This is a genomic window from Rahnella sp. PCH160, from assembly GCF_047784855.1.
Classification (GTDB): Bacteria; Pseudomonadota; Gammaproteobacteria; order Enterobacterales; family Enterobacteriaceae; genus Rahnella.
The window spans coordinates 403,419-461,089 of sequence record NZ_JBLOGT010000001.1 but is presented as its reverse complement, the minus strand read 5'-3'; the positions used below and the strand labels follow the sequence as shown (position 1 = coordinate 461,089).

The 57,671-nt window shown below is 54.0% G+C and carries 48 protein-coding genes and 3 pseudogenes (2 of these 51 cut by a window edge); 22 read left to right on the top strand and 29 right to left on the bottom strand.

What is annotated here, in order from left to right:
• From infB to ACM5QY_RS02015, 8 genes are all read left to right on the top strand, one after another.
• A protein-coding gene (infB, locus tag ACM5QY_RS02050) for a translation initiation factor IF-2 (RefSeq protein WP_416119028.1) crosses the window boundary here: on the top strand, positions 1 to 2,136 show its 3' portion. Its footprint begins 558 nt before the window's first position; only the last 2,136 of its 2,694 coding nucleotides appear in the window; its start codon lies beyond the left edge, outside the window; the stop codon is at positions 2,134 to 2,136.
• A gap of 79 nt (positions 2,137 to 2,215) precedes the next feature.
• The gene (gene rbfA / locus ACM5QY_RS02045; RefSeq protein ID WP_014333704.1) at positions 2,216 to 2,629 is read left to right on the top strand and encodes a 30S ribosome-binding factor RbfA; all 414 of its coding nucleotides are present in this window, start codon (positions 2,216 to 2,218) and stop codon (positions 2,627 to 2,629) included.
• Positions 2,629 to 3,573 (top strand): tRNA pseudouridine(55) synthase TruB, encoded by a 945-nt coding sequence (truB, locus tag ACM5QY_RS02040; RefSeq protein ID WP_416119027.1) that lies wholly within the window; start codon positions 2,629 to 2,631, stop codon positions 3,571 to 3,573. Before rbfA ends, truB begins: the two co-directional genes overlap by 1 nt.
• A 122-nt stretch (positions 3,574 to 3,695) precedes the next feature.
• On the top strand, positions 3,696 to 3,965 hold the full coding sequence (gene rpsO, locus ACM5QY_RS02035) for a 30S ribosomal protein S15 (protein WP_014333706.1): 270 nt from the start codon (positions 3,696 to 3,698) through the stop codon (positions 3,963 to 3,965).
• 273 nt (positions 3,966 to 4,238) lie between these two features.
• Entirely contained in the window at positions 4,239 to 6,362 is a 2,124-nt protein-coding gene (gene pnp, locus ACM5QY_RS02030) for a polyribonucleotide nucleotidyltransferase (RefSeq protein WP_416119026.1), read from the top strand.
• Between the two features lie 130 nt (positions 6,363 to 6,492).
• The gene (nlpI, locus tag ACM5QY_RS02025; RefSeq protein ID WP_416119025.1) at positions 6,493 to 7,377 is read left to right on the top strand and encodes a lipoprotein NlpI; all 885 of its coding nucleotides are present in this window, start codon (positions 6,493 to 6,495) and stop codon (positions 7,375 to 7,377) included.
• A gap of 115 nt (positions 7,378 to 7,492) precedes the next feature.
• Entirely contained in the window at positions 7,493 to 7,573 is an 81-nt protein-coding gene (gene yrbN, locus ACM5QY_RS02020; protein ID WP_096335046.1) for a protein YrbN, read from the top strand.
• A complete protein-coding gene (locus tag ACM5QY_RS02015) occupies positions 7,563 to 9,518 on the top strand; it encodes a DEAD/DEAH family ATP-dependent RNA helicase (RefSeq protein ID WP_416119024.1) in 1,956 nt (651 codons plus the stop codon). The genes yrbN and ACM5QY_RS02015 overlap by 11 nt, the downstream gene beginning before the upstream one ends.
• A gap of 66 nt (positions 9,519 to 9,584) precedes the next feature.
• Here ACM5QY_RS02015 and ACM5QY_RS02010 read toward each other — a convergent pair.
• Together ACM5QY_RS02010 and ACM5QY_RS02005 are read right to left on the bottom strand one after the other, a co-directional pair.
• Positions 9,585 to 10,910, bottom strand: a pseudogene (locus tag ACM5QY_RS02010) (IS4 family transposase).
• Between the two features lie 131 nt (positions 10,911 to 11,041).
• Positions 11,042 to 12,066: pseudogene (locus ACM5QY_RS02005) on the bottom strand (luciferase-like monooxygenase).
• 262 nt (positions 12,067 to 12,328) lie between these two features.
• Here ACM5QY_RS02005 and ACM5QY_RS02000 point away from each other — a divergent pair.
• The 3 genes from ACM5QY_RS02000 (at position 12,329) to ACM5QY_RS01990 (ending at position 13,721) form a co-directional block, all read left to right on the top strand.
• Positions 12,329 to 12,763 (top strand): hypothetical protein, encoded by a 435-nt coding sequence (locus tag ACM5QY_RS02000; protein ID WP_416119023.1) that lies wholly within the window; start codon positions 12,329 to 12,331, stop codon positions 12,761 to 12,763.
• Between the two features lie 44 nt (positions 12,764 to 12,807).
• Positions 12,808 to 13,056: an HNH endonuclease gene (locus tag ACM5QY_RS01995; RefSeq protein ID WP_416122801.1), complete on the top strand. Its 249-nt coding sequence runs from the start codon at positions 12,808 to 12,810 to the stop codon at positions 13,054 to 13,056.
• A gap of 410 nt (positions 13,057 to 13,466) precedes the next feature.
• Positions 13,467 to 13,721 (top strand): hypothetical protein, encoded by a 255-nt coding sequence (locus ACM5QY_RS01990; protein ID WP_416119022.1) that lies wholly within the window; start codon positions 13,467 to 13,469, stop codon positions 13,719 to 13,721.
• 173 nt (positions 13,722 to 13,894) lie between these two features.
• Here the strand turns inward: ACM5QY_RS01990 and ACM5QY_RS01985 are convergent, their stop codons facing one another.
• Both ACM5QY_RS01985 and ubiU read right to left on the bottom strand, forming a co-directional pair.
• Positions 13,895 to 14,773 carry a U32 family peptidase gene (locus ACM5QY_RS01985; protein WP_416119021.1) on the bottom strand — a complete coding sequence of 293 codons (879 nt, stop codon included), beginning with the start codon at positions 14,771 to 14,773 and terminating at the stop codon, positions 13,895 to 13,897.
• 14 nt (positions 14,774 to 14,787) lie between these two features.
• A complete protein-coding gene (gene ubiU / locus ACM5QY_RS01980) occupies positions 14,788 to 15,783 on the bottom strand; it encodes a ubiquinone anaerobic biosynthesis protein UbiU (protein WP_416119020.1) in 996 nt (331 codons plus the stop codon).
• A gap of 314 nt (positions 15,784 to 16,097) precedes the next feature.
• On the opposite strand from ubiU, the gene ubiT reads away from it, so the two are divergent.
• Positions 16,098 to 16,619: a ubiquinone anaerobic biosynthesis accessory factor UbiT gene (ubiT, locus tag ACM5QY_RS01975; RefSeq protein ID WP_416119019.1), complete on the top strand. Its 522-nt coding sequence runs from the start codon at positions 16,098 to 16,100 to the stop codon at positions 16,617 to 16,619.
• Complete coding sequence (locus ACM5QY_RS01970) at positions 16,613 to 17,116, top strand: GNAT family N-acetyltransferase (protein WP_416119018.1); 504 nt, start codon at positions 16,613 to 16,615, stop codon at positions 17,114 to 17,116. The genes ubiT and ACM5QY_RS01970 overlap by 7 nt, the downstream gene beginning before the upstream one ends.
• 27 nt (positions 17,117 to 17,143) lie before the next feature.
• Here ACM5QY_RS01970 and ACM5QY_RS01965 read toward each other — a convergent pair whose 3' ends face one another.
• On the bottom strand, positions 17,144 to 17,458 hold the full coding sequence (locus tag ACM5QY_RS01965; protein ID WP_416119017.1) for a GIY-YIG nuclease family protein: 315 nt from the start codon (positions 17,456 to 17,458) through the stop codon (positions 17,144 to 17,146).
• 113 nt (positions 17,459 to 17,571) lie between these two features.
• On the opposite strand from ACM5QY_RS01965, the gene ACM5QY_RS01960 reads away from it, so the two are divergent.
• Together ACM5QY_RS01960 and ACM5QY_RS01955 are read left to right on the top strand one after the other, a co-directional pair.
• Complete coding sequence (locus ACM5QY_RS01960) at positions 17,572 to 18,024, top strand: YhbP family protein (protein ID WP_416119016.1); 453 nt, start codon at positions 17,572 to 17,574, stop codon at positions 18,022 to 18,024.
• Between the two features lie 99 nt (positions 18,025 to 18,123).
• Positions 18,124 to 18,764: pseudogene (locus ACM5QY_RS01955) on the top strand (Rossmann-fold NAD(P)-binding domain-containing protein).
• Between the two features lie 84 nt (positions 18,765 to 18,848).
• On the opposite strand, the gene ACM5QY_RS01950 reads toward ACM5QY_RS01955, so the two are convergent.
• The 10 genes from ACM5QY_RS01950 to phnF all read right to left on the bottom strand — a co-directional run bounded on the left by ACM5QY_RS01950 (position 18,849) and on the right by phnF (position 26,613).
• Positions 18,849 to 19,487, bottom strand: a complete 639-nt coding sequence (locus tag ACM5QY_RS01950; protein ID WP_416119015.1) for a DapH/DapD/GlmU-related protein — start codon at positions 19,485 to 19,487, stop codon at positions 18,849 to 18,851.
• 8 nt (positions 19,488 to 19,495) lie between these two features.
• Positions 19,496 to 20,071 (bottom strand): ribose 1,5-bisphosphokinase, encoded by a 576-nt coding sequence (gene phnN, locus ACM5QY_RS01945; protein WP_416119014.1) that lies wholly within the window; start codon positions 20,069 to 20,071, stop codon positions 19,496 to 19,498.
• Between the two features lie 180 nt (positions 20,072 to 20,251).
• Positions 20,252 to 21,388 (bottom strand): alpha-D-ribose 1-methylphosphonate 5-triphosphate diphosphatase, encoded by a 1,137-nt coding sequence (gene phnM, locus ACM5QY_RS01940; protein ID WP_416119013.1) that lies wholly within the window; start codon positions 21,386 to 21,388, stop codon positions 20,252 to 20,254.
• The gene (gene phnL / locus ACM5QY_RS01935; protein WP_416119012.1) at positions 21,385 to 22,092 is read right to left on the bottom strand and encodes a phosphonate C-P lyase system protein PhnL; all 708 of its coding nucleotides are present in this window, start codon (positions 22,090 to 22,092) and stop codon (positions 21,385 to 21,387) included. The genes phnM and phnL overlap by 4 nt, the downstream gene beginning before the upstream one ends.
• 28 nt (positions 22,093 to 22,120) lie before the next feature.
• Positions 22,121 to 22,912, bottom strand: coding sequence for a phosphonate C-P lyase system protein PhnK (gene phnK / locus ACM5QY_RS01930; RefSeq protein ID WP_101078348.1), 792 nt, complete (start codon positions 22,910 to 22,912; stop codon positions 22,121 to 22,123).
• Complete coding sequence (locus ACM5QY_RS01925; protein ID WP_416119011.1) at positions 22,912 to 23,787, bottom strand: alpha-D-ribose 1-methylphosphonate 5-phosphate C-P-lyase PhnJ; 876 nt, start codon at positions 23,785 to 23,787, stop codon at positions 22,912 to 22,914. Before ACM5QY_RS01925 ends, phnK begins: the two co-directional genes overlap by 1 nt.
• A complete protein-coding gene (locus tag ACM5QY_RS01920) occupies positions 23,777 to 24,859 on the bottom strand; it encodes a carbon-phosphorus lyase complex subunit (protein WP_416119010.1) in 1,083 nt (360 codons plus the stop codon). The genes ACM5QY_RS01925 and ACM5QY_RS01920 overlap by 11 nt, the downstream gene beginning before the upstream one ends.
• On the bottom strand, positions 24,859 to 25,440 hold the full coding sequence (gene phnH, locus ACM5QY_RS01915) for a phosphonate C-P lyase system protein PhnH (protein ID WP_416119009.1): 582 nt from the start codon (positions 25,438 to 25,440) through the stop codon (positions 24,859 to 24,861). Before phnH ends, ACM5QY_RS01920 begins: the two co-directional genes overlap by 1 nt.
• 3 nt (positions 25,441 to 25,443) lie before the next feature.
• Positions 25,444 to 25,887: a phosphonate C-P lyase system protein PhnG gene (gene phnG / locus ACM5QY_RS01910; protein WP_104923470.1), complete on the bottom strand. Its 444-nt coding sequence runs from the start codon at positions 25,885 to 25,887 to the stop codon at positions 25,444 to 25,446.
• Entirely contained in the window at positions 25,888 to 26,613 is a 726-nt protein-coding gene (gene phnF, locus ACM5QY_RS01905; RefSeq protein ID WP_416119008.1) for a phosphonate metabolism transcriptional regulator PhnF, read from the bottom strand.
• Between the two features lie 100 nt (positions 26,614 to 26,713).
• On the opposite strand from phnF, the gene ACM5QY_RS01900 reads away from it, so the two are divergent.
• A complete protein-coding gene (locus tag ACM5QY_RS01900; protein ID WP_416119007.1) occupies positions 26,714 to 27,043 on the top strand; it encodes a type II toxin-antitoxin system CcdA family antitoxin in 330 nt (109 codons plus the stop codon).
• A complete protein-coding gene (locus tag ACM5QY_RS01895; protein WP_416119006.1) occupies positions 27,044 to 27,358 on the top strand; it encodes a CcdB family protein in 315 nt (104 codons plus the stop codon).
• Positions 27,359 to 27,406: 48 nt separating this feature from the next.
• Here the strand turns inward: ACM5QY_RS01895 and nrdG are convergent, their stop codons facing one another.
• From nrdG to treR, 5 genes are all read right to left on the bottom strand, one after another.
• Positions 27,407 to 27,871: an anaerobic ribonucleoside-triphosphate reductase-activating protein gene (gene nrdG / locus ACM5QY_RS01890; protein WP_416119005.1), complete on the bottom strand. Its 465-nt coding sequence runs from the start codon at positions 27,869 to 27,871 to the stop codon at positions 27,407 to 27,409.
• A 4-nt stretch (positions 27,872 to 27,875) separates the two neighbouring features.
• Entirely contained in the window at positions 27,876 to 30,014 is a 2,139-nt protein-coding gene (nrdD, locus tag ACM5QY_RS01885; protein WP_416122800.1) for an anaerobic ribonucleoside-triphosphate reductase, read from the bottom strand.
• 347 nt (positions 30,015 to 30,361) lie between these two features.
• Positions 30,362 to 32,005 (bottom strand): alpha,alpha-phosphotrehalase, encoded by a 1,644-nt coding sequence (treC, locus tag ACM5QY_RS01880; RefSeq protein ID WP_416119004.1) that lies wholly within the window; start codon positions 32,003 to 32,005, stop codon positions 30,362 to 30,364.
• A 22-nt stretch (positions 32,006 to 32,027) separates the two neighbouring features.
• Positions 32,028 to 33,446, bottom strand: a complete 1,419-nt coding sequence (gene treB / locus ACM5QY_RS01875) for a PTS trehalose transporter subunit IIBC (protein WP_416119003.1) — start codon at positions 33,444 to 33,446, stop codon at positions 32,028 to 32,030.
• A 142-nt stretch (positions 33,447 to 33,588) separates the two neighbouring features.
• Complete coding sequence (gene treR, locus ACM5QY_RS01870) at positions 33,589 to 34,539, bottom strand: trehalose operon repressor TreR (RefSeq protein ID WP_416119002.1); 951 nt, start codon at positions 34,537 to 34,539, stop codon at positions 33,589 to 33,591.
• Positions 34,540 to 34,904: 365 nt separating this feature from the next.
• Between treR and mgtA the strand changes: the two genes are divergently transcribed.
• Complete coding sequence (gene mgtA, locus ACM5QY_RS01865; protein WP_416119001.1) at positions 34,905 to 37,607, top strand: magnesium-translocating P-type ATPase; 2,703 nt, start codon at positions 34,905 to 34,907, stop codon at positions 37,605 to 37,607.
• A 54-nt stretch (positions 37,608 to 37,661) separates the two neighbouring features.
• Here the strand turns inward: mgtA and ACM5QY_RS01860 are convergent, their stop codons facing one another.
• The 4 genes from ACM5QY_RS01860 to ACM5QY_RS01845 form a co-directional block, all read right to left on the bottom strand.
• Positions 37,662 to 38,633 (bottom strand): TerC family protein, encoded by a 972-nt coding sequence (locus tag ACM5QY_RS01860; protein WP_416119000.1) that lies wholly within the window; start codon positions 38,631 to 38,633, stop codon positions 37,662 to 37,664.
• Positions 38,634 to 38,922: 289 nt separating this feature from the next.
• Positions 38,923 to 39,669 (bottom strand): glutamine amidotransferase, encoded by a 747-nt coding sequence (locus tag ACM5QY_RS01855; RefSeq protein WP_416118999.1) that lies wholly within the window; start codon positions 39,667 to 39,669, stop codon positions 38,923 to 38,925.
• A 73-nt stretch (positions 39,670 to 39,742) separates the two neighbouring features.
• Positions 39,743 to 40,732 carry a Gfo/Idh/MocA family protein gene (locus ACM5QY_RS01850; protein ID WP_416118998.1) on the bottom strand — a complete coding sequence of 330 codons (990 nt, stop codon included), beginning with the start codon at positions 40,730 to 40,732 and terminating at the stop codon, positions 39,743 to 39,745.
• Positions 40,733 to 40,762: 30 nt separating this feature from the next.
• The gene (locus ACM5QY_RS01845) at positions 40,763 to 41,269 is read right to left on the bottom strand and encodes a M48 metallopeptidase family protein (protein WP_416118997.1); all 507 of its coding nucleotides are present in this window, start codon (positions 41,267 to 41,269) and stop codon (positions 40,763 to 40,765) included.
• Positions 41,270 to 41,438: 169 nt separating this feature from the next.
• On the opposite strand from ACM5QY_RS01845, the gene rlmG reads away from it, so the two are divergent.
• Positions 41,439 to 42,590: a 23S rRNA (guanine(1835)-N(2))-methyltransferase RlmG gene (gene rlmG / locus ACM5QY_RS01840; RefSeq protein ID WP_416118996.1), complete on the top strand. Its 1,152-nt coding sequence runs from the start codon at positions 41,439 to 41,441 to the stop codon at positions 42,588 to 42,590.
• A gap of 85 nt (positions 42,591 to 42,675) precedes the next feature.
• Positions 42,676 to 43,407 carry a phosphoribosyltransferase gene (locus ACM5QY_RS01835; protein WP_416118995.1) on the top strand — a complete coding sequence of 244 codons (732 nt, stop codon included), beginning with the start codon at positions 42,676 to 42,678 and terminating at the stop codon, positions 43,405 to 43,407.
• 321 nt (positions 43,408 to 43,728) lie between these two features.
• Here ACM5QY_RS01835 and ACM5QY_RS01830 read toward each other — a convergent pair whose 3' ends face one another.
• Entirely contained in the window at positions 43,729 to 45,765 is a 2,037-nt protein-coding gene (locus ACM5QY_RS01830; protein ID WP_416118994.1) for an oxidoreductase, read from the bottom strand.
• A 393-nt stretch (positions 45,766 to 46,158) separates the two neighbouring features.
• Between ACM5QY_RS01830 and ACM5QY_RS01825 the strand changes: the two genes are divergently transcribed.
• Positions 46,159 to 47,025 carry a crotonase/enoyl-CoA hydratase family protein gene (locus ACM5QY_RS01825; protein ID WP_416118993.1) on the top strand — a complete coding sequence of 289 codons (867 nt, stop codon included), beginning with the start codon at positions 46,159 to 46,161 and terminating at the stop codon, positions 47,023 to 47,025.
• 29 nt (positions 47,026 to 47,054) lie between these two features.
• On the opposite strand, the gene pdeR is transcribed toward ACM5QY_RS01825, so the two are convergent.
• From pdeR to malT, 4 genes are all read right to left on the bottom strand, one after another.
• Positions 47,055 to 49,073, bottom strand: coding sequence for a cyclic di-GMP phosphodiesterase (pdeR, locus tag ACM5QY_RS01820; protein WP_416118992.1), 2,019 nt, complete (start codon positions 49,071 to 49,073; stop codon positions 47,055 to 47,057).
• A 284-nt stretch (positions 49,074 to 49,357) separates the two neighbouring features.
• Complete coding sequence (gene bglX, locus ACM5QY_RS01815) at positions 49,358 to 51,655, bottom strand: beta-glucosidase BglX (RefSeq protein WP_416118991.1); 2,298 nt, start codon at positions 51,653 to 51,655, stop codon at positions 49,358 to 49,360.
• 380 nt (positions 51,656 to 52,035) lie between these two features.
• Positions 52,036 to 52,320: a YjcB family protein gene (locus ACM5QY_RS01810; protein WP_416118990.1), complete on the bottom strand. Its 285-nt coding sequence runs from the start codon at positions 52,318 to 52,320 to the stop codon at positions 52,036 to 52,038.
• Positions 52,321 to 52,564: 244 nt separating this feature from the next.
• Positions 52,565 to 55,291 carry an HTH-type transcriptional regulator MalT gene (gene malT, locus ACM5QY_RS01805; protein WP_416118989.1) on the bottom strand — a complete coding sequence of 909 codons (2,727 nt, stop codon included), beginning with the start codon at positions 55,289 to 55,291 and terminating at the stop codon, positions 52,565 to 52,567.
• Between the two features lie 320 nt (positions 55,292 to 55,611).
• Between malT and malP the strand changes: the two genes are divergently transcribed.
• Positions 55,612 to 57,671, top strand: the 5' portion of a protein-coding gene (malP, locus tag ACM5QY_RS01800; protein ID WP_416118988.1) for a maltodextrin phosphorylase. Its footprint extends 343 nt past the window's final position; 2,060 of the gene's 2,403 nt are visible here — the first part of the coding sequence; it begins with the start codon at positions 55,612 to 55,614; its stop codon lies off the right edge, out of view.

The following is a 57,671-nucleotide window of genomic DNA, read 5'->3' as shown; positions in this document are numbered from 1 at the left end:
CTGAAACGCAAAACGGAAGAAGAAGCCCAGCGTAAGCTTGAAGAAAACGCCAAGCGCATTGCAGAAGAAGCCCGTAAAATGGCCGATTCTGGTGTCTGGACTGAAACTGTCGCACCCAGCGAATCAGAATCTGCTGACTATCATGTCACCACTTCTACCCATGCCCGTGCGGCTGAAGACGAGAACGACGCCAAAGTTGAAGGCGAACGTCGCAGTCGTACCCGCGGTGGTAAAGCGACCAAGCAGAAGAAAGGCAATAAACTGTCTGAATCTAAAGCTGATCGCGAAGAAGCGCGTGCCGTTGGCCGTAATGGTAAAGGCAAACGTAAGCCAAGCACGCTGCAACAGAGCTTCAACAAGCCCGTTGCTGCAGTGAACCGTGACGTTGTAGTGGGTGAAACCATTACCGTTGCCGAACTGGCAAACAAAATGGCAGTTAAAGGTTCTCAGGTCATCAAAACGATGATGAAACTGGGCGCCATGGCCACCATCAACCAGGTTATCGATCAGGAAACTGCTCAGCTGGTTGCGGAAGAAATGGGCCACAAAGTTATCCTGCGTCGTGAAAACGAACTGGAAGAAGCGCTGATGAGCGACCGTGATACGGGCGCATCCGCTGCCGCTGAGCCACGCGCTCCGGTAGTGACCATCATGGGTCACGTTGACCACGGTAAAACTTCCCTGCTTGACTACATTCGCTCAACGAAAGTTGCTGCGGGCGAAGCTGGTGGTATTACTCAGCACATCGGTGCTTATCACGTTGAAACTGAAAACGGCATGATCACCTTCCTGGATACTCCGGGACACGCCGCATTTACATCAATGCGTGCTCGTGGTGCTAAGGCAACGGACATCGTGGTTCTGGTTGTTTCTGCAGATGATGGCGTGATGCCACAAACGATTGAAGCTGTTCAGCATGCGAAAGCCGCTGGTGTGCCAATCGTTGTTGCGGTCAACAAAATTGATAAGCCAGACTCTGATCCGGATCGCGTTCGTACTGAACTTTCTCAGTATGGCGTTATGCCAGAAGAGTGGGGCGGTGAGTCTCAGTTCATCCATGTATCGGCGAAAGTCGGTACGGGTATCGACGACCTGCTGCAAGCTATCTTGCTGCAAGCTGAAGTTCTCGAACTTAAAGCCGTTCGTACCGGTATGGCGAGTGGTGTTGTGATCGAATCCTTCCTGGATAAAGGTCGCGGCCCGGTAGCAACCGTTCTGGTTCAGGAAGGTACGCTGAACAAAGGCGATATCATTCTGTGTGGCTTCGAATACGGCCGCGTTCGTGCAATGCGTGATGAGATGGGCCGTGACATTCTGTCTGCGGGTCCATCTATCCCGGTGGAAGTGTTGGGTCTGTCCAGCGTTCCTGCTGCGGGTGATGAAGTCACTGTTGTACGTGATGAGAAAAAAGCCCGTGAAGTTGCGCTTTACCGTCAGGGTAAATTCCGCGAAGTTAAACTGGCTCGTCAGCAGAAATCTAAACTGGAAAACATGTTTGCGAACATGACAGAAGGTGAAGTTTCTGAACTGAACATCGTTCTGAAATCTGACGTACAGGGTTCTTGCGAAGCGATTTCTGATGCCTTGCAAAGCTTGTCTACCGACGAAGTGAAAGTGAAAATCGTGGGTATGGGCGTTGGTGGTATCACCGAAACTGATGCAACGCTTGCAGCCGCTTCCCGTGCGATCATCCTGGGCTTCAACGTCCGTGCAGATGCTTCTGCTCGCCGTGTTGTTGAAAGCGAAAGCCTGGATCTGCGTTACTATTCCGTTATCTATAACCTGATTGACGAAGTTAAACAGGCAATGAGCGGTATGTTGGCGCCAGAATATAAACAGCAAATCATCGGCCTGGCTGAAGTTCGTGACGTGTTCAAGTCACCTAAATTCGGCGCAATTGCAGGTTGTATGGTTACTGAGGGTATGATCAAGCGTAACAACCCAATCCGTGTACTGCGTGATAACGTGGTGATCTACGAAGGCGAACTGGAATCCCTGCGTCGCTTCAAAGATGACGTTGCTGAAGTTCGTAACGGCATGGAATGTGGTATCGGCGTTAAGAACTATAACGATGTGCGTGCTGGCGATGTGATCGAAGTCTTCGAAATCATCGAAATCAAACGTACTATCGCTTAACGTTTGCGAAGTAGCTGATATCCAGATGGGGGGCCTTGCGCCCCCTTATTCGTCTGGATCAAGTGAGGAAAAAAGCATCATGGCAAAAGAATTTAGCCGTACCCAGCGCGTCTCTCAGGAGATGCAAAAAGAAATCGCTATCATTTTACAGCGCGAAGTCAAAGACCCGCGCGTAGGAATGGCGACAGTTTCAGGCGTTGAAGTTTCACGTGACCTGGCTTATGCCAAAGTGTTCGTGACCTTCCTGGACGTTCTGACCACTGACAATCACGATCCTGACCGTGTCAAAAATGGCATCAAAGCTTTGCAGGACGCATCCGGTTTTATCCGTACGCTGATCGGTAAAGCGATGCGTTTGCGTGTCGTTCCGGAACTGACTTTCGCTTATGACAACTCTTTGGTTGAAGGTATGCGCATGTCGAACCTGGTAACCAACGTTGTTAAGAACGATGCTGAACGCCGTTCAGCTGCAGGCGATGACGAGGAAGCATAATGAGTCGCCCACGTCGCCGCGGCCGTGACATACACGGCGTTCTGCTACTGGACAAATCAATTGGCTTGTCTTCCAACGATGCTCTGCAAAAAGTTAAACGTCTTTACAACGCTAACCGCGCAGGGCATACCGGTGCGCTCGACCCACTGGCCACTGGCATGTTGCCGCTGTGCTTAGGTGAAGCCACCAAATTTTCCCGGTTCCTGCTGGATTCCGATAAGCGTTATCGCGTTATCGCCCGTATGGGACAGCGCACGGACACGTCTGACGCAGAAGGCACCCTCATTTCCGAACGTGAAGTGACCTTCAGTCAGCAGCAACTGGACGATGCACTCGACAGCTTTCGCGGGGAAACCCAGCAGATTCCTTCGATGTATTCCGCATTGAAATACGAAGGGAAGAAGCTTTATGAGTACGCACGCCAGGGGATTGAAGTTCCGCGTGAATCGCGCAGCATCACAGTGTATGAACTGACGTTCATCCGCTGGGAAGGTTTTGAAGTTGAGCTGGAAATTCACTGCTCAAAAGGCACTTACATCCGCACAATTGTTGACGATCTCGGCGAAAAGTTGGGGAGTGGTGCGCATGTAACTTATTTGCGTCGTTTGCAGGTCGCAACCTATCCTTCTGAGCGTATGGTCACCATGGAAAAACTCCATGAATTGATTGCTCAGGCAGAAGAGCAGGGCATCGAGCCGCGTCTTTTGCTGGATCCGTTGTTGTTACCGATGGACAGCGCATGTGAAGACTTCCCGGAAGTGAATCTGTTGCCAGTGGTCGCCGGATATGTGAAACAGGGTCAACCTGTTCAGGCATCGGGTGCGCCCACAAGTGGTATGGTTCGCATCACCGAAGGCGAAGAACGTAAGTTTATCGGTGTGGGCGAAATAGATGATGATGGCCGCATTGCGCCGCGTCGTTTAGTCGTCGAATACACGGATTAAGCGCTTTCTGCTCACCTTGCGATCATATATAGCAAAGGGTAGAATAGCGCAGCTTATGCATTGGGTAGCTGAATTAGAGATCGGCTCCCGTTTAATTATCTATAATATTTTGGAGTAAGATTATGTCTCTAAGCGTTGAAGCTAAAGCTCAAATCGTTTCCGACTTCGGTCGTGGCACTAACGACAGTGGTTCTACCGAAGTTCAGGTTGCTCTGCTGACTGCTCAAATTAACCATCTGCAAGGTCACTTTGCAGAGCACAAAAAAGATCACCACAGCCGTCGTGGTCTGCTGCGTATGGTTTCTCAGCGTCGTAAACTGCTGGACTACCTGAAGCGTAAAGATGTAGCACGTTATACCAGCCTGATCGAACGTCTGGGTCTGCGTCGCTAATCAAGCGAGTTTCAGTGTAAAGGGGCCAATAGGCCCCTTTATTCTAGGAAGCATAGCCAAATCAGGTTACTGTATGGCTGCTGTTTCTACTGCTGTTCCAAGAACATGAACTTCCGTTACAGATGTTTTCGCGCGGCTAATGAGAGACTTTATTGCCACAACGTCAGGCCAATAAGGATTGTCATTAGTCGCGAGAATGTAGTGAGAAGCTCGGATATTTATCGGTGTGAACTGCTGTCATAACAGCTGCGCGCCACAAACAAGGATATTACATTGCTTAATCCGACTATTCGTAAATTCCAATACGGCCAGCACACCGTTACGCTGGAAACCGGCATGATGGCTCGTCAGGCCACTGCAGCAGTTATGGTTAGCATGGACGACACTGCGGTATTCGTTACCGTTGTTGGCCAGAAAAAAGCGAAACCAGGTCAGAGTTTCTTCCCGCTGACGGTTAACTATCAGGAGCGTACTTACGCTGCTGGTCGTATCCCGGGTAGCTTCTTCCGTCGTGAAGGCCGTCCAAGCGAAGGCGAAACACTGACTTCCCGTCTGATTGACCGTCCGATCCGTCCTCTGTTCCCGGAAGGTTTCCTGAATGAAGTTCAGGTTATCGCGACTGTGGTTTCCCTGAACCCACAAGTTAACCCGGATATCGTTGCGTTGATCGGTGCGTCTGCTGCCCTGAGCTTGTCTGGTATTCCATTCAGCGGCCCAATCGGTGCAGCTCGCGTAGGTTACATCAATGATCAGTACGTTCTGAACCCAACTGCCGATGAGCTGAAAACCAGCCGTCTGGATCTGGTTGTTGCGGGTACTCAGGGTGCTGTTCTGATGGTTGAATCTGAAGCTGAAGTGCTGAGCGAAGATCAGATGTTGGGCGCGGTTGTATTCGGTCACGAACAACAACAAATCGTTATCGACAACATTAACTCACTGGTTGCTGAAGCAGGCAAACCAAAATGGGAATGGCTGCCTGAAGTGGTTAACGCTGAGCTGCAAGCTCGCGTTGCTGCGCTGTCTGAATCCCGTCTGGGTGATGCGTACCTGATCACTGACAAACAAGATCGTTACGCTCAGATCAACGTGATCAAAGCTGACGTTGTTCAGGCTCTGAAAGCTGAAGATGACTCTCTGGATGCTGGCGAAATTTCTGACATCCTGGGCAGCATCGAGAAGAACGTTGTTCGTAGCCGTGTTCTGCGTGGCGAACCGCGTATCGATGGCCGTGAAAAAGACATGATCCGCGGCCTGGACGTGCGCACTGGCGTTCTGCCACGTACCCATGGTTCTGCTCTGTTCACCCGTGGTGAAACTCAGGCACTGGTTACCGCAACTCTGGGTACTGCACGTGATGCGCAGAACCTGGATGAGCTGATGGGCGAGAAGACGGATAGCTTCCTGTTCCACTACAACTTCCCTCCGTACTCTGTGGGTGAAACAGGTATGGTTGGTTCGCCAAAACGTCGTGAGATTGGCCATGGCCGTCTTGCTAAACGTGGCGTGCTGGCGATGATGCCAAAACCAGAAGACTTCCCGTACACCGTACGTGTGGTTTCTGAAATCACCGAATCTAACGGTTCATCTTCAATGGCTTCTGTTTGTGGTGCTTCTCTGGCCCTGATGGATGCAGGCGTGCCGATTAAAGCCGCTGTTGCGGGTATCGCAATGGGTCTGGTTAAAGAAGGCGAAAGCTTTGTCGTTCTGTCCGACATTCTGGGTGACGAAGATCACCTGGGCGACATGGACTTCAAAGTGGCCGGTAGCCGCGACGGTATCACCGCGCTGCAGATGGACATTAAAATCGAAGGTATCACCCGCGAAATCATGCAGGTGGCTCTGAACCAGGCTAAGGGTGCGCGTCTGCACATCCTGGGCGTAATGGAACAGGCTATCAGCACCCCACGTGGCGATATCTCTCAGTTTGCTCCACGTATCCATACCATCAAGATCAGTCCGGACAAAATCAAGGACGTGATCGGTAAAGGTGGTTCTGTGATCCGTGCTCTGACTGAAGAAACTGGCACGACTATCGAAATCGAAGATGACGGTACTGTGAAAATCGCAGCAACCGACGGCGAAAAAGCGAAATTCGCTATCCGCCGTATCGAAGAGATCACTGCTGAAATCGAAGTCGGTCGTATCTATCAGGGTAAAGTGACCCGTATCGTAGACTTTGGTGCGTTTATTGCCATCGGTGGCGGTAAAGAAGGTCTGGTTCACATCTCTCAAATCGCTGATAAGCGCGTTGAGAAAGTGACTGATTATCTGCAGATGGGCCAGGAAGTACCGGTTAAAGTTCTGGAAGTTGACCGTCAGGGTCGCGTGCGTCTGAGCATCAAAGAAGCGACGGCACCGACTCAGGAAGAAACAACTGAGCAACCTTCAGCAGAATAATCTGTAACAGAAGTTTTACAGCTCCTTTCCACGTGGACGGGAGCTGTTCGTCTCACGAACGTAAGGAAGCGTTTGTGTTAAGCAAGCGGATGACAGGACGTTCATCCAATGTTTGTCTCCGGGAGTAGAAATGAAGCCTTTCTTGCGCTGGTGTTATGTTGCGACAGCACTTATGTTGGCAGGATGCAGCAACCATGATTGGCGTAAAAATGAAGTTCTGGCGATTCCGTTGCAGCCGACGTTGCAGCAGGAAGTCATTCTGGCACGCATGGAACAAATTCTTGCCAGCCGGTCATTGACTGATGATGAGAGAGCACAGCTATTATATGAGCGCGGTGTGCTGTATGATAGTCTCGGGCTAAGAGCACTGGCGCGAAATGATTTTTCACAAGCGCTGTCTATTCGTCCTGATATGCCAGAAGTTTTTAACTACCTGGGGATTTACCTAACGCAGGCAGGCAATTTCGATGCTGCCTATGAAGCGTTTGATTCTGTACTAGAGCTTGATCCAACTTACAACTACGCGCGTTTGAACCGAGGTATCGCCCTGTATTACGGTGGCCGATTCTCGTTAGCGCAGGATGATCTGCAGGCGTTTTATCGAGACGATCCAAATGATCCCTTCCGTTCGTTATGGCTTTACCTTGCGGAGCGAGAAATCAATCCGAAGGATGCCGAAGTAGCGCTTCAACAGCGTTATGACAAAGCGGACAGAGGGCAATGGGGATGGAATATCGTCGAATTCTACCTGGGCAAGATCAGCGAAGCTACGCTGATGGAACGCCTCAGGGCAGAAGCAACGGATAACACTTCGCTCGCTGAGCATCTCAGTGAAACTGACTTCTATTTAGGTAAGCATTACCTAAGTCTGGGGGACAAGAACAGCGCCGCGGCACTGTTCAAACTGACGGTAGCTAACAACGTTCACAACTTCGTTGAGCACCGCTATGCATTGTTGGAATTGGCGCTTTTGGGCCATGAGCAAGACGACCTATCAGAATCGGACCAGCAATAGCTGACGACACCAATCAGCCTTTTTAATCATGGTATTTACCATTTTTAAGCGCCTTAACGGGCGAGGGTTGTTTTGTTCGTTTTATAATCTAATTTGAGCCGGTTCACACTTTTCAATGAAAATGACTGAAAATTTTCTCGACGAGTTATGTAGACTGGCTGCCATTATTAATGAGGCACGTGTACATGACTACTGAGCTTGAAACCTCTTTTGCTGACCTGGGGCTGTCTGCTCCGATCATTTCTGCCCTGACTGATTTGGGCTACGAAAAACCATCACCAATCCAGGCTGAGTGTATTCCTCACCTGTTAAATGGCCGCGACGTTCTGGGTATGGCTCAGACCGGTTCCGGTAAAACGGCAGCGTTTTCTTTACCGCTGCTGCACAACATCGATGCTTCACTGAAAGCACCACAAATTCTTGTTCTGGCACCGACCCGCGAACTGGCGGTTCAGGTTGCTGAAGCAATGACTGATTTCTCCAAACATATGCATGGCGTAAATGTGGTTGCCCTTTACGGCGGCCAGCGCTATGACGTTCAGCTGCGCGCACTGCGTCAGGGTCCACAAGTTGTTGTAGGTACCCCGGGCCGTCTGCTGGACCACCTGAAACGCGGCACCCTGAACCTCTCTAATCTGAAAGGTTTGGTGCTGGACGAAGCCGATGAAATGCTGCGTATGGGCTTCATCGAAGACGTCGAAACTATCATGGCGCAGATCCCGGCTGACCATCAGACCGCGTTGTTCTCTGCCACCATGCCAGAAGCTATCCGTCGCATTACCCGTCGCTTCATGAAAGATCCGCAGGAAGTGCGTATCCAGTCAAGCGTGACGACCCGTCCGGACATCAGCCAGAGCTACTGGTCTGTATACGGTCTGCGTAAAAACGAAGCGCTGGTTCGTTTCCTTGAAGCTGAAGATTTTGATGCGGCGATCATCTTCGTTCGTACCAAAAACGCAACGCTGGAAGTGGCAGAAGCACTGGAACGTAGTGGCTATAACAGCGCTGCACTGAACGGTGACATGAACCAGGCCCTGCGTGAGCAGACTCTGGAACGTCTGAAAGATGGCCGTCTGGACATTCTGATCGCAACCGACGTGGCAGCACGTGGTCTCGACGTAGAACGTATCAGCCTGGTTGTTAACTACGACATCCCGATGGACTCAGAATCTTACGTTCACCGTATTGGCCGTACTGGCCGTGCAGGGCGTGCAGGCCGTGCATTGCTGTTCGTTGAGAACCGCGAACGTCGTCTGCTGCGCAACATTGAACGTACAATGAAGCTGACCATTCCAGAAGTTGAAATCCCTACTGCAGACGTTCTGGGCGAACGTCGTCTGGCGAAGTTTGCAGCAAAAGTTCAGCAACAACTGGAAAGCAGCGATCTGGATCAGTACCGCGGTCTGCTGGCGAAACTGCAACCTGCAGAAGAGCTGGACATCGAAACGCTGGCTGCGGCATTGCTGAAAATGGCACAGGGCGAACGTCCTCTGATCGTTGCAGCGGATCCGGTCTTCAAAAGCCGTCCACCACGTCGTGAATTCGAAGATCGTGGTGACCGCGGTGATCGTGGCGACCGTGGCGATCGTCGTGACCGTCCGGTTCGCAGTAACAGCGATCGTCCGGCACGTGATGGTGACCGTCCAGCGCGTGATGGCGATAGCCCACGTCGTGAACGTCGTGAAGCTGGCGATATGGAACTGTATCGTATCGAAGTGGGTCGCGATGATGGCGTTGAAGTTCGTCATATCGTTGGCGCTATCGCTAACGAAGGTGATATCAGCAGCCGTTATATCGGTAACATCAAACTGTTCGGTACGCACTCCACTATCGAATTGCCAAAAGGTATGCCGGGCGAGATTCTGTCTCACTTTACCCGTACCCGCATCCTGAACAAACCGATGAACATGCAGTTGATCGGTGATGCGCAGCCACAAGCTCCGCGTCGTGACCGTCCGGCTGGTGCTGGCGGTGAGCGTCGTGGTACTGGTGCTCCGCGTCCGTTCAATGGCGAACGTCGTGAAGGTGGCCGCGGTAACGGTGCTCCACGTTCTTTCAGCGGTGAACGTCGTGAAGGTGCTTCAGCAGCCGGCGAACGTCGTCCGCCAAGCCGCGCACCACGTCGTACTACCGACGCATAATCTGACTTCAGTTCGCTGAACTTCAGATAATAAAAAACCAGCCTTTTAACGGGTAATGCCAGTCAGTTAAGCAACTGACTGGCTTTTTTCCTGTGCTTTTGGATACTTCCGGGGTCTTTCCTTCACCACTCTCGGAAAGGCCCTTTCTCTTCTTATCGGCAGCTTCACCATCTGCGCCATACTCTCCAGATTACGCAACAGTTCGGGATCCGGCCCGGAGATGCGCCCTGAAGCGTCATTAACATCCTCATCACCAGACTGCACGAGTCTGAGAAGCTTAGCTGATTCGGCCAGTAACCCTTTAGGGTTTTAGACATCTTAATCATCTGATAACGAACAAGATTATAGGCTAGTAATACCCCCATAACTCCTGCTCGACAAGTTCTGGTTTTTTACTTCTCAGCGTTAACCGACTCAGTAACATCGTCTGCTTAATTTCACGATAACCCAGTTCGATTTCCCAACGGTGGCCGTAGAGATCGGCCATTTCCCCCCCGGGTACCGCATGGCATCTGTCATTGAGGTCAGCAGATGGCAGACTTTGCCTTTACGGGTAAACGTCAGAAGGCGAGCCGTCATTTCCTCCCCCAGATCAGGCCACTTTTTCCGGGCCTGAGGACTGGTTTTCATCCTTATCAGATGATCGCCTTTACCGAGTTTTCGCACCTCTTCGTACTGCGCTCCTTTTTTCAACGGGATCATCCAGTGACGGCTCTCTCCCGCCTGATGCCAGGCATTCAGCAGCCCCAGAGAATAATAACCTTTATCGAGTAAAGTCAGTGTGTTATCGCCTGTTTGTTCTATCAGTTTTTCTGCCAGCGTATATTCGCTTTCTTTCATCGTACCGAAGGCGGCAGCCGTAAGCAGGTGGCTGGTCAGTTCCATCTGGCAGACCATTTTCACCTGCGGATAAAGCCCCGGTTGCCCGGCATAGGTCTGTCGCGGGAAAGCCACATCATTTTCTGGTGTATCCTGGGTTCGCCAGACGACACCGTCCACCGCCAGTAATGTCAGACCACACCAGTGTGGATGGGTGACGGAGTTGTGCCACACCTGTGCCGTTTGGGTAAACACGCGGCGAACGGCATCACTTCCCAGGCGCTGGCGGGCCTGGATAACGGCGCTTGGGGCAACGAAGGGCCGGTTGCCGGGGAGCATAATATCCAGACGGTTCACGATTTGGTGGAGGGGTTCTTCGCGTTCGAGCGCCATGCCAATGATGCACCAGACCATCATTTCCAACGGGAGACGGCGTTTACGCAGCGTGACGGAACCTGACTCGGCCAGACAGCGGGAGACAAGGTCGGGATCCAGAACATCACCGAGAGAAGTCAGAGGGTTACGGGTAGAGTCGTAGCAGGAAACGAGCTCAAGAGCCTGAGCAATGCGCATAAAAAAAATCCAGAAACGAAGAACGTTTCTGGATTTTTACACAGCCACTGGATCGTTCAACTGATCCTTAACTGATCGGCATTAGCCTTTTAACGGGCTGGTTTTTTTTCGTCTGTCATTTACCGCAATGTTTATCCGATGCGCTGTGCTTTCACCAAATCGCCCTGTAACTGAGAGACGATTTCGAATGAACGCAGACGTGCTTCATGATCAAAAATCTGCCCGTTAATCATCAGCTCATCGGCTTCGGTTTCACGCAGAATGGACTGCAAACCCTGACGGATCGACGCTTTATTGCCGACGACAGACATCCGCAGCGCATTATCCACGCCAAAGCGTTCTGACGCCGACCACAAGCTTTCGATGTTATCGACCGGTGCCGGTAATTTCCCCGGCACGCCACGTCGTAAATTGATGAACTGCTGCTGATTGGACGTAAACATCCGTTGCGCTTGTTCGTCGGTATCTGCGGCAATCGCATTGATACATACCATCGCATACGGTTTATCAAGCTGCGCGGAGGGCTGGAATTTGCTGCGGTAAATCGCCAGCGCCTGATACAACATATCCGGTGCAAAGTGCGATGCGAAGGCAAACGGCAGGCCCAGTGCAGCGGCAAGCTGAGCGCTGTACAGGCTGGAACCCAGCAGCCAGATCGGCACATGCAGACCCTGACCCGGAACCGCCTGAACGGGTTGTTGCGGCTGAACATCGCCGAAATACATTTGTAATTCCTGAACATCCTGCGGGAAATTATCGATTTCCCCGGAGAGATGGCGGCGCAGCGCAATCATCGTGCGCTGATCGGTTCCCGGCGCGCGGCCAAGGCCAAGATCGACACGGTTCGGATACAACGTTGCCAGAGTCCCGAATTGCTCTGCAATCACCAGCGGCGAGTGGTTTGGCAGCATCACCCCCCGGAACCCACGCGGATCGTTTTCGTCCCGCCCGCAATATAGCCCAGCAAAACGGACGTCGCCGCACTCGCGATGCCGGTCATGTTGTGGTGTTCTGCCATCCAGTAACGCTGATAGCCCCATTTCTCGGCATTTTGCGCCAGACTCAGAGAACATTGAAAAGCCTTTGCCGGATCAGCACCTTGTGGGACGGGTGCCAGGTCAAGCACGGAAAGGGGAACGGTGTTTTTATCAGACATAATCACGGCTCACTCGTTGATGAAGAGGAGGGGAAAGGGGGCATCCCGCTCATAATTAAACCGAGTATTACCCATTGCGTGCTTATTGAATACGGCATTTGTGCCCTTAATTTCCGTTTAAACATGCTTAAATTGGATTGGAATCACTTAAACTATAATTTAAGGTAATTGTAACGGTCAGATAATGAACTCAGCACTGCATAATAGACTGGATCAATAGGGTATTTTGTATGTACAAAGAAGCACTTCAGAGGGAGATGAGATGAACAGAAAACAATTTATCCAGTCACATGGGGCTACTTGCAGTAACTGGACCTGGAGTTGGTCATTTGTGAACCATGAAAAGCGAATCGTGATTTTTGGGGCCTGGGACGTTGAAAGCGAACAGGAGAGGTCAGTAATCCTTCGCGAGCGTTGGCATAAGAACTCAGAACAGAAGAAACAACCAGGTTATACTCAGGCAATTGAACATATAAAATTCATTCACGAAGGCTACGAACTTTACACCTTCAATATGGTATTTTCAGAACATCCAGACAATCCAGAAATCGCTGTAATTAAGGACTTTGAGCGTAAGCTAAATAAACGGTACTTAAGAAAAGAGGGGGTTGTCTGGTATGCAGACTATCTTCCCAATCCATTCCCTGACGAAATTCCTGCGCCTGAGAACTACGCCGAGGGGCTAAGAAGCAAGTAACAGTTAATTCATACGAGCGCGATCCAAGGGCAAGGCAAGCTTGTATTGACCATCACGGCACGACCTGTAAATGCTGTGGCTTTGACTTTGAGAAGGTTTATGGTGAGCACGGTAAGGGCTTTATTCATGTTCATCATATTAAACCGCTGCACGCAGTTGGTGAAAATTACGTTGTAAATCCCGTTACAGAAATGGTTCCACTTTGTCCAAACTGCCATGCAATGGTACATCGCGGGAGTAAAGTGCTGAGTATTGAGACGTTAAGGTCTAAATTGACTAACAATTATGGTTAACAGTGATAATTATACATGCATAACGTCGTTATTTATTAAAGTTTTTTTAAAAGGCGAAGGGTTATTAAACAGGGAAAAAGTAATCGGGATAAGAAAAGAGTGGCTAAATAGGAAATAATTAATCATCAAGATGTTACCGATGTTTGGAGTGGGTATTTAAAATTAATTTTCAACAGGGCTGCTTTAAGTAGGAAATACAGGTGGAGTTATAGGTTTCTGTATCGATGAAGAAAGAGCCCTTTATTGCAAGAGGGCGTTGGATTCACCAGAAAGGATCACACTCTATGATCTTAAAGGTGTTTGCTCATGAAGATTTTTTGCTGGTTTGAAGTGAGAGTGCTAAATTTTTTCTTGTCCGTGCCGATAATCTATATTGGAATCCAAAAATATAATTAGCGAAAGGACTGGACATGAATAGTTATGATGTAAAGAATTTAGCTCAAAACGAATTGAATAAAATAGTTAAAGACTCAATAAATTCTAAAGGCAAAACAGTGCCATATGATATAACCGATGAAAATACAGGAGACGTGTATACAGTTAATGTTAAGAATTTGAATGGAAAAGATGATAGGTACATAATTATAGCAATAACAAACAAAGCAGATGTATTAGACCAGATAATTTATGCCGATGATAATAAAAACTTCTTCACTATCTTGTAGAGCCTGTAATTAGAATATTTTCCCACCCCGGCATATTTGTAAGCATCGCCGTCGGGATGTTGCGTGACGGTGTGCGCCTGCGGGCAATGTTCAGGCCACGACGAAAAGGCGCCTGATCAAAAAGGGATATTACCGCAAAGTCATATCCCTTTTTCATGGTGTCACTTTGGCGGTTAGCGACGCAGTTCCAGCCCGGCAATCCGCTGCCAGTAACCGTTACAGTCCGCTTTGTCGGTCAGCGTCAACGGATGCAAACCCCGTTCATTGGCGCGGAATTCCTCGAGAGTGGAAAGCGTCTCGTGCGTTTCCGGCGACAATCGCACGATATCGACCAGCCCCTGCATCGACGTCAGTTCATTGCCGAGATTGTAGCAATAGCCGCTTTGCGTCTGGATGCCGTTGAGAATAAACACCTGCTGATTTTCCTGCGACAACACTTTCCGACCCTGCGGATAACGGATGCAGCAGGTTTCGCATTCGTCTTTCGCGCGGTTTTCAGAACGTGCTGTGAAACAGCGGGCGGAATAGGCCAGCGGTAAATGCCCGTAAGAAAGCACTTCCACTTCGAACTTATCGCGGATGCCCAATTCCTGACACTGATTCAGCAGGTTCACCAGCCAGTCGCGGGACAGCTCAACCGGCATACACCAGCGCACCATGCCTTGTTTTTGCAGCAGTTTCAGCGTGACGGCGTTGTAGCAGTTCAGCGCGTGGCCGACGACAAACGGCAGCTTCCGGTCTGACGCCATATTGACCGCGCCAAAATCGTTGGTTTCCAGCAGGAACTCACCGTTCTCGACGTAGCGTTTCAGCTCATTCAGCTCGGACGGTGCCTGCAACAATGCCAGCGTGGAAATCACCACCTGTTTTCCGGCTGACGCCAGTTCACGGGCGACATCCATCCAGTCATTGACCTTCATTTCGCGCCGTTTGGTGCACACATTTTCGCCGAGATAAATGATGTCGGCGCTGCTGTTTGCCGCCGTCTGATAAAAATCTTCTACCTGCGCTTTCGGCCAGTAATAAAGGATGGCTCCTAATGAATATTTCATGATGATCTCTTTAATTACTGCCATTTACGGTGATAGGCACCGAGCGTCGTTTGCGTACCCTCAGACATCGCGCCCAGCGCATTCATCCAGGCTTCGTCGGTTTTGTAGTTTTGCGGATCAGCCATGCAGCGGTCGATGGCCATGCGCCACACACGCGCCACCTGGCTGACATACGCCGGGCTGCGCTGACGCCCTTCGATTTTTACCGAGGCAATATTGGCGGCGAACAGCTCCGGCAGTAATTCCAGCGTATTCAGGCTGGTCGGCTCTTCCAGCGCGTGGTATTTCGCGCCATCCACCAGATACCGGCCTTTACACAGCGTCGGATAACCGGCGTTTTCGCCTTCGTCATAGCGGTCAATCAGCACGTCATTGAGACGCGATTCCATGCCTTGCGCGGTTTGCTGCCAGCGGACAAAGCGTGCCGGAGAACAGGCACCCACGGTATTGGGCGATTCGCCGGTGAGATAGGAAGACAGATAGCAGCGTCCTTCGGCCATAATGCACAGGCTGCCGAACGCGAACACTTCCAGCGGCACGACGGTGGTGCGCGATAACTGGCGCACCTGATGCATCGAAAGCACGCGCGGCAGCACCACACGGGCGACGTCAAAATTGTTTTTGTAGAAACGGATCGCTTCGTCATTGGTGGCGGAAGCCTGAACGGAGACGTGGCGCTCGACGTGAGGATACTTCGTGGCGGCGTAATCCAGCATGGCGATATCGGCGAGGATCAGCGCATCGGCGCCGAGCTGCGCGGCCATATCCACGGCGCGTTCCCAGCGCTGATAGCCGTCAGGGTGGGCAAACGTATTGATGGCGATATGCAGCTTACGGCGGTGGTGGTGAACGTAATTTGCCGCCTCCTGCAATTTCTTCTCCGTAAAGTTCAGGCCTGCAAAGTGGCGTGCGTTGGTGTCATCTTTCAGGCCGATATAAACCGCATCAGCGCCGTTATCGATGGCCGCTTTTAGCGCAGGTAAATTCCCTGCCGGGCAAAGTAGCTCCATTCTCGTTCCTTACTGCAACCGCACGCCGTGGCGAAAGGGTTGTGGGTGATGAAAAGCCAGTTGCCGACGTTATTCATTCATCAGTCAGGGCTTTGATTGGCGAACTATTTTAGAGAAGCTATAGATGCAATATTTTGATTTGAGGCAGTTTCTGGGGTGTTGAAGGGGTTGCAACCGTCGGGGAGGTTGTACAGGAGGTTTTTCTGTTGCAGTATTTATTGATGTAGACCGCTGAACGTTACCGGCGATGTGGCAAAATAGTACAAAGAGTTGCCAGAAAATTGCCGAAAAAGTTACCGAAAGGAGTAGTGCCAGTGTTGCAAAAACTACGTGCACGTTTGGTTCGTCAGGGACCCTCCCTGTTAAGTGTGCCTTTGAAATTCACGCCTTTTGCGCTGCAGCGTCAGGTCTTGCAACAGGTACTGAGCGGGCAGCTTCGTCAGGCACTGGCCGATGGCGAACTGGATTTCCTCGAAGGCCGATGGCTGAAAATTGATGTCAGCGATCTCAGCCTGAGCTGGCTGATGTCAGTGGACGAAGGCAAACTGATTGTCGCCGAAAAAGGCGACGCGGATGTCAGCTTCAGTGGCAGCGCGAATGACCTGATTTTGATTGCTGCGCGGAAAGAAGATCCGGATACGCTGTTCTTCCAGCGTCGTCTGCGCATTGAAGGTGACACGGAACTCGGTCTGTACGTGAAGAATCTGATGGATTCTATCGATCTTGATACTATGCCGCTGCTGCTGAAAAAGGGTCTGCTGCGCCTGGCCGATTTCGTCGAAGCGGGACTGCAAGAGGACCGCGAGCCGAAAGCTCCGGTAGCTGAACCATGCTAATCCGTACTGAAATTCCGGTAGATGCGGCGGGCATTGACCGCCTGTTGCGCCGCGCCTTTCCCGGCGGTGCTGAAGCCGATCTGGTGCAGCAACTGCGCGAAGACGGCCTGCTGACGCTGGGCGTTGTCGCCACCGATGACGAAGGCGGCGTGGTCGGTTATGTCGCCTTCAGCCCGGTCGATATTCAGGGCGAAGATCGCAACTGGGTCGCGCTGGCACCGCTGGCAGTTGATGAGCCTTTGCGCCGTCAGGGCCTGGGTGAAAAGCTGGTGTATGAAGGGCTCGATTCCCTGAATGAATTTGGTTACGCCGCCGTCGTGGTACTGGGCGATCCGGCGTATTACGGGCGTTTTGGTTTTAAACCGGCGGCGGCTCATGATTTACAGTGCCGCTGGCCGGACACTGAGGCGGCATTCCAGCTCTTTACCTTGTCCGACGATGCGCTCAGCGACGCCAGCGGGCAGGTGGAATTCTCCCCGCCGTTTGACCGGCTCTGATTTTTAACGGGTCTGACATCAGGCCCGTTAGCTTTCTTCCTGACGCCCGCGTTCCTCCATCCCGAGATAATGCACCAGACATTCCGGCGCGTCTTTCACCAGCACTTCCTTCTGCACCTTACTCAGCTTTTTAACCCGGATTTCCAGCCTGGAAGCCAGAGAACGGTCGCCCGCCGGACTGTGAAACACCAGCGCCAGCTCGCCTTTTCCGCGTAATGCTTTCGCCCCTTTGCCCGACTGATGCTGGCCAAGACGCCGCGCCACGTCGGTCGTTATACCGGTATAAAGCATGCCGGTGGGCGTTCTCAACATGTATAAAAACCAGCCGGAAGAAGTGGACATAGATGCATCGCGTGAGGAAAAGTTTGCGTAAGTTTACCTGAACCGCACCGCAGAATGACGTAAAACATCGGTGTGTCACGGTACACTGCTGCAAAGACGACAAGGATCTTCTGATGAATAACCCCGACGACCTGAAACACATTCTCAAATTCCTGACCAAAAATCATGTGCTGGCGCTGTGTGCCGCCGCCGACGGCGAAATGTGGAGCGCCAACTGTTTTTACGTCACCGATGCCGAAAACATGTCTTTGTATTTCATGACAGAACTGAAAACGCTGCACGGCACGCTGATGGCGAAATCGCCGCCCGTCGTGGGCACGATCGCGCCGCATCCGAAGACCATTGCGCTGATTAAAGGCATTCAGTATCGCGGTGAGGCGATGATCCTGACCGGTGAAGAAGAGAACCATGCGCGCCGTCTTTACTGCCAACATTTCCCGGTGGCGATTGCCATGAAAGCGCCGGTCTGGGCGCTGAAGCTTAACAGCATCAAGATGACGGATAACGCGCTGGGATTCGGGAAAAAGCTGATATGGGAGCGCGTACTTTCTGATAAGCCGGAGTAACAGGAACTGTCTGATAGCGTGTATTTTACAATCAGGTAACACTAAAAAATATCTGTGTCTAATACACTGTGTAAAAGCCGTTTTTTATAAGGAAGTGATATGGCAAAAGTTCTTCTTCTGGGGGAAGTGGTCTGGTCGGGCGTGAGCTTTTGCGTCTGTTGCAACTGGATCCGCGCGTCAGCCGGATTGTTGCGCCGAGCCGACGCCCGCTGCCGCCGGGCAATAAACTGATTAATCCGCTCGGAGCGAATCTCACGTCTTTGGTGGTCGCGCTGGATGAGCCGATCGACCTGCTGTTTTGCTGTCTCGGCACCACGCGTAAACAGGCGGGCAGTGCGGAAGCGTTTCGCGCCGTGGATTATGATCTGGTGGTGGATTGCGCCAAAGCCGCAAAGAAACTCGGTGCGCGCCATTGTCTGGCGGTCAGTGCCAACGGCGCGGATGCGCATTCACGATTTCTCTATAACCGGACGAAAGGGGAAATGGAACAGGCGCTGATGCATCAGGGCTGGACGCTGCTGACGCTGGTCAGGCCGTCGCTGCTGGTGGGAAAACGCCATCCACCGCGCCTGCTCGAACAACTCAGCGCGCCGCTGTTTAAACTGCTGCCGGGAAAATGGAAAGCCATCGATTCGGACGTTGTCGCCAAAGCCTTGCAGGAACAGGCGTTTAACGCAGGACTGGGCGGCGTGACCGTGCTGGAATCTGACCAAATCGCCGCCAGTATTGAAGAACTTTAATCCGCGTTCTCTGCTGACCGTGATCCTTATGATAAGGTATCAGCAAAAAACGCGAATTTTGCCCCGCAAGGATCGTGCCGATCCTTACAGATATTTCTCCGCAAACACGTCCAGATTTCGAAAATTTGGCATCCTTTCTTTCAGCGTCTCATGATCCCAGTTCCACCACTGGCTGTTCTCGATCTTTTCGATCATTGAATCTTCAAAACGCATGCCGATCTTTTTCGCGGCCACGCCCGCCACGATGGAATACGGCTCAACATCTTTGGTCACCACGGCGGACGTCCCGATCACCGCACCGTTCCCGACGCTGACGCCCGGCATGATCACGGCGTTATGGCCGATCCACACGTCGTTGCCGACGGTGACGTGATGTGCACGACGCCAGTCGAAGAAATCCTGATCGTCTTCACCCAGCCCGTAAACCGAGCTGCGGTAGGTGAAATGATGCTGCGCAACGCGCTGATACGTCGGGTGATTACCCGGATTGATCCGCACGTAGGTGGCGATCGATACAAACTTGCCGAGGGTCGCGTAGAAGATCTGATTGTTGCCCGCCGTATACGAATAATCGCCGATCTGCGTTTCTTCGATGATCGCGTTGTCGGCAATATGCACATATTGCCCGAGCTGCGAGCGGTTCAGTTCGACCTGCTGACCGATTTTCGGACGTGCATAATCCTGTTCGTCCGCTAAAGAAAACGGGGAAATGATGTCTGTCATAATCTCGCTCATGATGAAGTGACGGAATAAAACGGTGCGCTGACCGGCAGCGACAGAATGGCCACTAAATGCCGTAACGTATCCTGCAACGCACCGTCGTTATTGAGCCGGTGGCAACTGGCGGGCAGCGCGCTGTCATACGCTCTGGCACGTTCCAGACGACAGGCAATTTGCCCGGCGTCTTCACGTCCGCGCCGCAGCAAACGCTCAGCCAGTACTTCGTCTGAAACCTGCAAACACACCGGCACCAGCCGCTGGCCGTAACGCTGTTGCGCTTTCTCCAGATGCGCCCGCGAACCGTTGACCACCACGTGACAACCGAGCTGCATCCAGGTGTCAATTTCAATCCCCACGCCGTACCGGCACTGATGTGCGTGCCATTCCAGCGCAAAGAGTCCGTGCTGGCGGCGCTGAATAAATTCGGCATCGCTCAGCGCAATATGATTCTCAGAACCGGCATCAGCGGGGCGCGTAATGTAGCGATGCGCCACGGTGACGTCCGCCGGTAAATGCTGGCGCAGCGCGTCCAGAAGACTGTCCTTTCCCGAACCTGAAGCGCCCATCAGATAAAGTAAACGACTCATTTTGTCTCCTTACTGAGTAAGAACTTGATCAGCTCCCTCCCCTGCGAAGGGGAGGGTTGGGGTGGGGTTTTAATAGCATCCGGGTTGTTTGCTAAACCCCCTCCCGGCCTCCCCCTTCGCAGGGGGAGGAGCAGAAAAATAAAGGCTTTCAGCATGGTTGCTGAGCAAGACTCTCATGCCCTAAAACACCTGAATGCCCTGACGCCAGACGTTTTGCACATAGTGATGTTCGCCATGCGCACGTGCCAGAACCAGATCGGCGCGTTTGCCTTCGGCAATTTCACCGCGATCCTGCAAGCCCAGTGCATTGGCCGGATTTCGCGTCACCAGCTTCACAGCCTGCGGCAAACTGAAGGCATTCGTTTCATCATTGGCGATGCGGAAAACAGCGTCCATCAGGCTGGCGGGATAATAGTCGGAGGACAAAATATCCAGCAGGCCCAGTGATGCCAGTTTATGCGCCGCCACGTTGCCGGAATGCGAGCCGCCGCGCACGATATTCGGCGCGCCCATCAGTACCGCCAGCCCGCTGGCGTGCGAGGCGCGTGCCGCTTCTTCGGTGGTCGGGAATTCTGCAATCACGCTGCCGAGCGCCAGAGACTCCTCGACGTGCGCCGCCGTGGCGTCATCGTGGCTGGCCAGCGAAATATTTCGCTCGCGACAATGGGCGGCAATCGCCTCGCGGTTTGGCTGTGCCCAGCGGCGCGACAGGGCGATTTGCTCTTCCTGATACGCGTCCATCTGCTCGTCGTTCATGTGATATTTGCCCTGATAATACTCGCGGTATTTCTGTGGCGTGGCGAACTGGCGCTGGCCCGGCGAGTGATCCATCAGTGACACCAGTGACAGAACGGACGTATCCATCAGCTTCTCAAACAGCGGCAACGTGGTGTCGTGCGGCAGTTCGCAGCGCAGATGCAGACGGTGTTCGGCGCGGTTCAGCCCGGCGTTCTGGCTGTTGACGATGGCGTCGATCATCTTTTGCAGATTCTCCAGACGGTGCCCGCCGTCGCGCACATCGCCCACGGCCACGGCGTCCAGCACCGTGGTGATCCCGCTCGCCACCATCAGCGCATCGTGGCTGCTCATGGCGGAATGCGCAGGCCAGTCCACTTTCGGGCGCGGCGTGAAAAACTTATCCAGATTATCAGTGTGCAGCTCGATTAACCCCGGCAGCAGCCAGCCGCCCTGAGCGTCCAGCGCCTGCGGTAACTGGCTGCGTGTGTCGGCAAAAGCCGTAATGATGCCGTTGTGCATCTCCAGCGAGCCTGCGACGACCTGATCGTCGAGAACCAGTTTGACGTTGTTGATGATCATGCGGACATCTCCGGGGCAGTTTCTGGGCTCATTTCATACAGGCGATCGGCGACGCGTTCACGGACATCGGCGTCATGGAAAATCCCGACCACGGCGGCTCCGCGCGCTTTTGCCTGCTCAATCAGCGTGACGACGGCGGCGCGGTTAGTGGCGTCCAGCGAGGCGGTCGGTTCATCGAGCAGCAGCACCGGATAATCGACCACGAAGCCGCGTGCGATATTCACGCGCTGCTGTTCGCCGCCCGAGAATGTTGATGGCGCGAGATGCCACAGACGTTCCGGCACATTCAGATGGCGCAGCAATGCGCTGGCGCGGGCTTCGCTTTGTGCTTTATCCACGCCCAGTTCCAGCAGCGGTTGCATCACCAGATTCAGCGCGCTGATACGTGGGATCACGCGCAGAAACTGGCTGACCCAGCCGACGGTATGGCGGCGCACGGACAGAATTTCGCGCGCTTCGGCGCTGACCATATCGATTTGCTGGCCCTGATGTTCGACCCAGATTTTGCCGCTGTCCGGCAGATAATTACCGTACAGCGAGCGCAGTAACGTGGATTTTCCGCTGCCGGAATGGCCGTGCAGCACCACGCATTCTCCGGCTTTCACGTCGAGACTGGCGTTGCTGAACACCGGCAACCGCACGCCGTGCTGGTTGTGTAACACAAACGTTTTACTGAGATTTTCGACCCTGAGCTTCGTCGTCATTTTGGTCACTCTTTCTCTGGAATAAGGGTTAAGACAACACGGAGGACACGAGCAATTGCGTATACGGATGATGCGGATCGTCGAGCACGCGGTCGGTTAAACCACTTTCCACCACCTGGCCCTGTTTCATCACCAGCAGACGGTGTGCCAGCAGACGCGCGACGCCCAGATCATGGGTGACGATCACTACCGCCAGCTGCATTTCCACCACCAGCGTGCGCAGCAAATCCAGCAACCGCGCCTGCACCGACACATCGAGGCCGCCGGTCGGTTCATCCATAAACACCAGACGCGGATGCGTCACCAGATTGCGGGCGATTTGCAGACGTTGCTGCATCCCGCCGGAAAACGTGGTCGGCAGGTCATCGATGCGCGACACCGGGATCTCCACGTCTTCCAGCCACTGGCTGGCTTTCTGGCGGATATTGCCGTAATGACGCTCACCGACCGCCATCAGGCGCTCGCCGATATTGCCACCGGCAGACACCTGGCGGCGCAGGCCGTCCATCGGATGCTGATGCACCACGCCCCAGTCGGTGCGCAACAGGCGGCGGCGGTCGCTTTCCGGCATGTCATACAAAGACTGCGCCGGTGTCTGGCCATTGTTGTAAATGACGTTGCCCTGCTGCGGCGCGAGGCGGGCTGAAATCGACTGCAACAGCGTGGTTTTGCCGGAACCGGATTCACCGACAATGCCCAGCACTTCGCCCGGATACAGATTGAAAGACACATCGCTGAAGCCTTTTCCCGGCGCATACAGATGGGTCAGATTGTTCACCGACAACAGCGGCGCGGCGGCGAGATTTAATGGAGTGGTCATCAGCGGTTAACCTCGTTGGAAGCCTGTTGCTCAACTTGCTGAGCGCAAAAATCGGTATCTGAGCACACGAACATCCGGTTGCCCACATCGTCGAGCACCACTTCGTCGAGATAGCTGTGGTGCGAACCGCAGAGGGCGCAGGGTTCATCCCACTTCTGCACGGTGAACGGGTGATCGTCGAAGTCCAGACTTTCCACTTTGGTGAACGGCGGCAGGGCGTAAATCCGTTTTTCGCGCCCGGCACCAAACAGCTGCAAAGCCGGCATCATGTGCATTTTCGGGTTATCAAATTTCGGGATCGGCGACGGATCCATCACGTAGCGATCGTTCACTTTCACCGGATACGCGTAGGTCGTGGCGATATGGCCGAAGCGCGCGATGTCTTCATACAGTTTCACCTGCATCACGCCGTACTCTTCCAGCGCGTGCATTTTGCGGGTCTCGGTTTCACGCGGTTCGATAAAGCGCAGCGGTTCGGGGATCGGCACCTGGAAAATCAGGATCTGATCTTCCTGCAACGGCGTTTCCGGAATGCGGTGACGCGTCTGGATCAGGCTGGCATCCACGGTTTTCTCGGTGGTTTTTACCCCGGCGACGCTCTGGAAAAACTTACGGATCGACACGGCGTTGGTGGTGTCGTCAGCGCCCTGATCAATCACTTTCAGCACATCTTTTTCGCCGATCACACTGGCGGTGAGCTGGATCCCGCCGGTGCCCCAGCCGTAAGGCATCGGCATTTCGCGGCCCGCGAACGGCACCTGATAGCCGGGGATTGCCACGGCTTTGAGGATCCCGCGGCGGATCATGCGTTTGGTTTGCTCGTCAAGATAACCGTGGTTATAGCCGGTGAGCGTCTGAGCGGCATTATTGTTCATGGGCGGAGTCCTGTTCTTTCGCAGCGCGCAGGCGCTTAAGCAATTCCAGTTCTGCCTGGAAATCGACGTAGTGCGGCAGCTTGAGGTGCGAAACGAAACCCGCCGCTTCGACGTTGTCTGCGTGAGATAAAACGAATTCTTCGTCCTGCGCCGGGCTGCTGATTTGCTCGCCGTATTCACGGGTTTGCAGCGCACGGTCGACCAGCGACATCGACATGGCCTTGCGTTCGGCGCGGCCAAACACCAGCCCGTAACCGCGGGTGAAATGCGGCGGTTTGTCTTCGGGCGCGACAAAACCGTTCACCATCTCGCATTCGGTCAGCAGGATTTCGCCGATATCAATCGCAAAACCCAGCTCTTCCGGCACGATTTCTACTGTCAGCCAGCCGGTACGGATTTCACCGGCAAACGGGTGCGTACGGCCATATCCGCGCTGCGTGGAATAACTCAGTGACAGCAGAAAACCTTCGTCGCCGCGCACCAGTTGCTGCAACCGCGCCGCACGCGAGGCCGGATAGACCGGCGGCGTGCGGGTGATATCTTCCGGCTCCGTGCCGTCATCCTGTTCTTCTATCGCCAGCTGTTGTTGGGTCAGCAGGTCAAAGACGTGACCGCAATTCTCCGGCTGAGGTTCGTCGGCAATCGGTGTAAACGGCGCTTCACCTTCTGCCAGCAGGGCAAAATCCAGCAAACGGTGGGTGTAATCGTAGGTCGGCCCCAGCACCTGACCGCCCGGCAAATCCTTATAGATGGCGGAAATACGCCGCTCAAGGCGCATCGCTTTGGTGTTCAGCGGTTCGCTGGTTGCCAGACGCGGCAGTGTCGTGCGGTAAGCGCGCAGCAGGAAAATGGCTTCCACCAGATCGCCGCCGGACTGCTTGATCGCCAGCGCGGCCAGCTCGCGGTCGTAAATCCCGCCTTCGCTCATCACGCGATCGACCGCCAGACCCAGCTGTTGCTCAATCTGATCGCAGCCGAGTTCATTCACATCGGTATCGCCACGGCGCTCGTGCGCCAGCAGCTGATGGGCGGCGGCAATCGCTTTTTCACCCCCTTTAACGGCGACGTACATCAGCACACCTCCACGCGCGTGGTGCGCGGTATGGCAATCAGTTCTTCGCCGCAGGTGAACATAAAGTCCAGACCGAGCGGGAAACGGTGAGGGCGGTTGATCAGGTAATTGCGCACTGCATCCGGCAGCTGTGGCGAAATCGTCCGGCTGCTCTCAATGCCCGGTCCGCGCAGACGCAGCGGTGTGCCGCCGGTCAGACCTTCAAGCTGAACAATCACGCTGGTCGCCAGCTCCGGCGACATTTCGTCACCGCACGGGAAAGCCAGCAATGTGGCGCTGTCGAGCGCCGGATCCGCCAGCGCAAAACTGACGGCAGAAGGGGAATCGGTCAGCACCGCACCGGTATGAAAGCGCAGATTTTTCCGCAGGATTTCATCGTTGAGCGAGGCGCTCAGCCACAGCGGCGTGTCCTGATCGATAAGCGTCAGCAACACGCAGGCGCTGGCAGAACCCAGCGCGCCAAAACCGGGCATCGCGGGCAGTTGCACGCTGACGCCGGGCTCGCTTAACGCTTTGAGAATACGACGAAAACTGTATTGCGCATCGGCAACCGGATTTTGAAAACTGGCAACAAGTGACATGAATTATTCTCCGCGAACCAGGGTAAAGAAATCGACACGGCTGGCAGCCACCTCACGGGCGCGCTGCTGGCGACGTTCCTGTTGCAGTGCTGCCAGCGGGGCGATAACCCGCTTATGCAGCAGCTCATCCATCCCCTGGATTTGCAGCAAAGCATCAATAACGGCGCACAGTTCAGCGTGGGCTTTATTGCGGCCGCTGACATAGCTGTAGCCGTAGACGCCGCCGTCCATCTGCACCACGGCGCGGGTGACGGTCATGTCGCCCATCACAAAACGTTTTCCGGTGCCGCCCATGCGGCCCTGAAGCTGCGTCAGGCCGGTTTCGGCGGCGCGGATGCGTTCAAATTGCGGAGACAGATTCAGCGGTTGCCAGTGCGCAAGCAGTTCATCCGGGCGGCTGTGAGCCAGTACCGACATCCAGCGCTGGCGGGTTTGCAGGTGATCCATTCAGTGCTCCATGGTCAGTTCGATCATGTCGGCGCGCGTCAGGCTGACGGAGTATTCCGCCACCTGGTCGCTGCCTTCACAAATGTTCAGGGTGCGCACACACAGCAGCGGAGCCTGCGGCACGATTTCGAGTAATTTGCTTTCCTTCGCCAGCGCGCGGCGGGCGTTGATGCGGGTGGTGCGGCGGCTGAGTTTTTGCTTAATTTCTTCGCGGATAAAATCGTGCAGCGAGCCGTTATGAAAGTTTTGCAGCGCAGGCCACCAGTCGAGATCGGGCAGATAATGGTCAATCACGCAGACCGGCACGCCGTTGACGCGGCGTAGCGTGCGCAGATGAATCACGGTGTCGCCTTCCTGACGCGATAACGCCGCCGCGACGTGATCGGTGGCCGGACGCAGCACCGCCAGCAAACGTTCGCTGGTCGGGTGACTGCCCTGATCCAGCAGGTTCTGGCTGAACCGTGCCTGCGAATGCAGCGGGTAATCGTAAGGCCGCATCAGTACCAGCGTGCCAATTCCCTGACGGCGTTGCAGCCAGCCGCGATCCACCAGTTCATCCACTGCGCGGCGCAGTGTATGGCGGTTGACCTTAAAGCGTTCAGCAAGCTGTTGTTCCGGCGGCAGATAATCTCCGCAGCGATAGCCGTTACGCAGTTCGTGTTCCAGTTCCGCAGCAATTTGCTGGTAAACCGTGGCGTAACTGGTCGGATGTCTAGATAAGTTCATCACAATGAATACCTCGCACAGGGGAATCTGGCAGTGGCAGGGGATTTTTGAAGGAGATAAGAAGACGACATGATGCAAACCTCAGTTCGGCGTTGGCATCATGTTGGCGAAACAAAGTGACAGTTGGGTGAAGGTCAGGTTGCAAAGAAGTGAAGAGTTGGAAGATGTCTCGCAGGAATACACATCGGCGGTTTACGGCGTGAAAGTGGAGGAATACACTGTTCCTAGTTGTTTGTTTTTTATACTAAAACATGTAAAAGGAACGGTTATGTCTAAAGGAAATAAGAAGGATTTTAAAGTGTCTGCGGAGCAACTCGTTGAGGAATCTGCGGGTGAAAAATGGAAACGGGAGAATAAAGCGGGGCTTGAAGCTATCAAAAAGTATGTGGAAAAGCATGGGACGCTGACTCATCCTCCGCGGAAATTATAAATGGAGCAGTACGCTATTTATGAAAATAAAGGCAGTAAGAAGCGTGCTTATCCTTATCTGCTTAATGTTCTTCACCCTCTCGCAAGTGGGTATGGCGATACGGTAATGGTACCGCTGGTTCCTCTGGCGAAGATGAGTATTTATCCACCCAAAAAATTGTGCCCATTACTTAAAGTTCAGCATAAGCACTATGTATTAATGACTCATATTCCTGGCGGTATCCCGCCATCGGAAATCGGTGAGTGGATAAAACAGCTCGACGGTGAAATCTATGAAGTGAAAAACGCGTTTGATTTTTTGCTGAATGGAATTTAGAGAAAAGAGGGGAGTGATTTCCCCTCTTTAAGCTTCATATCAGGCGCTTTACCGTAAGTAATGAATCACCTGATTCCCGCTGCCGCGCCAGATCAGCGACGGGTCTTTCAGTTCCTGCACAAATTTGCCGTCCACCAGCACGTTGATAAGCGTCACCACGTCCTGCTGTTCTGGCGTCAGTTCCCCGAGCGTGTAGCCGGTCCACATCCATACGTCTTTGCCGGGACATTCTGCCTGTACGCGCAGCAACAGCTGGCGTACGGCAGACAGATTTTGCGGATGCAGCGGGTCGCCGCCGGAGAGCGTGAGTCCCTGGCGGGGAATGACCGTGTTTTGCAGGTCAGCGATAATCCGCTCTTCGTCTTCCTGCGTGAACGGCTTACCGGAATCCACGCGCCAGGTGCTTTTGTTGTAGCATCCGCGGCATTCGTGGACGCAGCCGGAAACGAACAGTACGCAGCGCGTTCCGGGCCCGTTGACCACATCAACTGAGTAATATTGATGAAAATTCAAAACATTAACCTAGCTGTCCGTTATCCAAATGCTTCACGCGGCGCTTCACTTCTTCCTGCTTACCGGCGTTAAACGGACGGGCATCCGGGCTGCCGAGATAACCGCAGACGCGGCGGGTCACTGACACGCGTGAAGGCTCGTGGTTGCCGCATTTCGGGCAGGTGAAGCCTTTGCTGGTGCACTCGAATTCGCCGGTGTAGCCGCAGTCGTAGCACTCATCAATCGGCGTATTCGTGCCGTAATAAGGCACGCGGGTGTAGCTGTAATCCCATACGTCTTCCAGCGCTTTCAGGTTGTGTTGCAGGTTCGGATATTCGCCGTAGCAGATGAAACCGCCGTTGCTCAGTGGCGGATACGGCGCTTCGAAGTCGAGTTTTTCATACGGATTCACCTTCTTCTCCACGTCCAGATGGAAGCTGTTGGTGTAATAGCCTTTGTCGGTAACGCCCGCGACCAGGCCGAATTCGGCTTTATCGAGGCGGCAGAAACGGTCGCACAGGTTTTCGCTTGGTGTGCTGTACAGGCTGAAGCCGTAGCCGGTTTCGTCTTTCCAGCTTTCCGTGGCGGCTTTCAGGTGGGCAATAATCGCCTCGGCTTTTTCACGCAGCTGGCTGGCGTCGAAGACGTGAGTCTGGTTTCCGAACAGCGCATTAATGGTTTCATGCACGCCGATATAACCCAGAGAAATCGATGCGCGGCCATTTTTGAAGATACCGGAAATATCGTCATCGGCTTTCAGACGCACACCGCACGCCCCTTCCATATACAGAATCGGCGCGACGCGGGCTTTGATGCCTTCCAGGCGGGCAATGCGCGTCATCAGGGCTTTTTTCGCCAGCAGCAAACGTTCGTCGAGCAGACTCCAGAACGTCGCTTCATCCTGTCTGGCTTCCAGCGCGATGCGCGGCAGGTTCAGGCTGATCACGCCGATATTGTTGCGACCTTCGTGGATCATCTCGCCGTTTTCTTCGTAAACGCTCAGGAAGCTGCGGCAGCCCATCGGCGTTTTGAAGGATCCGGTGACTTTGACCACCTGATCGTAATTCAGAATGTCCGGGTACATGCGTTTGCTGGCGCATTCGAGCGCCAGTTGCTTGATGTCGTAATTCGCGTCACCGGCTTTGTGGTTCAGGCCGTCGCGGATAGCAAACACCAGTTTCGGGAACACGGCGGTTTTGCGGTTTTTGCCCAGGCCTGCAATGCGGTTGCGCAGAATAGATTGCTGGATCATGCGCGATTCCCAGGACGTCCCGAGGCCGAAGCCGAAGGTGACAAACGGTGTCTGGCCGTTGGCGGTGTGCAGCGTATTGACTTCATATTCCAGCGACTGGAAGGCGTCGTAACACTCTTTTTCGGTGCGGCTGTGCGCAAAGGCTTCGACGTCAGCGACCTGCCATTCCTGCGCGATGGCGCGGTGCTTTTCAAAGCTGGACGTGACGAACGGTGCCAGCACTTCGTCGATGCGGTTAATGGTGGTGCCGCCGTAAATGTGGCTGGCGACCTGCGCGATGATTTGCGCGGTGACCGCCGTGGCGGTTGAAATTGACTTTGGCGTGTCAATTTCGGCATTCCCCATTTTGAAACCGTGATTCAGCATGCCTTTCAGGTCGATCAGCATACAGTTGAACATCGGGAAGAACGGCGAGTAATCCAGATCGTGGTAATGGATTTCACCGCGCTCATGCGCCAGCACCACGTCACGCGGCAAAATGTGTTGTTTGGCGTAATGCTTGGCAACGATACCGGCCAGCAAATCGCGCTGCGTCGGGATCACTTTGCTGTCTTTATTGGCGTTTTCGTTGAGCAGCGCCATATTGCTTTGCTCAACCAGACCGCGGATTTCCTGATTCAGGCGGCCACGCATTTCGCGTTTTACGTCGCGGTCATGGCGGTATTCGATATAGGCGCGCGCCAGTTTTTTATGCGGGCCAGCCATCAGCTGGTTTTCAACGGCGTCCTGGATTTCATGGATATCGACACGGGCCTGGTCTTGCAGATTTTCAGCGACAACGCGGGCGACCTGTTCACAGTAACCGATACTGTCGATTCCTGCGGCAGCGGCGGCGCGTTGCACCGCTTGTTTGATCAGAACTTCATCGAAAGGGACCTGACAACCATCCCGCTTGATCACGATGGGTTGCATTTTATTGTTGGATCTTGCGGGTACGGATTCCAGTCTGTCTGCCTTCACAATGACACTCCTTTTACGCTCATTCCCGCGCCCCGCAAGGCTTACAGGCCGGTTGTGGGTGTTTTGCGAGAAATCGCTACATATTGGGTTGGGTGTGTACTATACACACTAGATGTAGGATCTGCGCGAGCGTTAATTGTCATTTTATTGACCTGAAACAAAGAATTTTTTCGTCGGAAGAATAGGTGTACAAATGTTAATTCTGGCCTGTTTTTTGCGTGTTGTTTTTAAAGGAGATGCATAAAAAACAAACGGGTCAGCCACTGGTGTGACCGACCCGACAGATGTGAAAATTCAGATTACTCGAGAAGTTGCCAGCGGCATTCATAAGGACGAAGGCTGCCTGAAACCGGTTCATCGCCAGAGTTGCTTAGCAGCGTTTTGCCCGCGAAATCGGGCAGGCCGGTGGCCTGATTTTCACCGCTCAGATTCGCCATCACCTGCAACGTTTGCCCGTTTGCCTCACGCTGGTAGCACCATAATTGCGGGTGTTCCGGCAGCAAATCCTGATAATCCCCGTCGGTCAGCACCGGCACGGTTTTGCGCAGCTGAATCAGTTGCTGGTAGAGATAAAACACCGAGTTTTTGTCCGCCAGCGCCTGACCGGCGTTAATGTCTTTTGCATTCTGGCTGACTGAAATCCACGGCGTGCCGGTGGTGAAACCGCCCTGATCGCCGTCGTTCCATTGCATCGGCGTCCGGCTGTTATCACGGGATTTTCGCGCCAGAATGCGCAGCAGTTCTTCGTTGCTGCGACCGTCGGATTTCAGTTCTGCAAACATATTCAGGCTTTCCACATCGCGGTACTGCTCAAGATGTGTAAAGCCCGGATTGGTCATGCCGATCTCTTCGCCCTGATAAATGTACGGCGTGCCCTGCAAACCGTGCATCACCATCGCCAGCATTTTCGCGGACGTTTCGCGCAGCGCGCCTTCATCGCCAAAGCGCGACACAATGCGCGGTTGATCGTGGTTACACCAGAACAGCGCGTTCCAGGCGTGGCCGTGCATTCCCTGCTGCCATTCGCGGAAAATCTGCTTGAGCTGCACGAAATCCGGCGGCGCGTCCGTCCATTTTTCACCGTTCGGATAATCGACTTTCAGGTGATGGAAGTTAAACGTCATCGACAATTCGCTGCCGTCGTTGGCGGCGTAACGGCGGCAATGTTCCAGTTTGGTCGATGACATTTCACCGACCGTCATCAGCCCGAGCGGTTTGAAAACGTCGCGGCTAAATTCCTGCAGGAATTCGTGGATGCGCGGGCCGTCGGTGTAAAAACGGCGGCCATCGCCGGTATCGTCCGCCGGAAAATCCTGCTGCTTGGACACCAGATTGATCACATCCAGACGCAGACCGTCGACGCCCTTATCGGCCCAGAACTGGCAGACTTTTTTCAGCGCCTCGCGCACCGGCGGGTATTCCCAGTTGAGATCCGCCTGCTCGGTGGCGAACAGATGCAGGTAATATTGCCCGCTGTTTTCGTGCCATTGCCATGCGCTGCCGCCAAATTTCGAGCGCCAGTTATTCGGCGGCCCGCCTTGCGGTGCACTGTCGCGCCAGAGGTAAAACGGACGGAAGACGCTGGCCGGATCCTGCGACTGGCGGAACCATTCGTGGTGCGTAGACGTGTGGTTAAACACCATGTCCATGACGATGCGGATCCCGCGCTGGTGAGCCTCGCGGGTCAGGCGCTCGAAATCTTCCAGCGTGCCGTAAGCCGGGTCAATCGCGCAGTAATCGGCCACGTCGTAGCCGTTATCAATCTGCGGCGACAGGTACATCGGCGTCAGCCACAGCGCGTCAACCCCCAGCGTTTTCAGGTAATCCAGACGCTGCGTGATGCCGTTAATATCGCCGGTGCCGCTGCCCGTGGTGTCCTGAAAACTCTTCGGGTAAATCTGGTAAATCACGCCGTTTTTCCACCACGGCAATTCGCTGTTCATTCCATTTTCCTTCTTAAATGTGTCACACCACAGCCAGCTCGCCACGGCGGGCTTTACGCTGATAAACCAGTACAGTCAGGATGATCGGAACCACAATCGCCACCAGCATCGCCAGCGCGTAGATACTCCAGAACTGCGGTTTGATAGACAAAATGCCCGGCAGGCCACCGACGCCAATGCCGTTTGCCGTCACGCCAAACAGGCCGCAGATAAGCCCGGCGAAAGCAGAGCCGATCATCGCGCAGAGCATCGGGAAGCGGTATTTCAGGTTGATCCCGTACATTGCCGGTTCGGTTACGCCGAGGAACGCGGAAATGGCGGCAGGCACGGAAATTTCACGTTCGTTGTGTTTGCGGCTGACGATAATGACGCCGACAACGGCGGCGGCCTGCGCAATATTGGAGAGGGCGATCAGCGGCCAGACCGGGGTGCCGCCGGTGCTTTGCACCATCTGCATGTCGATGGCGAGCGTGGTCTGATGCACACCGGTAATCACCAGCGGTGCGTACAGGAAACCAAACAGCGCGGCACCGACGGGCGCGAGGCTGCCGGTCATCACGAATTTCACCGCGAAGGCGACACCGTCGCCGATCATGCGGCCAAAGGGCCCGATCAGCGTGTGCGCCAGGAAGACGGCAATAATCAGCGACGTGACCGGCACAATCACCAGATACAGGTAATGCGGCACAATACGCTTCAGGCCATTTTCAATCATCGCCAGCGCCATACCGGCGAGAACGGAAGGGATAACCTGCGCCTGATAACCGACTTTTTCGATGGTGAACCAGCCAAAATTCCACACTTCAGGAATTTGCTGGCCGAGGTTATAGGAGTTCATCAGTTGCGGCGAAACCAGCGTAATACCCAGCACGATGCCGAGAATTTCCGTTCCCCCCATTTTCTTCACGGTTGACCAGCACACGGCCACCGGCAGGAACATAAACACCGCTTCGCCCAGCAGCCACAGGAAGTCGTAAACGGATTGCCAGAGCGGATGCATCTGCGCCAGCGTCTGGCCACCGCTCATCGGAATATCGCCGATGACGTTGCGGAAACCGAGGATCAGACCGCCGCTGATCAGCGCCGGTAACAGCGGGAAGAAGATCTCAGCGAAGTGCGAAATACCACGCTCAAACCAGCTCATATTCTTGCGAGCGGCCACTTTCGCCTGCTCTTTACCGGCTTCGCTTTTGCCGGTGCTGGCGATCAGTACTTTGTAGTAATCGTCCACTTCCGGGCCGATCACTACCTGAAACTGGCCGGCGTTGGTGAAACAGCCTTTGACCATCGGCAAGGCTTCGAGGCCTTTCGGATCGGCTTTGGACGGGTCATTGAGGACAAAACGAAGACGCGTGATGCAGTGAGTCACCATCGCGATATTGTCACTGCCGCCCACAAGGGCGATCAGCTGATCAACATCCTGTTGCTTTACTTTGCTCATGAACAAACCTTCTTGTTTTTAAATGCCGCTGTAGGGAACGGGTCAAGCATAGCGAAGGCGGTGGGAACTTGTCCGGGAACGTTCCCGGTTTTGCCGGGACGATCACAAAGTTTCTGTTATTCAGAAAAAGAAAGAGGGGAGATCAGACGGCGAGCTGGCCGGGAATAATCTGCTGTTGCAGCGTCGCGGAACCGTCGAGCTGCGCCAGAAGCTGCTTCGCGGCGGCTTCTCCACCCGCGCCATAACCCAGTTCAACCGACAGGGATTCCGGAAACAGAAAATGCAGCAACGGGTTATTTCCGATACCGCAAACCTGTACGTCGCGGATTTGCTGCTGTTGCAGGTATTTTTGCGCGCCAATCGCAATGGTGTCGGAGGCGCAAATTACCGCCTGAATCCCGCTGGCGAGCAACGGCGGGATCAGCTCGAAACCGCTCTGATAGGTGAGTTCGCCCAGCGCAATGTGCGGCGTGAGGTGATGTTCCTGACAAAAAGCCCGGTACGCCTCGCTGCGCCGTTGTCCGGTGGTGGTGTCGTGCGGTGAAACGCCGATAAAGCCAACCGACCGGATATTCTGCGCCAGCAATTTTTGCATCAGCAGCTGCACCGCACCCGCATCGTCGTAGCAGACCGAAGACAACCCCGGCATATCGCGCGCCAGCATCACCAGTTTGTCTTTCCACGGCGTCAGCATTTGTGCCGACAATCCGGTAAAACCAAACAGCACCACGCCGTCGATATTTCGCTGTTTGAGCACCTGTAAATGCTCTTTCACGCGTTCGGCGCTGAACTGACTTTCCAGCACAATCGGGTCGTATCCCTGCTGATAAAACAACGGCAGCATGGCGCGCACCGCCTGATTCTCGGAAGGGGAATCCAGACGCGAAACGATAATCGCCACAATTTTGTCGCTGAAACCGCGCATGGCGCGTGCCGATTTTGACGGGCTGAAATGCTGCTGCTCAATCACCTGCAAAACGCGTTCACGGGTTTGCGGGCTGACATTGCCTTCATTATTCAGCACGCGCGATACCGTGGATTTTCCGACGCCGCTCAGGCGGGCAATGTCATTGATGGTCAGGCGATTTTGCATAGTTATTTTGTATGGTTGTTTGATGAATGATTAATAACTTGATCAGGTTTAATTTTGGTTGCAGTTCACCGGCGTATACTGCGCGAATTATCGAAGGTATATCCACTTATTCCTGATTACCCTAACGGATTTTCCTGCCCGACGGCTATGAATTTCCAAACTGTTCCTTACCGGAGGTGAAAACCTGATGGAACCCGACCCCAATTCTGTAGGTCCGTTGTGATCCGGTAAGCACCCGCCTTTGCTGCTGCTTGCCGTGACGTTATCTGGTGAGCAGTGGTGCACGTTTCTTCGTTCGCCCTGTTTTTATAAAACCCTTTTGCCATGCTTGTGGCGGTTTCGCCGTGGGCGCAACAAAGGTGCGAATGATGTTCAAAAATATAACTTCCCGGCTGCTCAATGCGCTCAGCCGCAACCTTCCGCGTCGTTTAGTTCGTCGCGACCCGATGCTCGAAACCGTGCCAGGCCGCGCCGCACAGGCGGTGCCTGCGGCAATGGCAGCGCATTGTCAGGCCTGTGCCCGTGCGACAGAAGACCAGCTTTACCTGCAATTTGACAGCCATCCTGAAGGGCTGACGGAGCAGGAAACTGAGGCGATCCGCGAAGTCTCCGGCCTGAATCAGACCGGCGATCAACAGCCTGCGCCGTGGTGGCTGCATCTGTGGCACTGCTACCGTAACCCGTTCAATTTGCTGCTGACCGTACTCGGCATGGTGTCTTACGCGACTGACGATCTGACCGCCGCGCTGGTCATCGGCGCGATGGTGTTTATCTCGACCTTCATGCACTTCATTCAGGAAGCGCGCTCCAACAAAGCGGCCGATGCGCTGAAAGCGATGGTCAGCAACACCGCGACCGTGCTGCGCAGTGACGCGCAAACCGGCCGCAGTGAAACGGTCGAAATTGCCATCAGCCAGCTGGTGCCGGGCGATCTGATTAAGCTGTCGGCGGGCGATATGATCCCGGCGGATTTGCGTATCCTCTCCGCCAAAGATCTGTTTATCAGCCAGGCGGCGCTGACCGGTGAATCCCTGCCGGTGGAAAAACATGCCTGCGAAAAGAAACCCATTGCTAACGATCCGCTTGAACTGAATACCCTGTGCTTTATGGGCACCAACGTGGTGAGCGGCACGGCAATTGCGATGGTGATTGCGACCGGCACCAAAACCTGGTTCGGCCAGCTTGCTGAACGCGTGGTGCAGGAAGACACCCAGCCGAACGCCTTCCAGGCGGGCATCAGCAAAGTGAGCTGGCTGCTGATCCGCTTTATGATGGTGATGACGCCCGTCGTGCTGCTGATCAACGGCTACACCAAAGGGGACTGGTGGGAAGCCGCGCTGTTTGCGCTGTCCGTCGCGGTCGGGCTGACGCCGGAAATGTTGCCGATGATTGTGACGTCCACGCTGGCGAAAGGCGCGGTGAAACTGTCGCGCCAGAAAGTCATCGTCAAACGTCTGGACGCGATCCAAAACTTCGGCGCGATGGACATTCTCTGCACCGACAAAACCGGTACGCTGACGCAGGATAAAATCGTTCTCGAACGCCACACCGACGTGCTCGGGGTGACCAGCGATGACGTGCTGCATCTGGCGTGGCTGAACAGTCATTACCAGACTGGCCTGAAAAACCTGCTCGATGTGGCGGTGCTGGACGCAGGCGACGTTAGCAATGCGCACAACTCGCTGAAGGTCGATGAAATTCCGTTTGATTTCGACCGCCGCCGGATGTCGGTGGTGGTGGCTGAAAACGATCAGAACCACCGCCTGATTTGCAAAGGCGCGCTGGAAGAAATGTTGTCGATTTGTACGCTGGTACAGCTTAACGGTGAGATTGTTCCGCTGACCGATGTGCTGCTGGCGCGGATTCGCCGCATCACCGACGACCTCAACCAGCAGGGTCTGCGGGTGGTCGCTGTCGCACACAAAGTGATGCCCTCCCGCACGCAGGGTTACGGCGTGACCGACGAATCCAGCCTGATTCTGGCCGGGTATATCGCGTTCCTCGACCCACCAAAAGAGAGCACCGCACCGGCGCTGGAAGCGCTGCAACGCAAAGGCGTGACCGTCAAAATTCTTACCGGCGACAACCCGCTGGTGGCGCGTAAAGTCTGCAAAGACGTCGGCTTAAAGGCCGATAACGTGCTGATTGGCAGCGATATCGACCAACTCGACGACGTACAGCTGCTGCACGTTGCCCGCGAAACCACGGTATTTGCCAAACTCACGCCGATGCACAAAGAACGCATCGTGCGCGTGCTGCGCGGCGAAGGGCATGTGGTCGGATTTATGGGCGACGGCATCAACGACGCTCCGGCGCTGCGTGCGGCGGATATCGGTATTTCCGTGGATTCTGCGGTGGATATTGCCAAAGAAGCCGCCGACATTATCCTGCTGGAAAAAAGCCTGATGGTGCTGGAGCAGGGCGTGACGGAGGGGCGCAGAACTTTCGCCAACATGCTGAAATACATCAAAATGACCGCCAGTTCTAACTTCGGTAACGTCTTCAGCGTGCTGGTTGCCAGCGCCTTCCTGCCGTTCCTGCCGATGTTGCCGCTGCACCTGTTAATTCAGAACCTGATTTACGATGTGTCTCAGGTGGCGATCCCGTTTGATAACGTCGATGAGGAACAGCTGGCAAAACCGCAGCGCTGGAACGCCGGGGATATCGGCCGCTTTATGGTGTTCTTCGGGCCGATCAGCTCCGTATTCGACATTCTGACCTTCAGCCTGATGTGGTGGGTGTTTAAAGCCAATACCGTTGAAGCGCAGACGCTGTTCCAGTCCGGCTGGTTCATTGAAGGGCTGTTGTCGCAGACGCTGATCGTCCACATGATCCGCACGCGCAAAGTGCCGTTCATCCAGAGCCGCGCGTCCTGGCCGCTGTGCATCATGACGCTGATGGTGGTCATTACCGGCATCGCGCTGATCTACTCGCCGGTCGCCGGATTCCTGCAATTGCAGGCGCTGCCGCTGAGCTACTTCCCGTGGCTCATCGCGATCCTGGCCGGTTACATGGTGCTGACGCAGTGCGTGAAAGGCTGGTTTGTACGCCGTTACGGCTGGCAGTAAAAATAACGGGCACTCACAAGTGCCCGTTCGTTTCAATCTGCGATGAGTATTGACTTATTCTTGCGATTTTATGCGGTCGTTACGACGGTTCACCCAGGTGTTGATGAGCAGGGTGATAATCAGAATCGACGCGATCACTCCGAGCGAAATCCCCACCGGAATGTGGAACACGTCGAGCAGCAGCATCTTGATACCGATGAAAATCAGGATCACCGCCAGACCGTATTTCAGCATTGAGAAACGTTCCGCCACGCCCGCCAGCAGGAAGTACATCGCACGCAGGCCGAGGATCGCGAACAGGTTAGACGTCAGCACGATGAACGGGTCAGTGGTCACGGCGAAGATGGCCGGAATACTGTCGACCGCGAAAATCACGTCGCTGAGTTCGACCATAATCAGCACCAGCAGAAGCGGCGTGGCAAACAGAATCCCGTTGCGGCGCACAAAAAATTTCTCGCCCTGCAAATCGTCGGTCATACGCATTTTGCTGCGCAGCCAGCGGATCATCGGCTTCTCGCCCACTTCGCCGTCATCGTCTTTCGCCAGCGCCATCTTGATACCGGTGAACAGCAGGAACGCGCCGAACACGTACAGGATCCAGCTAAATTGCCCGACCAGCCAGCTGCCCGCGAAAATCATACCGGTACGCAGGACGATCGCGCCGAGCACGCCGTAAACCAGCACGCGGCGTTGCAGATTGGCCGGAATCGAGAAGTAGCTGAACAGGATCAGCCAGACGAAGACGTTATCGACCGCCAGCGCTTTTTCCAGCAGATAGCCGGTCAGGAACATGGTCGCCTTTGCGTCCGCCACTTCACGGCCAAACTCGCCGTTGAGATACCACCAGAAGCCGAAGTTAAACAACAGCGACAGGCCAATCCACACCAGCGACCACAGCGCGGCACTTTTCATTGTCATAATTTGCGCGCCTTTGCGGCCCTGCAACAGCAGGTCGAAAGCGAGCATAATAATCACTACCACGGCAAAAGAGCCCCAGAGAATCGGGTTGCCTACGGAGTTCATCATCGGTTTATCCTCGAAAAACATCAAAAAAAAACGGCCAGCGTCGGAAGACGTTAGCCGCTCTCTCTGAGCTATAAGCAAACCTCGCCTTCCGGCAAGGTCTCACTTACAACCAGGATGTATTCATAGAATATATCTGATTGCCTCGGTAACCGGGTGGCTGAGACGGCGCTTAAGCGCGGGTCCAGACACCGTAATGACGATTATCCGACGAAGAAGTTACTCCCCTTTGCGATCCGGAAAATAATACAAAATGTATCCGCTGTCAAACATTCAGAAACATTATGGCTCATTATCCCGCCAGCGCCACCCGTTTGCCGAGTGAGTCGACGAACGCCAGCAACAGCCCGCGGCTGAGCGGTGTTTCGCTCAGGTGCTGAGCCTGAGCGGCAAAATCCATGCTGTCGTCTTCGGCAATCGATCCGAGCCATGACAGATACGTTTTCATCACCGCCAGACTGAATTCCGGGTGGAATTGCGTGCTGACCGCGTTCGGCCCGTAGCGCAGGATCTGATGCGGATCGTGCAGCGTTTTGGCTAAAACGGTGGCCGTTGCTGGCGGCGTGATGACGGTTTGCAGATGGATCAGGTTTGCTGCAAACTGCGCCGGAAGTTGTGAAACCAGAGGATCCAGATGTCCGGCGGGCGTCAGCGTGACGTCGTGCGTGCCGACTTCAATGCCCTGCGGATGGTAATCCACTTCGCCACCCAGCGCGTAAGCCATCAGCTGATGGCCGTAACAGGCGCCGAACATCGGTAATTCCTGCAACATGCCCAGACGCACCCAGTCGGCGGCTTCTTCGCTCCACGCCAGATGCTCTGTCACCATACTGCGCGAACCGGTGATAATGGCACCGCAGTAATTCTCCGGTGGCAGCGGGCGCTCACCGGCCTGTAAATCGACAATCACGACCTGGCGGGGATCGATATCGCCCTGACGGATAAACATCTGCGGGAAGTTATCGTGTACGCGACGGATAGGGTCAGGCGCGTGGCCGGTCTGCAAAATCAACAACGGTTTCTGGCCGGGTGCAGTCATCTGTTACTCCCAATTAATGAAAATCCCAATAAACGAAAATCCCAATAAACAAAAATTTCCGTCCAGGTGGAAATTAAGCAGGCTGGTGATCGGCAGGGAACACCACGCCGGTCTGACGGCGGATTTCCGTCAGCACTTTCGCAGTGATGCGTGATACTTCCAGCCCAGGGTGCGCGACAAACTGGTTATCCACCAGAATCGCAAAGGTTTCAGCTTCATACAGCATGGTATTGATGTGCTGTGGTTGCGTCAGGTCCAGCTTCTGGCCGCCGCGTGGCGTCAGGCTGAGCGTCTGACATTCGGACAATTTTTCCATCTGCAACGTGCCTTCTTCGCCCTGAATTTCACTCGGCAGAAGGGAATCGCTGATTTTGGAATGGTTGATCACCACTTCGAAATCATCGGCATAGGACAAAATCACTGTACCCTGGCCGTCAACGCCGCTTTCCAGCAGGACGGCAGTGGCGGTTACGGACTCCGGCTCGCCAAAAAGCGAAATGGCGCTCGCCAGACAGTAGTAACCGATATCCATAATCGACCCGTTTGAAAACGCCGGATTAAAGGTATTCGGATTTTCACCGGCCAGATAGCGCGGGTAACGCGATGAATACTGGCAGTAATTCAGAATGGCTTTACGCAGTGTGCCGATGCGGCTGAGCGCGCCTTTCATGTGCAGGAAATTCGGCAGGTAAGCCGTTTTAAACGCTTCGAACAGCACGACGTTATTTTCTTTCGCGCAGCTAATCAGGCTTTCGGCTTGGGTCAGATTAGACGCCAGCGGTTTCTCGCAAATGACGTGTTTTTTATGGCTCAGAAACAGCAGCGACTGCGGGCAGTGCAGAGAATTCGGGCTGGCGATATACACCGCATCAATGAGATCGGACGCGGCCATTTCCTCAAGGGAATCAAAATAATGATCAACCGGATAATCCTCGCCGAGCTTTTTCGCGCCTTCCAGCGTGCGGGAGTAAATCGCGGTCAGCTTCATTTTACCGCTCTCGTGCGCGGCATCGATAAAACGCTGGGTGATCCAGTTGGTGCCGACTACAGCAAAGCGAATCATAACGACCTCATTGGTAGGGTGACGGATTAATTATTGGTACAGCTTGCCGAATATTTCCAGATGCGTCAGGTACATGCGCGTATCAAATTCTAACTGATGATAGTCAGGGGTCATGTGGCAGCAAAGGCTGTAGAACGCTTTGTTATGGTCTTTTTCTTTCAGGTGTGCGAGTTCGTGAACCACAATCATTTTGAGGAAAGCTTCCGGCGCACTTTTAAAGACGGTGGCCACGCGGATTTCCGCTTTGGCTTTCAGCTTGCCGCCCTGAATGCGGGAAATGGCGGTGTGCAGCCCCAGGGCATGTCTCATCACGTGGATTTTGTTGTCATAAGCCACTTTACTTAACGGTGATGAACTGCGTAAAAACTGGTTTTTCAGGTCGAGCGTATACTGATAGAGCGATTTGTCTGTGGTCAGCGCGTGCGGCTCGGGGTAGCGCGTCAGCAAGACGTTACCTAAACGTTCCTGTTCGATTAACTGGCGTACCTGAGCCTGAAGTTGCTCGGGATAGCCTTGCAGATAGGTCAATTCAGGCATAACTGTTTGCTTTGTCTCTTATTGCTGGGGAAAAGGTGCCGGATCGTTAAGCGTGGTTTTTGGAGCGATCGCTGGGATCAGGCAGATAAACCCTTTTTAACTGAAAAAACATTTTACTGATAGCCCAAATTAGGGATAAACAGCGCAAATTGAATATTGAGGAGGGCCAATGAGCCAATTCGAACTCGAAGTGGGTGGACAGTCACTGCAACTGAACCTGGAACGTTATCCGCAGGATGAAGCGGCAACGCAGTTGCAGGCATGGGAAGCGGCCGATGAATATCTGCTGCAAACCCTGAACACCGACGCGCTCAACGGCCGTCCGCTGCTGATTTTCAACGATGCTTTTGGCACGCTGGCCTGTGCGTTGCAGGAATTCAATCCGACCAGCATTAATGACTCGTTCATGAGCCAGCTGGCGATGCGCCATAACCTGCGTAATAACGGATTCGACGAAGACAGTGTGGCAGCGCAAAGCAGCCTGGTGCCGTTGCCGATCAATCCCGGTCTGGTGGTGATTAAAGTGCCAAAAACGCTGGCGCTGCTCGAACAACAACTGCTGGCGCTGCGTGAAGTGGTGACGGCGGATACGCAGATTATCGCCGGTGCCAAAGCCCGAGATATTCATACTTCAACGCTGCAACTGTTTGAAAAAATCCTCGGCCCGACCAAAACCAGCCTGGCGTGGAAAAAAGCGCGTCTGATCCATTGTGAAGCCACATTGCCTGCGCAAACGGCAGAACCGGTGATTGCCGAATGGGCGCTGGATGACAGTGAGTTCCGCATTTCCAACCACGCGAACGTGTTCTCACGCGGCGGGCTGGATATCGGTGCGCGCTTCTTCATGCAACATTTGCCGGAAGGCATCGAAGGCCGCATGGCGGATCTGGGCTGCGGTAACGGCGTGATCGGCATGACCGCGCTGGCGCTGAACCCGGATGCTGAAATGCTGTTTGTCGATGAGTCTTACATGGCGGTGGAATCAAGCCGTCTGAACGTTGAAAACAACCTGCCGCAAGATCTGAACCGCTGTCATTTCGAAGTGAACAACATGCTGGCAGGCGTTGAACGTGAAACGCTGCACGCCGTGTTGTGTAACCCGCCGTTCCATCAGGGAACCGTCGTCAGCGATGACACCGCATGGCGTATGTTCTGCGACGCCAAACGTTGCCTGCAAACCGGCGGCGAGCTGCGCATCGTCGGCAACCGTCATCTGGATTACTACCAGAAACTGCGACGCCTGTTCGGCAACTGCACAACCATCGCCACCAACCAGAAGTTCGTGATCCTGCGTGCGGTGAAAACGGCGGCTCAGCACTGATTTAATGATCTGGCGAAATAGATAATTTCCCGGCCTTATTGCAGGATTTTTTAAATAAAGGCCGGGAGCTTTCAGGGAGAAGGCATTGGGTATTGACGTTACGGTTAACAGGGAAGTGAAATTTAACGATGCCCACGAACATCGGGTGATTACGGGCGTTCACTTAAATCCCAAGAAGTCCAAAGTCGGGCGAAATCCCTACCTGAATATTTTCAGTATTTATACCCGCACTAAACAAGGCGACCTCAGGCGCGATGGTAATCCCCTGATTTATGCCCTGAAATCTTTGAACGGTTTTACGATCACTAAATCTGAACTACGTGCATTCAAACCGACTTTCTCAGCAATCGTCGATAAAACTCTTCTCGGCTTGCCCTTTGCATCTGTACTCACAATGCCGTCCTCCTCTGCACTGGCAGAACAATTTGGACGCCGTATCGCCAGAAAATTGCGCGGTAACATAGTCAGTAATGCGTTTTGTAAGCGGACTGCGACAGAAATTCTTGCTGAGTATCGTCAGCGCCACGTGGTTCCTAAAACCAGACATAAATCTGATGTGAACCGTGTACTCGCTGAGCTGAATAAAGTCCCGCCGAATACATTGTTTTCGATGAAACTGGTCGAAAACAATATCCGCGAATATTTTCGTCCATTGAAACTGAACCCGGTCTGCGATTTGCGTTTGATAATGAAAGGGCCTGTTTTACTGGTCGATGATTTGCTCTCTACGGGGACGACGTTACTGAATGCGAGGGAAGAGCTTGAGCGGGTTGATATTCAATGTCACAGCGCGATTTGCTTGCTGAGTGATTTGTAAGGCCCTGCGGGCGAGGGCGGCGGAGCCAATGCCTGTTGGTGTTGTTATGCCTATAATGTATACTGAGGTTCGCAGCCAACATACGCCCTTGGCTGTTAAAATATGAAGCATTCTGCAAGGAATGTGGGTTCGTGCAGGCACCCTGGTGTGGGTCAGGTCGGTAAGCGACAAAATCATACCGGAAGAATGGCAGCGACATTCTCCAACATGCAGAGTTGTAAAAACTGCCGGGTCAGCTGATATTCACGCATCTGACTCGCCGTTAAAAAAGCCGCTCTCGCGGCTTTTTTTTCGTCTGTTTTTTTTCGACTGACTACTCCTTCAGATCTCCAGCGCCAGTTTTGTTCCCTGACCGATAGCGCGCCGCGCGTCGAGTTCCACGGCGATGTCTGCGCCGCCAATCAGATGCACGGTTTTTCCGGCGTCCAGCAAAGGCTGATACAGCGCGCGCTGCGGTTCCTGCCCGGCGCAGATAACGATGTTATCTACTTCCAGACACACCGGTTCGCCGTTCATGATGAGGTGCAAACCTGCGTCATCAATGCGTTCATAACTGACGCCACTTTGCATTTTTACGCCGCGCTGCAACAGGCTGGCGCGGTGGATCCAGCCGGTGGTTTTACCCAGTCCCGCGCCGACTTTGGTGGATTTTCTTTGCAGCAGGACGATATCGCGTGCGGCAGGTTCCGGCTGCGGGCCTTGTGGCGCAAGGCCGCCGCGCTGCGTCAGTGTCTGGTCAATCCCCCATTCGTGGCTGAACGCGCTGCTGCTCAGGCTTGAAGACGGGCCGTTGTGAATGAGGTATTCGGCGGTATCAAAACCAATCCCGCCAGCGCCGATAATCGCGACCCGCTGGCCGACCGGTTTTTTATCGCGCAGGACGTCGAGATAAGTCAGTACGCGCGGATGATTGATCCCCGGAATGTCCGGCAGGCGCGGCGAAATTCCGCAGGCGAGGATCACTTCGTCATAACCGTGAAGCTGGCTGGCTTCCACGGTTTCACCGAGGCGTAACGTGACGCCCAGCAGCGCCAGCTGGCGCGAGTAATAGCGCAGCGTCTGATAAAACTCTTCTTTGCCGGGGATTTGTTTGGCGACGTTAAACTGGCCGCCGATTTCAGTATTGGCGTCGAACAGCGTGACGTGATGCCCGCGGCTGGCGGCGGTTGTCGCAAAGGCCAGACCGGCCGGGCCAGAGCCGACAACGGCGAGGCGTTTGAAATGCTGTGCGCGAACGACCGGCATTTGGGTTTCGTGGCAGGCGCGCGGATTCACCAGACAGGACGTCACTTCGCCCGCAAAAATCTGATCCAGACACGCCTGATTGCAGCCGATGCAGGTGTTGATTTCGTCCGCACGGCCCTGCGCGGCTTTCTCGACAAACGCTGGATCGGCGAGGAACGGGCGCGCCATCGACACCATATCGGCGTAGCCTTCGGCGAGTATTTTCTCGGCGACGTCGGGGTCGTTGATGCGGTTAGTGGTGATAAGCGGGATGCCGACCTTGCCCATCAGTTTTTGCGTCACCCAGCTGAATGCGCCGCGTGGCACCATCGTGGCGATGGTCGGAATACGTGCTTCGTGCCAGCCGATACCGGTATTGATGATGCTGGCTCCGGCCTGTTCGATGCGCTGCGCCAGCATTTCGACTTCCCGCCAGTCCGAGCCTTCCTCGACCAGATCCAGCATCGATAAGCGGTAAATAATGATGAATTCCTGCCCGCAAATCTGGCGCACGCGGCGGACGATTTCCGTGGCAAAACGCATTCTGTTTTCCACGTTTCCACCCCAGCGGTCGGTGCGCTGATTGGTGCGGGCGGTGAGGAACTGATTAATCAGATAACCTTCCGAGCCCATGATTTCGACGCCGTCGTAGCCCGATTCTTTCGCCAGTCTGGCGCAGCGCGTGAAATCCTCCAGCGTGGATTCGATTTCGTCTTCGGTGAGGGCTTGTGGCGTAAATCGGTTAATCGGCGCCTGAAGGGCAGAAGGCGCGACCGGATGCGGCTGATAGCTGTAACGTCCGGCGTGCAGGATTTGCAGCGCAATTTTACCGCCCGCCTGGTGAACAGCCTGCGTCACCACGCGGTGATGCGCGATGTGTTCCTGCTCCGCCAGAACCGAACCGCCCTGATAAACAACACCCTGCGCATTAGGCGAAATTCCGCCCGTCACAATCAACCCGACACCCGCCGCTGCGCGTTCGGCATAAAAGGCCGCCAGACGTTCCGGCCCGTCTTCCAGCTCTTCAAGGCCGGTGTGCATGGAACCCATCAGCACGCGATTTTTTAGCTGCGTAAAACCTAAATCCAGGGGGGCCAGCAGGTGCGGATAAAATGGCAACGCGCGTTCAGTCATGGAATTCTCTTAAGTGGTCGGATGAGATAATTTCAATTTAGCGTCTGGCGGGGGAATTGGAAAGTTAGCACGCGATGATTGTGATAGGCGTCACTCCGGGGAACCCTGAGCGTTAGTGAACTCTTACGCATATTATTAAGGGTGGTTCTTTAATTAGGATATTTATTTAGGGCAGGGGTAAACATCGCGTTGTAGCAGATAAATTAATTATTTCTTTGTTTTTACACAATATTGATTGTATGCAGGTTGTTTATTTTTAACATTTTTTTGTTGAATCGTTATGACTAGGATTATTTTTATAAAACAATCTCGAATCGATTCAGTTCGGGTTAGAGCTGGACTAGGCTGGAGCTGCTTCACCCTAAAACTTCATTCCTAACCTGGATATATACTATGAATCTTATTGACCATACAGCCTGCCGCCCGTTTACCGAAGCCGGGCATTTGTCCCAGATTGCAGCCTACTATGAAGAAGGCCGTAATGTCATGTGGATGATGCTCAGGTCTTATCCACGTCCTTGCTTTAATCAGGAGCTCATTGAAGACATCATGACGCTGACCTACGCCGCGAAGGCATCGGGGCTGCGTTTCGATTTTTGGGTTACCGGATCGCTTGTGCCCAATATGTACAATGTGGGTGGTGATCTCAGTTTCTTTGTTGAATCCATCATCAATAACAAACGCGAGGCCTTACGTGCGTATGCACGAGCTTGTGTTGACTGCGTTCACGCGGCGGCGCGGGGTTTTGATGTCGGAGCAATCAGCTTGTCGATGATCGAAGGCACCGCACTGGGTGGCGGTTTCGAAGCGGCGCTGGCGCACCATTATGTCCTGGCGCAAAACACCGCGCGCATGGGGTTCCCGGAAATTGCATTTAATCTGTTCCCGGGGATGGGGGGCTATTCTCTGGTGTCACGCAAAGCCGGAATGAAACTGGCGGAAGAGCTGATTTCTACCGGTGAATCGCATACGGCGGAGTGGTTCGAAAGTCGCGGTCTGGTGGACGTTTTGTTCCAGCCGGGCGAGGGTTTCAACGCCACGCGTACTTTCATGGATGTCCTGCGGCCAAAACTCAACGGGATCAGGGCGATGATCCGGGCGCGTCAGCGCGTGTTGCAGCTGTCCCGCTCAGAGCTGATGGATATTACGGAAGACTGGGTGGATGCCGCATTTACGCTGGAGGAAAAGGATCTGAGTTATATGGAGCGTCTGGTCATGCTGCAAAACCGGCATACCGCATCATTGCGTAAAACCGGCTAGCAGCAGGCAGAAACAGCCCGTCACTGGCGCTATTTCTGTTTTGCTTTATGTTTAAAAACATTGGGTGAAGCAACTCTTTTTTCCTCAAGCCAGTGCTCCAGCTCAATTGCGGGCATTGGCTTGGCGTAAAGAAAGCCCTGTTTGCTGTCCACACCGATTTCATCCACCAGCTTTTCTTCCTCAGCGGTTTCGACACCTTCCGCCACCACCGTCAGTTGCAGGGTTTTTGCCACCGCAACAATGGCCCGTACCAGCGCCTGAGAAACCGGATTATCATTGATTCCGCGTATAAAACTTTGATCCAGCTTGATGCAGTCGAGCGGGATACGCGCCAGCTGCGACAGCGAGGAATAACCGGTACCGAAGTCATCAAGATGCACCTGCGCACCCAGTTTGTGTAACTGATTAATCATGATGACAGCGGCGCTTTCATCCTCCACCAGACAGCTTTCCGTCAGTTCAAAATCGAGCAGACAGCCTTTCATCCCGGACTTTTTCATCGCATCAGACAGCGTGGTGATGAAGGAACCGTTGTTGAGCTGCCTCCCGGAAAGATTCACCGCGACGCGCAGATTCAGGCCTTTTTTCTGCCATTCGGTGGCCTGACGGGTCGCTGTTTCAATGACCCATTTTCCGATAGGTGTGATCAGGCCAGATTCTTCGGCATAAGGGATAAAGCTTTGCGGCTGAATCAGCCCGCGCTCCGGCGATTCCCAGCGCAGCAACGCTTCAACGCTTTGCACGGTGCCATATAAAGACACTTTCGGCTGATAGTGCAAAACCAGCTGACCTTTCTCGGCCAGCGCTTTACGCAAATGCGTATCCAGCCACATATATTCCGCCGCTTTCTGGTTCATTTCCTGCGAGAAAATACAGTGGGCGTTTTTGCCTTTATCTTTCGCCACGTACATCGCGGTGTCGGCGTTTTGCAACAGCGTATCGCCATCGGTACCGTGTTCGGGGCAAATCGCAATACCGCCTGAACAGCCGGTATAGACTTCAATCAGACCGATGCGGAAGGGTAAACCCAGACGGCGTAATACGCGCTGGCTCAGTTCTTCCAGTGTATGAATTTCAGCGTGAGTGCTGAGAATAATGAATTCGTCGCCGCCCAATCGCGCAAGCTTATCGTTGGGTGACAGGCAATCCTGAATGGCATCTGAAACCGCGCGCAGCAGGTGATCGCCAAACATATGGCCGTAGGCGTCGTTGACCTTTTTGAAGTTGTCCAGATCCAGATAAATCAGGCCGACTTTGTCATCACCACGTTCTTTCAGCGCTTTCGCGAGAGATTCCTGCAACGCGTTACGGTTGGCAAAACCGGTGACTAAATCGGTGTTGGCCAGAACGCGCAGCCGCTCCTGTGCTTTGCGTTCATCGGTAATATCGGAGCCGGAGCAAATCAGATATTTTTGCTGTTTGCCGCTGCCGCTGTGCACAAATTTATTGCGGAACAGGAACAGCCGCTGGCCTTTCACCGTGTTGATCCAGCGCTCGACTTCGTAGGATTGCTGATGCTGAAAGAAGCCGTTAATGTTCTGGCGCGACGCCAGACCTTCTTCCATCGACATAAACAGATCATAAGCGCTGCGCCCGATGACGTCTTCTTCGCGCAGGCCGGTGTATTCTTCGCTTAAACGGTTAAAACGGTGGATTTTGCCTTCCTGATCGATAATCACGATGACTGAATTGGCTTCAGACACCACCTGCTCAGCAAACGTCAGGCCGACTTCCAGATCGTGTGCGACGGATTCAGTATCCTGATAAGCCGAAGCCGTACCCGCCCAGGCTTTGCTGTCGATTTTACGGCCCACCAGATACAGACGGACGGGCGATCCGAACAGCGTGATATCCAGCGTGAAACTTGAGGTGATCCCGGTCAGTTGTCTGATTTTCCCTGCCTGCCATTGCGTCAGGGAAATCGCTATGTTGACGATGCCTTTCTCAGCGGACAGCTCCAGTGCATTGCTGTCGGAACCCAACCGCCAGTACGGGCGTGGGGTACCGAAATGTAGGTACAAAATGGAGGCATCTTGAGAGTCGACCATGGAATGTTTCTCCGCAAAGAACGCTATACGCCGCCGGTGTGGCGACATGGCGACAGTCAGCACAGACGGAGTTTACTCTGTTTCGCACACTCGCAACGCTCCGCAACAGGCGGATAAAGGGCGAGAGGGCGTAACACATTGAATTTAAGGTTAGCAACTGTCGGTTATATATCCAGTCGCCAGACAGAAATTACTGCTCAATACAGGCGGGGCCGTTACCGGTAACCCGCCTGTAAGAGACGACTTTTCAGACCGTACTCCGGGCCCTGTCCGGGCCCGTAAAATCACTTCAACAGGAAGTGGGTCTGCTTCACATCCTGAGAGTCTAACCCCACGAATACGTTGAACTTTCCAGGTTCAGAAGCCCATTTCAACTTGTCATTGAAGAAACGTAAATCCTTTTCATTGATCGCAAATGTAACGATTTTCTCTTCACCCGGTTGCAGGGTGATTTTTTCGAAGTTCTTCAGCTCTTTGACTGGCCGGCTGACAGAGGCCGCCACATCCTGAAGATACAACTGCACAATCGTCGCGCCGCTGACTTTTCCGGTGTTTTTCACCGTCACGCTGGCGGTCAGCGGATGTTTGATGTCCATTGTGGTGGAAGACAAACTCACGTCAGACACGCTGAAATGGGTGTAGCTCAGCCCATAACCAAACGGGAAAAGCGGGCCGTTGGTGATATCAAAATAGCGGGTGGTGTATTTATCCGGATGCTGCGGATTAAACGGACGCCCGGTATTCAGGAAGCTGTAATACAACGGAATTTGGCCGACAGCACGCGGGAAGGTCATCGGCAGTTTGCCTGACGGGTTGTAATCGCCAAACAGAACGTCGGCGATCGCATGGCCGCCTTCGGTGCCGCTGAACCAGGTTTCCAGCATCGCATCAGAGATTTCGTTTTCCCATGTTAACGTCAGAGGACGGCCGTTCATCAGCACGATGACCAGCGGTTTGCCGGTGGCTTTCAGCGCTTTCAGCAGGTCACGCTGGCTTTGCGGAATATTCAGCTCAGAGCGGCTCGAGGCTTCGTGCGCCATGCCCTGAGCTTCACCGACCACGGCAACCACGACATCGGCTTTCTCTGCAGTTTTTACCGCTTCGTCGATCATGTCCTGTGGTTTTCTCGTGTCGTTAATGACCTGTTTTTCGTAAGAATTGAGGAAATCGACCATCGCCTGATCGTCGGTTACGTTTGCTCCGCGTGCGTACAGCACCGTGCCTTTATCGCCGAGCACATCTTTCATGCCCTGCAATACCGTGACGGCCTGAGCGGCTTTACCGGCGGCGGACCAACTGCCCATCACGTCACGTTTGCTGTCAGCCAGCGCACCGACGACGGCAATCGTGCCTTTCTTCGCCAGCGGTAAGGTCTGATTGTTATTTTTCAGCAGAACCAGCGAGGTGCGCGCCACTTCACGCGCTTCGCTGCGGTGCAGACGGCTTTCGGCATTGGTGTCAGCCGGGTCGCTGGATGCCGGGCCTAAATGGCGGTATTCATCAACGAACAGACCCATGTCCCATTTGGCGGCCAGTACGTCGCGCACGGCGCGATCGATATCTTGCTGGCTGACCAGACCGTCGGCGAGTAATCCTTTCAGATACTTACCGTACATGTTGTCGGCCATGTCCATATCCACGCCCGCTTTCAGCGCCATCGCGGCCGCCTGACGATCGTCTTCGGCCACGCCATGTTTCACCAGCCCGCCAATCGCTCCGTGATCGCTGACGGTCAGGCCTTTAAATTGCCAGTCGTCACGCAGAATGTCTTTCAGCAGCCAGGTATTGGACGTCGCCGGGATCCCGTTAATGCTGTTGAGCGCAATCATCACACCACCGGCACCGGCATCAATCGCGGCTTTGTACGGCGGCATGTAATCGTTGAACATGCGGGTCAGGCTCATGTCGACGGTGTTGTATTCGCGGCCCCCTTCGACAGCACCGTACAACGCGTAGTGTTTCACGTTTGCCATCACGGCGTCGGGCGCAGACGGGTCTTTGCCCTGGAAGCCGGTCACCATTTCGTGTGCGAGGCGTGAGGTCAGATAAGTGTCTTCGCCAAAGCCTTCGGAAACACGGCCCCAGCGCGGATCACGGGTGATATCCACCATCGGCGCGAAGGTCATGTTCAGGCCATCGGCAGCCGTTTCCACCGCAGCGATATGCGCACTGGTGAAGACGGCCTGCATATCCCAGCTCGATGCGAGGCCAAGGCTGATCGGGAAAATCGTGCGCTGCCCGTGGACAACGTCATACGCATAGAAAGGAGGAATTTTCAGGCGGCTGTTTTTGACTTCATCCTGCATACGGCGGATATCAGGCTTCGTGACCGTATTAAATACCCCGCCAACTTTACCGGCCTTGATGTCCGCCATGATGGCTTCTTTTTGATAATCCGGGCCAACGGTGACCAGATTCAGCTGACCAATTTTTTCGTCAAGGGTCATTTTTTTCATCAGGTCAGCAATGAACGCATTGCGTTCTTTTACCTGATCCTGCGGGATACCCGTTGTTTCAACGGCGAGTGACGAGGCAGAGCTTACCAGTAACACTAACGCGCCAAGCACGTGATGCGTATTCATCGGAATTCCTTCAACCATAAGCAGGGATGCCAAAATAGTGAAAATTCAGCAGCCTGAAGCAAACAAAACAATGATCATTCTAAGAAAAGTATAGTGTGAGAATCTAATACGACCGTTCAACTATTAGCAATCAATAGTTTGAGGCGTCGGCACATTATCTTTTTATCCTTCGAGGCAGACTGCAATTTACAGGTAATCAGAAGGATAGGTACAAAAAGACAGTCGACGCATCGCGCAAATTTTTAAATTTAGGATTAGATGGCATTTCGCTGCGTAAATAAGCAACAAAATCGCGGCGGGGAGAATGAAAATGCGCAATAAAAAGGGCAGAACCGGAAGTTCTGCCCCTTAAAATCGTCAATAGCGATCAGAGAATAAGATTAATAGTAGTAAGACATATCGGTCGGGGTTTTGCTCATAACGTCGAAGAACACGTCTTTCGTCGTGGACCAGAATTGCGCAATCGCTTCAGCGTTATAGCTCATTCCCATGAGGCTCATCACGAAGAAACACGTCACGGTCAGGCCGATTCCGCTGCAAATAAACGCCATGGTATTGCGGCTGGACTGGCGGCAAACAATATTAAGCTGGCTGGTGCAGAACATTAAAAAGGCGCTCAGCAGTTCCCAGCGCATCATGATAAACCCGGCAGTTAAAGTACCCATCGATAAAAATCCTTACTCACTACAGCCGTTTGCACGAAGCCAAATCAGCCTGAAGGCTGTTACCGCTGGTTGGCAATGGGCTTTACTGAAGAAAATGGTGAAGTTAAATAGTGTGACGAAGATCACATTATATCACCGGATTTTCATTATGAGCAAAAAATGTTCGCTTGTAGTCATGCGAAATAGGCATAACACACCGCCATAAAAGCCCGGTGTGTTATGAAAAGGAAATAAAAACCGGATTTCAGGCGCCGTAGCCCATGACCTGAAGCAGGTGCTGCGCCTGCTGAACGGCTTCCTGACGGTGGGCGACGCCCAGTTTTTGGTACAAATTGCGGATATGCGTTTTGATGGTGGTCGACGCGACATCCAGCTCACCGGCAATCTGATCATTGCTGTAGCCGGAGTAAATTAACCCGAGCACCTGCCATTCGCGCTGAGTCAGCGGGCTGGTGCGGATAAGCTCCGGCACCTGCGGGTGGGTCAGTAATTTATTCACGAAGCCTTCGTCGAAGTGCGCAAATTTATGGCGATGGTGCTGATTAATTTCCCGCAGAATTTGCTGTGCGCGGCGCTGTTCCAGCTCCGGCAAAAGATTGAGCTGAAGCAGCTGGCGCAGTTGTTGCGCCATCATTTCCCCTTCGATAACGAAATGGCTGACAAATCCGGTGCGGTTCGCCAGCCCGAGCGCTTCAATCAGCACGCGCTGCGCGTCACTTTTGCGGCCGGTGTGCCAGTAAAGCAGGTTACTCAGCAACAGGTTACGGTTCAGATCGCTGGTCAGGCGTAATTGTCGGGCGGTCTGATTCAGTTCGTCGAGCACCACTTCTGCTTCATCAAACTGTTCCAGCAAAATCTGCACGCGGGCAATGTTGCGCCACTGGCCCTGCTGGAAATGGTTATCCGCCATGTCCGGTTTACGCGCCTGTTGCAGCCATTGCCGCGCGGCGGACTTATCCCCGATCATCTGCCAGTAAATCACCCGCGGTTTATCGGTATTGGTCATCCAGTCGATGTGATACTGACCGGTTTTGAGCAGGCTTTCACAGCGCTGTAAATGATGATGCGCATTGTCGAGCTGACCACGCGCCAGCGAGCATTTCGCCAGCATCGCCAGACACTGCAACTGTTGCTGTGGCTGAAAGTTGGTCAGTACGTCCAGCCCCTGACGCGCCGCGTCTTCGGCATCATCGAGTCGGGACCACGACCACAACAATTGCGAGCGCAGGCGCAGTAAAAATTCATGCATCGGCAGTTGTTCAAGGTGCTGCTCGCGCACCAGTTCAAAAGCGCGATCCTGCATTTCAAACGCGGCCTGCAAAAAGCCCTGAGCAATCAGAATTTCGCTCTGTTGCAGCAGCGCCCATAACGCGTAGTGATAGGCTTCGTAGCGGCGTGCGATTTGCTCGGTTTGCTGCATCAGCGGCAGCGCACGGGTTAAATCGCCTTTACAGTGCTGGATTTCACCCGTCACCGACGTGGCAACTATGCGGCTGTAATAGCTTTCATACGGCAGAAAACGCAGGGCGTCGGTGGCCAGTTTTTCGGCCTCATCCTGACGGCCATCGTTGATCGCCACCTGCGCACGCAGGGCGTCAAATTCTGCCGCCAGATCCTGTTCCATCACGATATTGCGCTGCTGCATTTCACTTTCCGCACGCACCAGAAGGGCTTCCACTTCGGCATAACGGTGCTGGCTTTGTGCCAGCCACGCCTGTAACAGCACCAGTTTCGGGTTCTGAATCAGGCAATCATAAGGCAACGCGGCGAGGCACTCTTCCAGCAGCGCCAGTTCGCTCTGATTAAACAGCGACCAGGCATGTTGCAGCAGAATATCGCGCAGCATATCGGTATCTTCCGCGCCCAGTGCATGGTGGATGGCTTCGGCCGGGAAACCCTGCGCCAGCCAGCCTTCGGCGGCCGCGCGGTGAATTTTCGGCAATTCAGCCGCCAGCTCCCACTGACAGCGCTGACGCAAAAACGTGGCAAACAGCGGGTGGAAGTTAAACCATTCGCCGGTGTCATCCATGCGGTGAATAAACAGCCCCTGTCGCTCCAGCTCTTCCAGCCGCTGCTGACCGTTTTCGCCTCCGGTCAGCCGCACAATCAGGGCGTCGTTCATCGAACGCAGCAACGAACAGCGCAGCAGAAAATCGCGGGTTGGCGCATCAACGCGATCCAGCACTTCGTCCACCAGATATTCTGATAAATGGCTGGCGTTCAGACCGGCCAGTTTGCGTGCGGACTGCTGCGTGGATTGTTGCGAAGAGGTCGTCGACTGGCGCGCGGAGAGCGCAATAAGTTGCAGCGCCGTAGCCCAGCCAGCAACGTCATCGCACAGGCGGCTGCTGTCGGCCTGATCAATCGGATCTTTAAGACGGTTGTCGAAAAACTGCTGCGTTTCCGGGTGTGTAAACGCCAGATGCGAGGCATTGAGTTCCAGCAACTGTTCGCGCACACGCATATTGGCGATGCCCAGCGGAGGCAGGGTGCGTGAGAGCACGACCAGCGAAATATTTTCCGGCTGATGGCGCAGGAAGAAACGCATCCCTTCGTGGATGGCGTCATTGGAAATGAGGTGATAATCGTCGATCACCAGCAAAAGCGGGCGATGCCAGTCGGAAAGCTCAACAAACACCTGAGCAAACAGCGCGGACAAACTCGCATACTGATGCTTCTGGCTCAGCGCCTCACTTTTGACGCAATGACCGCCGCAGGCATGCTGCACGGCGGCAATCAGATAGCTGGCAAAACGCTCGGGCTGATTATCGCTTTCATCCAGGGAGTACCAGCCGAGATCGCTTTTTCCTGCTGCCCAGTGCGCCACCAGCGTGGTTTTCCCGTAGCCGGCCGGGCTGGCAACCAGGGTCAGACGGTAATTTGGCGCAGTCGCCAGCTTCGTCAGCAGACGATCGCGAACCACTGTATTTTGCTGCCGCACCGGGCGGCTCAATTTCGACGGGATCAGCATTTTTTACGATTCTTTTGACGGTGAACAGAAGGGGCGATCTTTATTTCACAGCGTGTAATTAATCACTTTTTCTAAAGTCCTCCTTTGAAACATTGATTGCAAGAATGTTACGTTTTTACATGTCGTTAAGTTGCTCTGTATCACACTTCTTAATACAAATTTTCAGCCCTTCCCTCTGAGCGCCCGTCTCATCCGACTACGCCCCGTTTCTCCTCCCCGCCTAATCTTTGGCGGGATGATGCTGCTCATCCGGGGAAGCTTCAGCATAGTGACTATCAACATCAGGTTTTCCCACAAATTCCCGGATAAAGAGGCATGTGATGCAGGTGACTTTGGATAAGACACAGTTTTTAGCCGCGCTAAAACGCCAGTGGCAGGGATTCGGTTTACAGCAGGCGCAGGACATGACGCCGCATCAGTGGTGGCAGGCCACCAGCGGTGCGCTGTCAGAGCAACTCAGCGCGCAACCCGCGCCCGCAGCCACAAATCACCCGCAGCGGCACGTTAATTACATTTCGATGGAATTTCTGATCGGGCGCCTGACCGCGAATAACCTGATCAATCTCGGCTGGTACGACACCGTACAACAGGCGCTGAAAGAGCAGGGGGCAGAGCTGGCGGATGTGCTGGAACAGGAAACCGACCCGGCGCTGGGCAATGGCGGCCTAGGGCGTCTGGCGGCCTGTTTCCTTGATTCGATGGCGACCGTCGGGCAACCGGCGACCGGCTACGGCCTGAACTATCAGTACGGTTTATTCCGTCAGTCATTCAGCGAAGGCCAGCAGCAGGAAGCGCCGGATAACTGGCACCGCGAAAGCTACCCGTGGTTTACCCATAACAGCGCGTTGTCCGTGGACGTTCAGTTCGGCGGCAAGCTGGTCAAAAATGAGCAGGGCATTGAGCAATGGCATCCGGCGTTTTCCCTGCGCGGCGAGGCCTGGGATTTGCCGGTGGTCGGCTATAAAAATGGCGTCACTCAGCCGCTGCGTTTGTGGCAGGCCACCGACGTACATCCGTTTGACCTGACTTTATTCAACGATGGCGAATTCCTCAAAGCGGAACAGAAAGGCATTGATGCCGCTAAACTGACAAAAGTGCTGTACCCGAATGACAACCATGAAGCAGGAAAGCGCCTGCGCCTGATGCAGCAGTATTTCCAGTGCGCGTGCTCGGTGGCCGATATTCTGCGCCGCCATCATTTCCTGGGCCGCAAAATTCAGGATCTGCCGCAGTTTGAAGTGATCCAACTCAACGACACGCATCCGACGATCGCTATCCCGGAACTGCTGCGTATTTTGCTCGATGAACATCAGCTGGACTGGGACGCCGCGTGGGCGATTACCCGCCAGACGTTCGCCTACACCAACCACACGCTGATGCCGGAAGCGCTCGAATGCTGGGATGAAAAACTGGTGCGCAGCCTGTTGCCACGCCACTTCTCTCTGATCAAAGCCATTAACGCCCGCTTCAAAAAAGTGGTCGAAAAACAGTGGCCGGGCGACAAAGCGGTATGGGAAAAACTTTCTGTGCATCAGAACAAACAGGTACGCATGGCTAATCTGTGCGTGGTCAGCGGCTTTGCGGTGAACGGCGTTGCGGCGCTGCATTCCGAGCTGGTGGTCAAAGATCTGTTCCCGGAATATCACCAGCTGTGGCCGAACAAATTCCACAACGTCACCAACGGCATCACACCGCGCCGCTGGGTAAAACAGTGTAACCCGGCGTTGTCCGCGCTGATTGATGACACCCTGAAAACCGAATGGGTGAACAATCTGGACGCCCTGAAAGGGCTGGAAAGTTCCGCTGACGATACGGCGTTCTGCCAGCGTTATCAGCAGATTAAGCGTGAAAACAAAGTACGTCTGGCGGAGTACGTCAAACACACGATGGGCCTGACCCTGAACCCGGACGCGATTTTCGACGTGCAGATCAAGCGCCTGCACGAGTACAAACGTCAGCACCTGAATCTGCTGCATATACTTTCACTGTACCGCCAGCTGCGCGATAACCCGGAAATGGACCTGGTGCCCCGCGTGTTCCTGTTCGGCGCGAAAGCGGCACCGGGTTATTACCTGGCGAAAAACGTTATTTACGCCATCAATCAGGTGGCTGAAAAAGTGAATAACGATCCGCTGGTGCGTGACCGGATCAAAGTAGTGTTTATCCCGGATTACCGCGTGTCCGTGGCGGAGCTGATGATCCCGGCGGCAGACGTTTCCGAGCAGATTTCGACGGCCGGGAAAGAAGCCTCCGGCACCGGCAACATGAAGCTGGCGCTGAATGGCGCGATGACCGTCGGCACGCTCGACGGCGCGAATGTCGAGATTGCCGAGCAGGTCGGCGAAGAGAATATCTTCATCTTCGGCAATACCGTCGATCA

Bases quoted from the DNA above. Each gene is read 5' to 3' on its own strand.
- ubiU (WP_416119020.1), bottom strand. From the start codon at position 15,783: ATGGAGCTACTTTGCCCGGCAGGGAATTTACCTGCGCTAAAAGCGGCC.
- phnK (WP_101078348.1), bottom strand. From the start codon at position 22,912: ATGACCACTCCATTAAATCTCGCCGCCGCGCCGCTGTTGTCGGTGAAC.
- ACM5QY_RS01900 (WP_416119007.1), top strand. From the start codon at position 26,714: ATGTTGGCGAAACAAAGTGACAGTTGGGTGAAGGTCAGGTTGCAAAGA.
- ACM5QY_RS02000 (WP_416119023.1), top strand. From the start codon at position 12,329: ATGAACAGAAAACAATTTATCCAGTCACATGGGGCTACTTGCAGTAAC.
- rlmG (WP_416118996.1), top strand. From the start codon at position 41,439: ATGAGCCAATTCGAACTCGAAGTGGGTGGACAGTCACTGCAACTGAAC.
- ACM5QY_RS01925 (WP_416119011.1), bottom strand. From the start codon at position 23,787: ATGAACAATAATGCCGCTCAGACGCTCACCGGCTATAACCACGGTTAT.
- truB (WP_416119027.1), top strand. From the start codon at position 2,629: ATGAGTCGCCCACGTCGCCGCGGCCGTGACATACACGGCGTTCTGCTA.
- ACM5QY_RS01990 (WP_416119022.1), top strand. From the start codon at position 13,467: ATGAATAGTTATGATGTAAAGAATTTAGCTCAAAACGAATTGAATAAA.
- treR (WP_416119002.1), bottom strand. From the start codon at position 34,539: ATGCAAAATCGCCTGACCATCAATGACATTGCCCGCCTGAGCGGCGTC.
- ACM5QY_RS01965 (WP_416119017.1), bottom strand. From the start codon at position 17,458: ATGTCCACTTCTTCCGGCTGGTTTTTATACATGTTGAGAACGCCCACC.
- yrbN (WP_096335046.1), top strand. From the start codon at position 7,493: ATGAAAATGACTGAAAATTTTCTCGACGAGTTATGTAGACTGGCTGCC.
- ACM5QY_RS01985 (WP_416119021.1), bottom strand. From the start codon at position 14,773: ATGAAATATTCATTAGGAGCCATCCTTTATTACTGGCCGAAAGCGCAG.
- ACM5QY_RS01855 (WP_416118999.1), bottom strand. From the start codon at position 39,669: ATGACTGCACCCGGCCAGAAACCGTTGTTGATTTTGCAGACCGGCCAC.
- ACM5QY_RS01970 (WP_416119018.1), top strand. From the start codon at position 16,613: ATGCTAATCCGTACTGAAATTCCGGTAGATGCGGCGGGCATTGACCGC.
- phnN (WP_416119014.1), bottom strand. From the start codon at position 20,071: ATGAGTCGTTTACTTTATCTGATGGGCGCTTCAGGTTCGGGAAAGGAC.
- ACM5QY_RS01850 (WP_416118998.1), bottom strand. From the start codon at position 40,732: ATGATTCGCTTTGCTGTAGTCGGCACCAACTGGATCACCCAGCGTTTT.
- phnG (WP_104923470.1), bottom strand. From the start codon at position 25,887: ATGGATCACCTGCAAACCCGCCAGCGCTGGATGTCGGTACTGGCTCAC.
- nrdD (WP_416122800.1), bottom strand. From the start codon at position 30,014: ATGCAACCCATCGTGATCAAGCGGGATGGTTGTCAGGTCCCTTTCGAT.
- rpsO (WP_014333706.1), top strand. From the start codon at position 3,696: ATGTCTCTAAGCGTTGAAGCTAAAGCTCAAATCGTTTCCGACTTCGGT.
- phnM (WP_416119013.1), bottom strand. From the start codon at position 21,388: ATGATCATCAACAACGTCAAACTGGTTCTCGACGATCAGGTCGTCGCA.
- phnL (WP_416119012.1), bottom strand. From the start codon at position 22,092: ATGACGACGAAGCTCAGGGTCGAAAATCTCAGTAAAACGTTTGTGTTA.
- ACM5QY_RS01825 (WP_416118993.1), top strand. From the start codon at position 46,159: ATGAATCTTATTGACCATACAGCCTGCCGCCCGTTTACCGAAGCCGGG.
- pdeR (WP_416118992.1), bottom strand. From the start codon at position 49,073: ATGGTCGACTCTCAAGATGCCTCCATTTTGTACCTACATTTCGGTACC.
- malT (WP_416118989.1), bottom strand. From the start codon at position 55,291: ATGCTGATCCCGTCGAAATTGAGCCGCCCGGTGCGGCAGCAAAATACA.
- mgtA (WP_416119001.1), top strand. From the start codon at position 34,905: ATGATGTTCAAAAATATAACTTCCCGGCTGCTCAATGCGCTCAGCCGC.
- ACM5QY_RS01830 (WP_416118994.1), bottom strand. From the start codon at position 45,765: ATGACTGAACGCGCGTTGCCATTTTATCCGCACCTGCTGGCCCCCCTG.
- ACM5QY_RS01845 (WP_416118997.1), bottom strand. From the start codon at position 41,269: ATGCCTGAATTGACCTATCTGCAAGGCTATCCCGAGCAACTTCAGGCT.
- ACM5QY_RS01895 (WP_416119006.1), top strand. From the start codon at position 27,044: ATGGAGCAGTACGCTATTTATGAAAATAAAGGCAGTAAGAAGCGTGCT.
- ACM5QY_RS01960 (WP_416119016.1), top strand. From the start codon at position 17,572: ATGAATAACCCCGACGACCTGAAACACATTCTCAAATTCCTGACCAAA.
- treB (WP_416119003.1), bottom strand. From the start codon at position 33,446: ATGAGCAAAGTAAAGCAACAGGATGTTGATCAGCTGATCGCCCTTGTG.
- phnF (WP_416119008.1), bottom strand. From the start codon at position 26,613: ATGAACTTATCTAGACATCCGACCAGTTACGCCACGGTTTACCAGCAA.
- treC (WP_416119004.1), bottom strand. From the start codon at position 32,005: ATGAACAGCGAATTGCCGTGGTGGAAAAACGGCGTGATTTACCAGATT.
- nlpI (WP_416119025.1), top strand. From the start codon at position 6,493: ATGAAGCCTTTCTTGCGCTGGTGTTATGTTGCGACAGCACTTATGTTG.
- rbfA (WP_014333704.1), top strand. From the start codon at position 2,216: ATGGCAAAAGAATTTAGCCGTACCCAGCGCGTCTCTCAGGAGATGCAA.
- ACM5QY_RS01920 (WP_416119010.1), bottom strand. From the start codon at position 24,859: ATGTACGTCGCCGTTAAAGGGGGTGAAAAAGCGATTGCCGCCGCCCAT.
- ACM5QY_RS02015 (WP_416119024.1), top strand. From the start codon at position 7,563: ATGACTACTGAGCTTGAAACCTCTTTTGCTGACCTGGGGCTGTCTGCT.
- bglX (WP_416118991.1), bottom strand. From the start codon at position 51,655: ATGAATACGCATCACGTGCTTGGCGCGTTAGTGTTACTGGTAAGCTCT.
- ACM5QY_RS01950 (WP_416119015.1), bottom strand. From the start codon at position 19,487: ATGACAGACATCATTTCCCCGTTTTCTTTAGCGGACGAACAGGATTAT.
- ACM5QY_RS01810 (WP_416118990.1), bottom strand. From the start codon at position 52,320: ATGGGTACTTTAACTGCCGGGTTTATCATGATGCGCTGGGAACTGCTG.
- ACM5QY_RS01860 (WP_416119000.1), bottom strand. From the start codon at position 38,633: ATGATGAACTCCGTAGGCAACCCGATTCTCTGGGGCTCTTTTGCCGTG.
- phnH (WP_416119009.1), bottom strand. From the start codon at position 25,440: ATGTCACTTGTTGCCAGTTTTCAAAATCCGGTTGCCGATGCGCAATAC.